Raw genomic sequence first — 57,671 nt, 5'->3', positions numbered from 1 at the left:
AAGACTTGAAGCACGTAACATTCCCACAAAAGGAATAGAACACAGTCACTGACTGCCCGGCCCTTTGGTCTGACTGAGGGTCGGGCTACGGGGGTAAATCATCAGGCTTATTATATTAGATGGTCTCTCACATTTTTCAGTCAAAACCCATCAGTATCAGTCTTTGGGCCAGACCATCAGCACGACTACCAAAGCCAGCTTCAGCAGGAAGACCACGAGATAGGCTTTGTGTAGGTCCATTTGGCCCTCCCTTCTGTATTCATGAACTAGATTACTAGTACAAAATAAAGGCCAGACATCCAGTTCGGAAGTCTGACCAATAGTCGTTATTGTTAGTTGGCTTCTTTAGTGAAGCTCAGGCGTTTGACTACAGGCAGGACGGCAGTAGCGCTACCAGTCCCCATCTTAATAGTTGTAGCAGCTTCAGCGACCACGAAGACCTTACCGAGGATTTCAAGGTCATTGGACTGGCTGTCGCCATCACGTGAAAGGACCACAGTAATGTTCTCACCATCGTGACGGAAGCAACCGAAGCTCAGAGCCGTGAGCCGCTTAGCCATCATGAAGACGCCACGGTCTTCACCGTTGTAATAGGCGATGTCTGTCCCCAGCATATCGACGATAGCGTCTTCACCGCCGAAGCCCTGCTTAGCAGCCAGACGGGACAGAGCCTTGAGGTGTGACTCATGGGCAATGATGCCATAGTCAGTAACCTCAGAACCGAAAGAGGACTCGGTGTTCTCATACAGCGCGTCCATGATAGTGTCTGCCTTAGCGGTCAGGCTACCTGTCAGGACCGGAAGCTCGACGGTCTTCAGCAGCTTAGAGGACTCCAGAACGTCAACCATTTTAGAGTTAATGGTACGGACCACGTTATCGCAGATGTTCAGAGCGTCCTGCTGGAGCGTCCCCTGAGTGAAACCAGTAGAGGACTTCTGGTCCCATAACTTGGTCTGGTGGGACACGAGGATAGCTTGCTCAATCGGCTCGACGGTGATTTCAGTACCAGACGGAGCGGTCACGACTTCAGGTCGCTTGCCACCACGGACAGGGACCAGCACAGAGCGGTCAGCCAGAGTGTGAGCAATGATTGGAGTCGGTAAGCTGTTACGGGTCGGCAGGACTTCTACCGGGAACGGGATGTTATCCTGAGCGTCTTTAAGCACTGAATTGAGCATGGTCTTCACCAGCTTAGCTAACTGGAAGGCATAGACCTGCGGGTCTGCGTTGGTCGGCAGACCTTCGTTAATCTGAAGGTTGTCGGTGTCGGTGATACGAACAGGCTCAATGCCGAACTGTAAAGCGTCTTTAGTCAGAGTCATGATAATCAATCTCCTTGAGTCAGATATTTGAAGTCCCTAACGGTAAGTCAGGGACCGTGTGTTCTTAGATGGAATCCATCCAGTTAGCGCCACTATCGAGGTCAGCCATAATTGAAGCCTTGGAACGACCAGCAGAATGGGTAGCGCTGCGGAGGTTCTCACCATAGGTCCGGCGTTCAGTTTTGACCTGTTCGCGGCGCTGTAGCTCTTTCTGCCATTCGGCCTCGGTCATGAACATTTCGCGGGTACGCTCTTTCTGAGACGCCAGCTCTTTAGTGATACGCTCAGCCTCGATACGTTTATTCATCTGGCGGCGTTGGTAGGCAGTCATCAGGTCATTACTGAAGAAGTTTCCAATGGCCACGCCAGCTTCAGCCAGAGCTTCCAGTAACTCCATAGACTCACGGCTGGTAGACGGCAGGCCTGACAGGTAGCCCGGAATGAGGGTCTTGATAGCGAGCGACAGCGGATAGGACTGACCGTCCAAACTCACAGTGTTCTCGTAAAGATTGATGTCGGTGTCTAACAGTTTCCAGTCGTTGTTGTTGAATAACATGTTCATTTCTCCTCTTGAGGTTGAGACTATCGGTCGACCACAGGCATGTTTAGTCCTGCGGCGTCTCCCCGCATCGGTCATCTCAAAAGGTTTAAATTAGGTATTGAGTAGGTGAGCTACTAACGGTTAGGCGCTAGCTTGCTAGCTGACGGCAGTTTCATAGCGACCAGTTGCGCTATTAGCTCGTCTCGTGATTGGTGCTGGCGGGTCTCATCTTCCGTGTCTAGACCAAGCTCCTTCAGGATGACTTCAGTCCGGTAGCCACGGTAACGGAGAGTCATGCGGCCCTCAGGTGTGCGCGGGTCAATCATCTTAGAGTCCCTCCAGCTTGCCGGATTGGGCCTGCTTCAGGAGATGCTCTTGCTTCTGCTGGTCGGTGCCAGTGAAGGCAATAAGGATGCCTCGCAGTTTATCGACTATCGCAGGCTTACCGAAGACCTCCAATCCCTTAGCGTTGAAGCGAAAGTTATAACCACCTGCTGAGAACTTCTGGTCTGACGGCTTAATGATACGGAAGCAGTCGGAATACTTTGGATTTACAGACCACTCGTTACTGATTGGATTCTTACGAAAGAGACCACGATGCTGAAGAAGTGCGGTCATTAGCTTCTGAGCGGGTAGACCATAGGTTTTGCAGTAGTCACCCCAAGTCACGCCTCGACGGTTAGCAGACTGAATGGCTGCTCGCTTCTTCTGGTCTTCCAGTTGAAGGACTCGACGCTCTAACGTCTGAATATGGTCGTAACACTTGGCGCGGAGGTGAACGGAATAGCCAGCGACCAGAATAAAAGTATGCTTACGGTCGAGACGGTACATTACCCGGCTCTCGCCTTTAGCGTCCTTGTATACTTCCTCGCCAACCAGCTCAGTTTTGAGCGCGTTAAGCTCCTCAGCCATATTGCGAATATCGCGCAGGACATTTCGGTGCTCCTTGCCTGTCAGCTCCGCAATTTCAACTGAGGTCATGGACACAAGCTGGTCGAGGTTAATGATGCTGATTTCTTGTTGGGACATTTACGTGTACTCCTTTTGTTTGCACCCTGAAGTCGCACCCCACTGACCTACTCAAGCCCCCACGTAAAGGGAGACCAGCAGGCAACAGGACGCAAACAGAATGACTTGAGGTAATTGTGATGTGGTCTGCGATGACCAGTAGTGATAAAGGTGCAAGACAGCATGTCCGACGTCCAGATGGTGAGCGGCGATAGACCCAAGTCATAATGAAGACACGAGAACGCTAACGGGCTGGGAGTCGGACAGGCTGTCTTGCTAGCCTTGGTATGGAGAAAGACTTAATGTCGGGAGAGCTTCCGCATAACTTGACGCATCAAGACCAGAGGCGGAATGTATGGTCCCTATAGTGATAGCTAAGGGTCCATTCCCTATAGTGAGGGTATAAGATTTGCTACCTGATAAGGCCATAATCTGACCTCCAGTTAGACCCGAAGTATGGAGACCACATCATAGCGACCATAGTTTACTTCGGGCTGACAGGACTGGAGGCTGGACTTAAAGTTCTCTTTATTGGAATTGTGATAACACAATCCATAACAAGATAAACTCATGGTCTCCTCCAGCCTGCTGGTCAGGACTCAAAGTCCAACCTCAGACACCACTACTGGTCTAACCTCTTTGAGTTTCCGCCTGTCCACAATGGATGGCAGACCTCAGCAATGAGTCGTAGCTTGCTCGCTACTGTGTCTTGGTTCTTCACAATCTCGCACACCGATAGTCTCATAGACGGAAGTTCCGCTGAGGTCTGATGTTCTCCGCCTGTCAAAGGAGAGAGATAGCTACGTTAAAAGAGAATGGTCTCAGGCCAAGGTGATTTAACACTAGGCGTCTGCGGATGGTTTCCAATCGGTCCGCTACCGGAAGCCTGAGACTTAATGAATGTGTGTGTGGCTAGCGTGCTAGCGATGGTCGTGACTGCTATTAAGGTGGGGACTTAGGGTCTCTCCCTATAGTGATAGTTTAGTCCCCCCTATAGTGAGGGTTTATTCGTTAGCGGCTTTCTGTCCTTCCCTCGCCTTCCTGTCCCGGTCTTCAATGCCCTTAAGCTGTCCTTCAGGCATACTGTTAAACATGGCCTCAACTTCTTTCGGTCTAGTAATCTGCTCAGTCACAATAATATTCAGCAGCTTAAAGAGACCATGCGCTAACTGAGGGTCATCATCAAGGTTAATCTGTCCGGGATGGACCGCCTGATTGCCAACGATACGGCAGATATCAGCAGCTCGCTGGACCAGTGGAGACAGCCCTTTAGCTACAAGGGACTTAATGTCCGTGTCGATATGCTTCCCCGGTTCCCCGAGGTGGACCATCAGCTTTTGAAGACTCAAGCGCAGGAGTGCAGCAGCGCCCTTAGGAGACAGATTAATGATGCTTCTGGCTTCCATGTAGTCGGACTTGCAGTCTTCTGGCATGTCAGGATTAGGCAGTTCAACGTTACCAGCAGCAGGAACCATCATTGACCCTTTGTACCAATAGGCTATCTCTTCACAGTGCAGACAACGTGACAGGCGGAAGTCTGTTTGCATGCTCGTCGAATTACTAGCTAGCCCATACATTGACCGCCAATGCTGCTTCGCGTAAACATTACAATAAGGACAGTTAAACGCCTCTGCTTCAAACACCGCCGGATAATACTCAGCCATTTACTTCCGTCTCCTTATAAATACCCGCCATCACATTAACCAATCTGTCTACCTCGACCTCTTTAGCGTAACGGTCGTAAGTTATAGACCCTGAGCTATGACCCATAATCGCCTGAGCATACGCTAACTCGACCCCATGTTGTTTTAACTGGGTCGCAACTGTATGTCTAAACGAGTGAAACGCTAAGCCGCTACGGTCAGCGAGGACTTTAGGTAGTAACGTTCGGTTAAACCATTTGCTCACCTGCTCACCGTAGCCGTTCTTCATCAGCTTGAGGCCATCGAATACCATAGCATCATCACCCGCAGTCTTTCTACGGTCTTCCACAAGCGACATAAAGTCAGCCAGTACAAAACCATAAGCGCCATCGACCAGCGGGACACAGCGGTCGCTATGAGCGTTCTTAATACTTTTACCCGGTAGGCTGCTATCGTCTTCGTTGATATGGATATACACGGTCCCGGCCTCAGTGACCCTGACGTCTTTGACCTGAAGCTGGGCCACCTCGTTAAGTCTTGCTCCAGTGATTGCAGCCAGAGCGGTGACGTAATAATGATATGGCTTACCTGAGGTCTTCTGAGAGTACGCTTTAGCGGCGACCAGTAGTTGCCCCACCTGCTCAGGACTGAACGCATCACGAGCGTCGGAGGCTTTACGCTGCGGGACTTTCAGCTCAAGACCTTCTGTCAGATTTTTAGCTATCAGGTCGTTGCGTACCGCCCACTTAAAGACAGCAGCCATCTTGATAAGATATTTATTGTTGATGGTTACGACATCCAGACAGTCAGTCTTAGACTCTCGGTTCAGCAGGTCAGACAGCGGTATGTCCTTAAAGCGTTGCTTGCGGTTCTTCGGTAGTTGCTGGAGGACTTCACGGACCCTGAGCATATCTGAACGGGTCGCCTTGCCGACATCCTGAATATCCAGATAGTCGAATATCTCGATTAGCGTAGAGTGCGACGCTCGGTTCTCGCTTAGGGTCGCTGGCTTCCAGTTCTGGGCGTTCTCCTGCTCGTACTGCTCAATGAGAGACGCGAGGGTCAGAGCTTTATGTTTAGGGACTTCAGGTTCTGCCAATACAGATAGGGAGACGGACGGTCTTAGACTGCCAGTCTCAGGCTCAAGGTAAGACAACAGGCCAGAGCTATCACCCTTGAGTCTATCCTGACAGGCTTTAAGTACACCGATAACGTCATTGATATATCGATGCTGGTCTACAGTCAGACGCTCAGTCGCTACAGCTTCCCGAAGGTTGGACTTAATGTCGTCGTACTGGTCAACGTAAAGCTGGTAGGACTCTGGGTCGTTCAGGTCATCGCGGCTGACACTAAGTTCCCACTCGACAATGGTCTTCAGGTGCTCCCGTAGCTCCTCATAAGAGGCGTTAGGGTTATCTGCGTGGATTGCTTTAAGTGCTGACTTGATGTGCCGTGAGTGAGCCATAGCGGTACGTCTGTCCTTGGTCCGTAGTGATACTGACGCTAGTTTATAACGGTTGTGAGAAGGAAGCGAAGCGGTCAGGCGACCAGTGGTCTTCATCCTAAGACGGATGTAAAAGACACCGTTACGCTGATAAAGGTAGGTTCTTGAGTTGAGCATGTACTGAGACCTTAGGTCTGCTCACTACGTCAACAAAGTTAGTCACAGTGTTGGTTACAGTGAGTAAAACTATCGGAAGGCTTTAAGCCATGTCCCTTAGGATTCAGTAAGTTAGTAGACTTTAAGAATGGTCATGGAGCGGGCGAAGGGAATCGAACCCTCGTATAGAGCTTGGGAAGCTCTCGTTCTACCATTGAACTACGCCCGCTTTGAGGTGCGTAAGGCATTATAGACCTTACGCTTCTTCATACAAGCCTCTTCACCACTAACCGGCGATAAAATAATCACTTAGCACTTCGGTTTGCTGCCGGGCGCAGGAAGATAACGCTGCGGATCGATGGCCGTCGCCTTATAGCGGATCTGGAAATGCAGCTTCACCGTGTCCGTGCCTGTGCTGCCCATCGTGGCGATCTTCTGCCCTGCCTTCACGTTCTGTCCGTTGTTGACCAGCATCGTGTCGTTGTGCGCATAGGCCGTGATGTAGTCTTCGCCGTGCTTAATCATGATCAGGTTACCGTAGCCGCGCAGCTGGTTACCGACGTAAACCACCTTCCCGGCACCGGAGGCATAAACCGGCGTACCGCGTGCGGCAGCGATATCAATACCTTTGTTACCACCTTCAGAAAGAGAGTACGGCAGCACCACTTTACCGCTGGCCGGCCAGATCCAGCAGCGTTGACCGACCGGCGGCCAGGAAGACTGCGGCACCGCGTAAGACGGCGTCACTTTCGCGGTTTTGCCCTTCGAGGAGGATTTTTTGCCTGCGGACGAACCGCCGGAAACCTTCAGCTTCTGCCCCACCTCGATAGTGTAAGGCGGAGAGAGATTATTGAGCCGTGCCAGATCCTTCACGCTGGTCCCGGTCGCACGCGAAATGCGATACAGCGTATCCCCGCGCTTAACGGTATAGACCGAACCGGTATAGCTGCCCATATCCGATGATTTGCTTCCTGAACAGCCTGCCAGTAATAGCGTCAGCGTCAGACAAAAAATGGCGGTGATGGGTTTTCTCATCAGGCTTCCTGCAAACAAAACAGATCCTCGGTCAGCGTGAATGGCGCCCTATAATACCAGCCTGAAGAGTGAAGGGTCAGCCCTTTTCCGCTCCTGGAGACAAACCGTTCGTATAAGAATGCCGTATAATGCTGCTCTGCTGATGGTGCAGAACCATCCGCATCGTTGGCACTGGAGCAGGAATGAGTATTCAAGAACACGTTATTTTGGTAAACGACCAGGGAAAGGTGATTGGCACTCAGGAAAAGTACGCCGCGCACACGACCCACACCCCTCTGCATCTGGCGTTCTCCTCGTGGTTGTTTAACGACAACGGTGAATGTCTGGTAACCCGGCGCGCGTTAAGCAAAAAAGCCTGGCCGGGCGTCTGGACGAACTCCGTCTGCGGGCATCCGCAATCGGGTGAAGAGACGCAAGAGGCCATTATCCGACGCTGCCGCTATGAGATCGGCGCTGAAATTACCGATATTACCCCCGTGGCGTCCGAGTTTCGTTACCGCGAAACCGATCCTTCCGGGATCGTTGAAAACGAGATTTGCCCGGTATTCGCAGCACGCATCACCAGCGAGCTGCGGATTAATCACGATGAAGTGATGGCGTTCGAATGGGTTACGCTGGAGTCGTTATTCCACGCCCTCGATGCCGCGCCCTGGAGCTTTAGCCCGTGGATGGTGCTGGAAGCGACGGCCGCGCGAGACGCCCTCAGAGCGTTCGCCGCGCAATAAAAAAGCCCCTTTCGGGGCTTTTTTTTACGTCGTTTCGACTTATTTCACCGGACGCATCGCCGGGAACAGGATCACGTCACGGATGGTGTGGCTGTTGGTAAACAGCATCACCATGCGGTCGATACCAATTCCCAGACCTGCCGTTGGTGGCAGACCGTGCTCCAGCGCGGTCACGTAGTCTTCGTCGAAGAACATCGCTTCGTCGTCGCCTGCCGCTTTCGCATCAACCTGGTCCTGGAAACGCTGAGCCTGATCTTCCGCATCGTTCAGCTCGCTAAAGCCGTTGCCGATTTCACGGCCGCCGATGAAGAATTCAAAGCGGTCAGTGATCTCCGGGTTCTGGTCATTACGACGCGCCAGCGGAGAAACTTCAGCCGGGTACTCGGTGATGAAGGTCGGCTGAATCAGGTGCGCTTCGGCCACTTCTTCGAAGATCTCAGTCACGATACGGCCCAGACCCCAGCTCTTCTCAACCTTGATACCGATGCTTTCGGCGATCGCTTTCGCAGAATCGAAGTTATCCAGATCCGCCATGTTGGTTTCCGGACGGTATTTCTTGATCGCTTCGCGCATGGTCAGTTTTTCGAACGGCTTGCCGAAGTCGAAGACTTCTTCACCGTAAGGGACCTGGGTGGTGCCCAGAATATCCTGTGCCAGCGTACGGAACAGGGATTCGGTGAGCTCGATCAGGTCTTTATAATCCGCATACGCCATATAGAGTTCCATCATAGTGAACTCTGGGTTATGACGAACGGATATACCTTCGTTACGGAAGTTACGGTTGATTTCAAACACGCGATCGAAACCACCGACCACCAGACGCTTCAGGTACAGTTCCGGCGCGATACGCAGGTACATGTCCAGATCCAGGGCGTTGTGATGGGTGATGAACGGACGCGCAGACGCGCCGCCTGGGATCACCTGCATCATCGGGGTTTCCACTTCCATAAAGTCGCGGTTAACCATGAACTGGCGAATACCGGCCATGATCTGGGAGCGAATTTTGAAGGTCTTGCGGGATTCATCGTTAGAGATGAGATCCAGGTAGCGCTGACGATAGCGCGCTTCCTGATCCTGCAGGCCGTGGAATTTGTCCGGCAGCGGGCGCAGGGCTTTGGTCAGCAGACGCAGCTCGGTGCAGTGGATAGACAGTTCACCGGTCTTGGTTTTGAACAGTTTACCTTTCGCGCCCAGGATATCGCCCAGGTCCCACTTCTTGAACTGCTCGTTGTAGATGCCTTCCGGCAGATCGTCACGGGACACGTACAGCTGAATGCGGCCACCGACGTCCTGCAGAGTCACGAAGGAGGCTTTACCCATGATACGGCGGGTCATCATGCGGCCTGCAACGGCCACTTCAACGTTCAGCGCTTCCAGCTCTTCGTTCTCTTTCGCGTCGAAGTCAGCGTGCAGTTGGTCTGAGGTATGGTCACGACGAAAATCGTTCGGGAACGGCACGCCCTGCTCACGCAGCGCTGCCAGCTTCTCGCGGCGGGTTTTCAGTTCGTTGTTAAGATCGACTACCGCGTCAGCGCCCTGTGCTTGTTGTTCAGACATGTTGGTTCCTCATAACCCTGCTTTCAAACTTGCTTCGATAAATTGGTCCAGGCTGCCGTCCAGCACCGCCTGCGTGTTGCGGGTTTCAACCCCGGTACGCAGGTCTTTGATGCGGGAGTCATCAAGGACGTAAGAACGGATCTGGCTGCCCCAGCCGATGTCAGACTTGTTATCTTCCATCGCCTGTTTCTCAGCATTTTTCTTCTGCATCTCCAGCTCATAAAGCTTCGCTTTCATCTGCTTCATGGCCTGGTCTTTGTTCTTATGCTGGGAACGGTCGTTCTGGCATTGCGTGACCAGCCCGGTTGGAATGTGGGTAATACGTACCGCAGATTCCGTACGGTTAACGTGCTGTCCGCCCGCGCCGGATGCGCGGTAAACGTCGATACGCAGGTCCGCCGGGTTGATTTCGATGTCGATGTCTTCATCCACTTCCGGGTAAACAAACGCGGAACTGAAGGAGGTATGACGACGGCCACCGGAGTCGAACGGGCTCTTACGCACCAGACGGTGTACGCCGGTTTCGGTACGCAGCCAGCCGTATGCGTAGTCGCCAATGATCTTGATGGTGACGGACTTAATACCAGCCACTTCACCTTCAGACTCTTCGATAATTTCGGTTTTGAAACCGCGCGCTTCAGCCCAGCGCAGATACATACGCATCAGCATGCTGGCCCAGTCCTGCGCTTCGGTACCGCCAGAACCTGCCTGAATATCGAGATAGCAGTCAGCGCTGTCGTACTCACCGGAGAACATACGACGGAATTCAAGCTGCGCCAGCTTCTCTTCCAGCACGTCGAGTTCTGCTACGGCTTCGTTAAAGGTTTCTTCGTCGTCGGCTTCTACAGCCAGCTCCAGCAAACCGGAAACATCTTCCAGCCCCTGAGCCATTTGATCCAGCGTATCTACGATAGCTTCGAGAGAGGAACGCTCTTTACCCAGCGCCTGTGCGCGTTCAGGTTCGTTCCAGACGTCCGGCTGTTCCAGCTCGGCGTTTACTTCTTCAAGACGCTCTTTCTTGGCATCGTAGTCAAAGATACCCCCTAAGAACGTCAGAGCGCTCCGTGAGGTCCTGAATACGGTTTTTTACCGGATTAATTTCAAACATGGTCTGTTTTCTTTTATGGACTAGTCAAAATGCGGTGATAAGAGCGGGATTGTACCGAATCCACGCCCTTTTTTATAGAGATTACTGCCGCTAAATTGGCCAGATATTGTCGATGATGATCTGAAGGGAGCGGTTACCGCGAAACTCGTTGATATCCAGTTTGTACGCCAGTTCAACCTCGCGCACGCCGTTATCCGGCCATATCGACGTGTCCACGTTGAAGGCAATGCCGTCCAGCAGCGGCCCGCCGCCGACCGGCTCAACCATCACTTTCAGATGACGCTCGCCGACGATACGCTGCTGCAGCAGACGGAAACGGCCGTCGAACAACGGTTCCGGGAACATCTGCCCCCAGGGACCCGCATCGCGGAGCATTTGCGCCACCTCCATCGTCATCTCCAGCGGTGAGAGCTCGCCATCGGACACCACTTCTCCCTGCAACAGGGCCGGGTCAATCCAGTCGGTGACCAGCTCACCAAACAGACGCTGAAACTCGTCGAACTTCGCCTCTTCAAGGGACAGCCCCGCCGCCATCGCATGGCCGCCGAACTTGATCATCAGACCCGGGTAGAGCGTATCGAGCCGCTCCAGCGCGTCGCGCATGTGCAGACCCTGAATCGAGCGGCCGGAGCCTTTCAGCGTGCCGTCGCCCGCAGGGGCAAAGGCAATCACCGGCCGGTGGAAACGCTCTTTAATGCGTGACGCCAGAATGCCGACCACGCCCTGATGCCACTCGGGATGATACATCGCCAGGCCGCCCGGCAACGTATCGCCGCTGCGCTCGAGCTTTTCACACAGGGTCAGCGCTTCGGCCTGCATCCCCTGCTCAATCTCTTTACGGGTCTGGTTCAGGGCGTCCAGCTCGTTGGCCAGCACGCGCGCTTCACCGATGTTGTCGCACAACAGCAGCGCGACCCCGACGGACATATCGTCCAGCCTTCCGGCGGCGTTCAGGCGCGGCCCGAGGGCAAAGCCGAGATCGCTGGCCGCCAGCTTGAGCGGGTCGCGGTTGGCAATCTCCAGCAGCGCCTTGATCCCAGGACGGCACTTGCCTGCCCGGATGCGGCTTAAGCCCTGCCAGGTCAGGATACGGTTATTGGTATCGAGCGGAACCACGTCCGCGACGGTACCCAGCGCCACCAGGTCGAGGTATTCAGCCAGGTTCGGTACGGCAATCCCGCGGGATTCAAACCAGCCTTTATCACGCAGCAGCGTGCGCAGCGCCAGCATCAGATAAAACGCCACGCCTACGCCCGCGAGAGATTTAGAGGGAAATTCACAGTCGCGCAGGTTTGGGTTAACGATCGCTTCCGCCGCAGGCAGCGTTTCGCCCGGCAGGTGGTGATCGGTGACCAGCACCGGGATCCCCAGCTGATGGGCATGATCGACCCCCGCATGAGAGGAGATGCCGTTATCCACGGTCATGATCATCTGCGCACCGCGGGCGTGGGCCTGATCGACCACTTCCGGGCTGAGGCCGTAACCGTCTTCAAAACGGTTCGGCACCAGATAGGTGACGTTATCGCAGCCCAGCGCGCGCAGGCTGAGTACGCTCAGCGCGGTGCTGGTTGCGCCGTCGGCATCGAAATCCCCTACCACCACAATACGCGTGCCTTCGCGCAGCGCGTCGTAGAGCATCTCGGTCGCTTTTTCGATACCGTTCAGTTGCTGCCAGGGCAGCATCCCTTTCACGCTGCGTTCAAGATCCTCAGCGCGGCGCACGCCGCGGCTGGCATAGAGGCGCTTCAGCAGCGGTGAGAGATCGTCTGGCAAATCAACCGGTTCAACCGCCTCGCGGCGGCGCAATTTTATGGGGGCTTTCACGCGGATTATTTACCACCAAACTGTTTCTGGTGGGCGTCGAGGAATTCTTTCATCTCTTTCGGTCCCTGATAGCCCGGAACAACGTAACCGTTGCTCAGCACAATCGCAGGCGTACCGTTCACGCCAAACTGCACGCCCAGCGCGTAGTGGTTAGCAATGTCGATGTCGCAGGACGCTGGCTTAATCTCTTTCCCGCTCATCGCATCATCAAACGCTTTGTTGCGGTCTTTCGCACACCAGATAGCCTTCATGTCCTTCTCCGGCTGGCTCTGCACGCCTGCACGCGGGAAAGCCAGGTAACGCACGGTAATGCCCAGCGCGTTGTAGTCTTTCATCTCTTCATGCAGCTTGTGGCAGTAGCCGCAGGTGATGTCAGTGAAGACGGTAATAACGTGTTTTTCCTGCGCCGCTTTATAGACGATCATCTCTTTTTCGAGCGCGTTCAGGTTTTTCATCAGCAGCTGGTTGGTGACGTTGACCGGCTGCGCGCCGCTCACATCGTACAGCGGGCCCTGAATCATATGTTTGCCGTCTTCGGTGACGTACAGCACGCCGCTGTTGGTCAGCACCGTTTTCAGGCCGGCAACCGGGGCTGGCTGAATATCGCTACTGGTGACGCCAAGCTTCGCCAGCGACTGTTTAATGGCGGTGTCATCCGCATGGGCGAAACCGGTAAATGAGGCTGCCAGCAGGGTGAACAGCGCGAAAGACTTTTTCATAGTTGATCCTGTTACAATTCGTCGGCACTCACGCTCGAGGGTGGTGCTGTTGGTGTAGCTGCCGCAGGCGTTCCGTCGCGACATGGGTGTAAATTTGCGTCGTGGAAAGATCGCTGTGTCCCAGCAGCATCTGCACCACGCGCAGATCGGCGCCATGGTTCAGCAGATGCGTCGCAAAGGCGTGACGCAATACGTGCGGCGACAGCTTTTCACTGTCGATACCCGCCAGTGTGGCGTAATGCTTGATGCGATGCCAGAACGTTTGCCGCGTCATCTGCTGGGCGCGCTGGCTCGGGAACAGGACGTCGATAGACGCACCGTTGAGCAACCACGGACGGCCGTGCTCCAGGTACGTTTCCAGCCAGTACACCGCCTCTTCACCCAGCGGTACCAGCCGTTCCTTGTTACCTTTACCTATGACGCGCACCACGCCCTGACGCAGGCTGATATCGCTCATCGTCAGGCCAACCAGTTCCGAAACGCGCAAGCCGGTAGCATACAATAGCTCAAGCATGGCTTTATCGCGTAACTCCAGCGGCAGGTCAACTGCCGGTGACTGTAATAATCTCTCAACTTGTGCTTCGCTGAGATCTTTCGGCAGCCGCTGCGGCAGTTTCGGCGATGCCAGCAGCGCACTGGGATCGTCTTCGCGGATCTTCTCCCGGTAAAGGTGCTGGAACAGCCGACGCATGGCGCTGAGTAAACGTGCGGAACTGGTGGCTTTGTAGCCCCCCGCGATACGTTCCCCGAGCAGCGCCTGCAGGTCGTCACTTTGCGCGCTCGCAAGGGATAACCCCCGGTGCGCCAGCCACTCCACCAGCATGGTGAGATCGCGACGGTAGGCACTGAGGGTATTCTCGGCCAGATTTTTCTCCAGCCACAGTGCATCGAGAAACTGTTCGATCAGTGCGAGATCCTTTTCCACGTCAGCCCCTTTGATTCTGCAGTCAGGCCATTATGCCTGATTGTGACCGGTTTCTGGTACACTACGCGCAAAGTCAACGCAAGAATTGAGATAGTTACGCGATGAATATTGGTCTGTTCTATGGTTCCAGCACCTGCTACACCGAAATGGCGGCAGAAAAAATTCGCGACATCATTGGCCCGGAACTGGTGACGTTGCATAACCTGAAAGATGACGCGGTCGCGCTGATGGAGCAGTACGATGTGCTGATCCTCGGCATCCCAACCTGGGATTTCGGTGAAATACAGGAAGACTGGGAAGCCATCTGGGATCAGCTCGATTCAGTCAATCTCGACGGCAAAATCGTTGCCATGTACGGCATGGGGGATCAGCTGGGTTACGGGGAGTGGTTCCTGGATGCCCTGGGCATGTTGCACGATAAGCTGGCGCCGAAAGGGGTGTCGTTCATCGGCTACTGGCCAACCGAGGGTTACGAGTTCACCAGTAAAAAACCGATTATTGCCGACGGCGAGCTGTTTGTCGGGCTCGCGCTGGATGAAACCAACCAGTACGATCTCAGCGATGAACGCCTGCAAACCTGGTGCGAGCAGATTCTTGGCGAAATGGCGGAAAAGTTTAGCTAACGCGCATTACCCCTGCGTCGTCTGTTGCAACAGCATACGGCGCAGGTCTCGCCACTCGGCCGCATCCATACTGTCAGCGGCCAGCCACAGATGCTGGCAACGTCCGCCTTCTACCTTGCGTAACCGTAACATCATGCCGGTATTGAGCATCCAGGGCATACCGAGGATATCCCACTCTGTTCCCTGCCAGCGCAGGCGGGAATCCATCAGTAATTTGATCTCTCCCTGACGGGCATTGATGCGACGCTGGCTGCGTACGCTGTCAAATACAACAAACGACAGCAGCAGCAGCCGCAGCGGCGTGTAGCTCAGCGGCCATGGCATCAGCAGCACAATGGCCGCAACCAGGCCGTGGAGCAATAACGACATCCACTGCGAGCGCCATGAGACGCGAAGATCAGATTGCCACAGGACCACGTTCCCGATTCCGTGTTTGAATTAATTGCACCATCCGTTGCAACTCGGTGTCGGCGGGTTTGCCGTGGTTCATCAGCCAGTTGAATAAATCCGGATCGTCAGACTCAAGCAGGCGAACAAACAGATGCTTATCCTCATCGCTTAAGCTGTCATACTCATATTCAAAGAAAGGCATGATGGAAATATCAAGCTCACGCATGCCGCGACGACACGCCCAGTGGATACGGGCCTTGTTGTTAATATCCATGTTCAGTTTCCTGCATTACGTTTGGCACAGTCGGCGCCCCGTTCAGTGTTCTTTATTTCTCTACGGGGACACTCGTTAGTGTAACGTGTTTTTGACCGTTTCTTTACTGGAATATTGCGATCAACGAGTCAGCTTCCAGAATAAACCCTACGAAGACAGCGGATTACACTATTTTGCGTGGCGCTACGCATAAGCGGTTTAAGGCACAAATGACCTGTTGAAAGCGCTTGCATTGCCTGCAGGCTCTTTTACCATTAGGCATTATCAAAGCGTTAAGCAATTCAGGATATCGTTATGGCATTTACACCATTTTCTCCTCGCCAGCCCGCCGCCTCTGCGCGTCTGCCGCTGACGCTTATTTCTCTTGATGACTGGGCGCTGGCAACCCTCACCGGTGCCGACGCCGAAAAATACCTGCAGGGCCAGGTGACAGCCGACGTCAGTCAGATGACCGAACACCAGCACCTGCTGGCCGCGCACTGCGACCCAAAAGGCAAGATGTGGAGCAACCTGCGTCTGTTCCGCCGTCATGACGGCTTTGCCTTTATTGAGCGTCGCAGCCTGCGTGACGCACAGCTCAAAGAGCTGAAAAAGTACGCCGTCTTTTCCAAAGTCACTATCGCCCCGGACGACGAACATGTCCTGCTGGGCGTGGCCGGATTCCAGGCACGTGCGGCGCTGAAAAACCTGTTCAGTGAACTGCCGGATGCAGAAAAGCAGGTGGTCAGCGAAGGCACGACGTCCATTCTGTGGTTTGAACACCCGGCGGAGCGTTTCCTGTTAGTCACGGATGCCGCAACGGCCGAGCGCGTAACCGAGGCGCTGCGCGGCGAAGCGCAGCTCAACAACAGCCAGCAGTGGCTGGCGCTGAATATCGAAGCGGGCCTGCCGGTCATTGACGCGGCCAACAGCGCGCAGTTTATTCCTCAGGCCACCAACCTGCAGGCGCTGGGCGGCATCAGCTTTAAAAAAGGCTGTTACACCGGCCAGGAGATGGTCGCGCGGGCTAAATTCCGCGGGGCAAACAAACGTGCGCTGTGGACGCTGGCAGGTCACGCCAGCCGCGTACCGGAAGCCGGCGAAGATCTCGAGCTGAAGATGGGTGATAACTGGCGCCGTACCGGCACCGTGTTAGCCGCCGTACAGCTGGATGACGGACGTCTTCTGGTGCAGGCGGTGATGAATAACGACATGGAAACCGACAGCGTGTTCCGCGTGCGTGACGATGCGAATACGCTGAGCATTGAGCCGCTGCCGTATTCTCTGGAAGAGTGATGCTGTATCGCCCGGTGGCGCTGCGCTTACCGGGCCTACAGATCCCGTAGGTCGGGTAAGGCGAAGCCGCCATCCGACAAAAAACTACACCTGCCCCACATACAAATAAATCGCCAGAAAATGGCACACGCTGCCCCCCAGCACAAAGCCGTGCCAGATGGCATGGTTGTAGGGGATACGCTTGCAGACGTAGAAAATCACACCGAGCGAGTACACCACGCCACCTAAGGCCAGCAGGGTCACGCCTCCTACCGCCAGTTTGACGGCCAACTGATACACCACAATCAGCGACAGCCAGCCCATCGTCAGATAAGTCACCAGCGACAGCACCTTGAAGCGGTGCGCGATGGTCAGCTTAAACAGGATCCCCAGCAGCGCCAGGCTCCAGATAACAATCATCAGGCCGCGCGACAGCGGTGAGTTGAGCCCCACCAGCAGAAACGGCGTATAGGTACCTGCAATAAGAAGATAGATAGCGCAATGGTCAAATTTCTTGAGCCACATCTTGGCCCGCTGATGCGGGATCGCGTGATACAGCGTCGAGGCCAGGAACAGCAGGATCATGCTCCCGCCATACAGGCTGTAGCTGGTAATGGCCATCGCGCTGGCGTTGGTATCCACCGCCTGTACCAGTAATAACACTAAACCGACAATCCCAAACACCAGGCCAATGCCGTGGCTGATGCTGTTGGCTATCTCCTCAGCCAGCGAATATCCCTGTGCGATTAATGGTCTACTCACCATACAAAACTCCGGGAAAAACAAAAGATGATTATTCATCGCATCACTATGCTAACTGAGAATGATTCCAGTGAACACCTGTTAGCTAAAATAATTTCATTTCAGAATTTATACCTAAAAATCATAGACATAAATAAATTTTTCACCTAACATTTGTTCACAGAAAAATTTAATCATTATGAATCAAAGGCATAAAAATGGATCCTGCCGTCTGGCTGCATGTTATGATTGGGAGATAAGGTCTGAATGAGAGTTATGCCATTGTGAGTATGTTCACCCACTCCGTCATTGCCAGTCTCAATAACCTTGAGATGATGGTCTATAACTATGTCATTAAAAACCGTGACAAAGTGATGTACATGACCATCCGCGAACTGGCGGATGCGGCGGGGGTCTCCACCACCACGATCCTGCGCTTTTGCCGCAAACTCAACTGCGAAGGCTATTCGGAGTTTCGCGTGCGCTTTAAGCTCTATTTAGAGCAAAATGAGCCCCAGCAGGCGAATTTCGGTGCCAGCGAAATTATCAGCTTTTTTAAGAGCGTGAATAACGAAGAGTTCGATGCGTTACTGGATAATGCAGTCGATATTATTTTATCTTCAGAGCGAATTATATTTGTCGGTGCTGGTACATCTGGATCGCTGGCGAAATATGGCGCACGCTTCTTCTCAAATATTGGAAAATTCAGCAACCATATCGACGATCCGTATTTCCCGGTGACCAATGACATGGCGAAAAATGCACTTGCCATTGTCCTTTCCGTCTCAGGTGAAACCGAAGAGATCCTGCGCTTCGCCAGCCAGTTCAGCCTGCACCATTGTAAGGTGCTCTCTATTACCAGCCACGAGCACTCGCGTCTGGCAAAACTGGCGGATTTTAATCTCTCCTGGCATGTCCCCCAGACGCGTATTGCGGGCGTTTACGATATTACCACGCAAATTCCCGTCATCTATATTCTGGAATCTCTCGGCCGTAAACTGGCGAAGAAACTGACAGAATAAAACATCCTGTTTTTTTGATGTAACAAATCACATTGAGTGCAAATTGTTATATCGTGACATTTAATTCCGCTTTGCTAGACTCGATGCCAGTAAGCCATTTATTGAGAATAGCAGCGATGAAAAAATTAACCTTACCAAAAGATTTTTTATGGGGTGGTGCCGTTGCCGCTCACCAGGTGGAAGGCGGCTGGAATAAAGGCGGTAAAGGGCCGAGCATTTGTGATGTTCTGACCGGCGGCGCACACGGTGTGCCGCGTGAGATCACCCAGGAGGTGGTGCCGGGTAAATACTACCCCAATCATGAGGCCATCGACTTCCACGGCCACTATAAAGAAGACATCAAGCTGTTCGCCGAGATGGGCTTCAAATGTTTCCGCACCTCCATCGCCTGGACGCGCATCTTCCCGAAAGGTGATGAAACGCAGCCCAACGAAGAAGGGCTGAAGTTTTACGACGACATGTTCGATGAGCTGCTGAAATACAACATCGAACCGGTGCTCACCCTCTCCCACTTCGAAATGCCGCTGCACCTGGTGCAGGAGTACGGCAGCTGGACCAACCGTAAAGTGGTCGATTTCTTTGTGCGCTTCGCGGAAGTGGTTTTTGAACGCTACAAAAACAAGGTCAAATACTGGATGACCTTCAACGAAATCAACAACCAGCGTAACTGGCGTGCACCGCTGTTCGGCTATTGCTGCTCAGGTGTGGTTTATACCGATCACGACAACCCGGAAGAGACCATGTACCAGGTGCTGCATCACCAGTTTGTGGCCAGCGCCCTGGCGGTAAAAGCCGCGCGCCGTATCAACCCGGAGATGAAAGTCGGCTGCATGCTGGCCATGGTGGCGCTCTATCCCTTCTCCTGCAAACCGGAAGACGTGATGTTCGCCCAGGAATCGATGCGCGAGCGCTATGTCTTTACCGACGTCCAGCTTCGCGGTTACTACCCGTCTTACGTGCTGAATGAGTGGGAGCGTCGTGGCTTCTCCATCAGGATGAAGCCAGGTGACGAGCAGATCCTGCGTGAAGGTACCTGCGACTACTTAGGCTTCAGCTACTACATGACCAACGCGGTCAAAGCGGAAGGCGGCACCGGAGATGCGATTTCTGGCTTTGAAGGCAGCGTGCCAAACCCGCACGTCAAGGCCTCCGACTGGGGCTGGCAGATTGATCCGGTGGGCCTGCGCTATTCGCTGTGCGAACTGTACGAGCGTTACCAGAAGCCGCTGTTTATCGTGGAAAACGGCTTCGGCGCTTACGATAAAGTCGAAGAAGACGGCAGCATCAACGACGACTATCGCATCGACTACCTGCGCGCTCACGTGGAAGAGATGATCAAAGCCGTAACCCATGATGGCGTGGATCTGATGGGCTACACGCCGTGGGGCTGTATCGACTGCGTGTCGTTCACCACCGGCCAGTACAGCAAGCGCTACGGCTTTATCTATGTGAACAAACACGACGACGGTACGGGCGACATGTCGCGCTCCCGTAAGAAAAGCTTCGAGTGGTATAAAGGCGTGATTGCCAGCAACGGCGAGAAACTCTAACTCCGTAACGCCGGGTGGCGCTACGCTTGCACCGGCCTACGATTGATCCCCTCTCCCCATTGGGGAGAGGGTTAGGGTGAGGGGGTTATTTCCCGCCCGCCAACTCTATAAAACTCCCCGTCACGTACGACGCCTTCTCGCTCAGCAGCCAGACAATCGCCTGGGCCACCTCTTCCGGTTGCCCGCCGCGCTGCATCGGCAGTAACGATTTCACCCGGTCCACGCGGCCCGGTTCCCCGCCTGAGGCATGGATATCGGTATAAATCAGCCCCGGTCGTACACAGTTTACGCGAATACCCTGCGCAGCTACCTCCAGCGCTAAGCCGGTGGTCAGAGAGTCAACCGCTCCCTTGGACGCGGCATAATCAACATATTCGCCTGGCGCACCGAGTCGGGACGCCGCTGACGAGACATTCACTATCGCCCCGCCCTTGCCGCCATGTTTAAAAGACATGCGCTTAACCGCTTCCCGGCAGCAGAGGAAGTAACCCGTGACGTTAGTTGCCAGTACGCGGTTAATGCGCTCTGCGGACAAATTCTCGATAGTCGATTGTTCAAACAGGATCCCCGCATTATTGACCAGCGCGGTAAGCGGCTCGCCATCACGATCGAGGCTGTCAAACATCGTCAGCACCTGAGCTTCATCGCTGATGTCTGCGCGAACGGCAAAGGCTTTCCCTCCGGCATTGACAATCTGGTTGATAACGTCCGTCGCGGCCTTGATGTTGTGATGATAATTTACCGCCACGGTATAGCCTTCGCGTGCCAGCTGCAGCGCGGTGGCTTTCCCGATGCCGCGGCTCGCGCCGGTCACAAGTGCAATGCCCATTCTCTTCTCCCAATAAAAAAGCCGGGTGGCGGCTTCGCCTTACCCGGCTTACATGACTTCACCCGCGCGATTACTGGTATTCGCTCATCGGTACGCAGGAGCAGAACAGGTTACGGTCGCCGTACACATCATCCAGACGCTTCACGGTCGGCCAGTATTTGTTTGCCACACCTGCCGGGAAGACCGCCAGCTCGCGGGAATAGCCGTGGTTCCACTCGGCCACCATTTCGTGCTGGGTGTGCGGGGCGTTAACCAGCGGGTTATCTTCCAGCGTCCACTCGCCGTCCTGCACGCGATCGATCTCCATGCGGATGGCCAGCATCGCGTCGATAAAGCGGTCCAGCTCGGCTTTGCTCTCGGACTCCGTTGGCTCCACCATCAGCGTACCCGCTACCGGGAACGACATGGTTGGCGCGTGGAAGCCGTAGTCGATCAGGCGCTTAGCGATATCCAGCTCGCTGATGCCGGTCTGCTCTTTCAGCGGACGAATATCAAGAATGCACTCGTGCGCCACGCGACCGTCACGGCCGGTATAGAGCACCGGGAAGGCCGACTTCAGTCGAGTCGCAATGTAGTTGGCATTCAGGATCGCCACCTGGCTTGCTTTTTTCAGCCCTTCCGCGCCCATCATACGGATGTACATCCAGCTGATTGGCAGGATAGAAGCGCTGCCGAACGGTGCCGCAGAGACCGCCCCCTGACGGGTCAGCATGCCTTCGATCTGCACAACGCTATGGCCTGGGACAAACGGCGCCAGGTGCGCTTTCACCCCGATTGGCCCCATGCCCGGACCGCCACCGCCGTGCGGGATGCAGAAGGTCTTGTGCAGGTTCAGGTGCGACACGTCCGCGCCGATAAAGCCCGGAGAAGTAATGCCTACCTGAGCATTCATGTTCGCGCCGTCGAGGTATACCTGACCGCCGAACTGATGCACCACTTCGCACACTTCACGGATGGTCTCTTCGTACACGCCGTGGGTGGACGGATAGGTCACCATGATGCAGGAGAGCTTGTCGCCTGCCTGCTCGGCTTTCGCACGCAGGTCGGCCAAATCGATGTTGCCGTTCTTATCACACGCCACGACCACCACTTCCATGCCCGCCATCTGAGCGGAGGCCGGGTTGGTGCCATGCGCGGAGCTTGGGATCAGGCAGATATCGCGGTGCCCTTCGTTGCGGCTTTCATGGTAATGACGGATGGCCAGCAGGCCCGCGTATTCACCCTGCGCGCCGGAGTTCGGCTGCATGCAGAGCGCGTCGTAACCGGTCAGCTTCACCAGCCAGTCGGAAAGCTGATTGATCATCATATGATAGCCTTCCGCCTGCTCTGGCGGGCAGAACGGGTGCAGCTCGGCAAACTCAGGCCAGGTGATTGGGATCATCTCTGCCGCAGCGTTCAGCTTCATGGTGCAGGAGCCCAGCGGGATCATCGCCTGATTCAGCGCCAGATCTTTGCGTTCCAGAGAGTGCATGTAACGCATCATCTCGGTTTCGCTGTGGTAGCGATTAAAGACCGGGTGCGTCAGGATCGCGTCGTTACGCAGCATGCTGTCCTGAATGGAGCGGCTGTCGAGCGCGACCTCTTTGTCGAGCGCGTCAATGTCCAGACCATGCGCGTCACCCAGCAGCACGTTAAACAGGTTGAGAATATCGTCGCGGGTGGTGCTTTCATCCAGCGTAATGCCGACGGCGTTGTGGATGTCGCTGCGCAGGTTGATCTCTGCGGCATTCGCGCGAGCCAGCACTGCCGCTTTATCCGCCACGTCCACACACAGCGTGTCGAAGTAGTGGGCATGGCGCAGTTTGAGGCCTTTCTGCTGCAGGCCGCAGGCCAGAATATCGGCCAGACGGTGAATGCGGCTGGCAATGCGTTTCAGGCCAGCCGGGCCGTGGAACACGGCGTACAGGCTGGCGATGTTGGCCAGCAGCACCTGCGAAGTACAAATGTTGGAGTTCGCTTTCTCGCGGCGGATATGCTGCTCGCGAGTCTGCATCGCCATGCGCAGCGCGGTGTTACCGGCAGCGTCTTTTGAGACGCCGATGATACGGCCAGGCATGGAGCGTTTGAATTCATCTTTAGCGCCGAAGAACGCCGCATGCGGACCGCCGTAGCCCATCGGCACGCCGAAGCGCTGTGCAGAGCCGAAGACAATATCCGCGCCCTGTTTACCCGGGGCCGTCAGCAGCACCAGCGCCATAAAATCAGCAGCGACGCTGACCACCACTTTACGGGATTTCAGCTCGGCAATCAGTGCGCCGTAGTCGTGAACTTCACCGGTGGTCCCCACCTGCTGCAGCAGCACGCCGAAGACGTCCTGGGGATCCAGCACTTTATCAGCGTCGTCGACAATCACGTCAAAGCCGAAGGTTTCCGCTCGGGTACGCACCACGTCCAGCGTCTGCGGATGAACGTCCGCCGCCACGAAGAAACGGTTAGCATTTTTCAGCTTGCTGACGCGCTTCGCCATCGCCATGGCTTCGGCAGCCGCGGTAGCTTCATCCAGCAGAGACGCGGAAGCGATGTCCATTCCGGTCAGATCCAGCGTCACCTGCTGGAAGTTCAGCAGCGCTTCCAGGCGCCCCTGAGAGACTTCTGGCTGATACGGGGTATAGGCGGTGTACCAGCCCGGGTTTTCCAGCATGTTGCGCAGGATGACCGGCGGCAACTGCACGTTGGTGTAGCCCATGCCAATGTAAGACTTAAAGCGCTTGTTGAGGCCGGCGATAGCCTTCAGCTCCGCCAGTGCGGCGAACTCCGTGGTGGCTTCACCCACCTGAGGCGGTGTGGCAAGCTGGATGTCTTTTGGCACAATCTGGCCGATCAGTGCGTCTAATGAATCCGCGCCAACCGTCTTCAGCATCTCCTGCTGTTGCTGAGCATCCGGCCCAATGTGACGTTCAATGAAGGCGCCACGGTTTTCAAGCTGGCTTAAAGTCTGTGTCATGAGCGATGGTTCCTGAAACGTGCAGTGAATGTGTTTTCTCCCTCTCCCCAAAGGGGAGAGGGAGAATGGCTTACTCGTCTTCTAACAGGGCTTCGTACGCGGTCGCATCCAGCAGCGCGGCAACCTGCGATTCGTCGCTGGCTTTGATCTTGAAGATCCAGCCGCCTTCATAAGGCTCGCTGTTGACCAGCTCCGGGGAGTCGTTCAGCGCGTCGTTGACAGCGACAATTTCACCGCTTACCGGTGCGTAGATATCGGATGCCGCTTTGACGGACTCCGCCACCGCGCAGTCGTCGCCCGCGCTCACGGTCGTGCCCACGTCAGGCAGGTCAACAAACACCATGTCGCCCAGCAACTCTTGCGCATGCTCGGTGATCCCGACGGTGTAAGTGCCGTCCGCCTCTTTGCGCAGCCACTCGTGTTCTTTGCTGTATTTCAGTTCTGCTGGCACATTGCTCATTGAAGTTCTCCTGATAAAAATAGTTAGGCGACCGGCTTACCGGCGCGAACAAAAATCGGTTTGGTCACGTTGACCGGCATTTCGCGGTTGCGGATTTGCACCACCGCCGTTTCGCCAATGCCTGCCGGCACGCGTGCCAGTGCAATACTGTAGCCCAGCGTCGGGGAGAAGGTTCCGCTGGTGATCACGCCTTCGCGAGGATTGCCGTCAGCATCGGTAAAACGCACCGGCAGCTCGCCGCGCAGTACGCCTTTTTCCTTCATCACCAGGCCAACGAGCTGTTCAGTGCCCTTCTCGCGCTGCATCTCCAGCGCTTCACGGCCAATAAAGTCACGGTCAGCCGGTTCCCATGCGATGGTCCAGCCCATGTTAGCGGCCAGCGGAGAGACGCCTTCATCCATCTCCTGACCGTAGAGGTTCATGCCTGCCTCCAGGCGCAGCGTATCGCGCGCGCCAAGGCCAGCCGGCTTCACGCCCGCTTCCACCAGCGTACGCCAGAAATCAGCGGCCTTCTCGTTCGGCATCGCAATTTCGTAGCCCGCTTCGCCGGTGTAGCCGGTGGTGGCGATAAACAGATCGCCCGCCTGCACGCCGAAGAACGGCTTCATGCCTTCAGTGGCTTTACGCTGCTCATCGTTGAACAGAGACGCGGCTTTCGCCTGCGCGTTCGGCCCCTGCACGGCAATCAGTGACAGATCGTCACGGACGGTGATGTCGATGGCATACGGTTCGGCGTGTTGGGTGATCCAGGAGAGGTCTTTTTCGCGGGTGGCGGAGTTTACAACGAGGCGGAAGAAATCTTCGGTGAAGTAATAGACGATAAGGTCGTCAATCACGCCGCCAGAGGCATTCAGCATGCCGGTATAAAGCGCTTTACCCGGCGTTTTTAGTTTGGCGACGTCGTTTGCCAGCAGATAACGCAAAAACTCCCGGGTGCGGCTACCGTGCAGATCGACAATCGTCATGTGGGACACGTCGAACATACCGGCATCGGTGCGCACCGCGTGGTGCTCATCAATCTGCGAGCCGTAGTGCAGCGGCATCATCCAGCCGTGGAAGTCCACCATGCGGGCGCCGCATAACACGTGCTGTTCGTACAAAGGAGTCTGTTGAGCCATCTTGTCCTCGTTGAAAAATTCACCGTGAAACCCGGTATCGGCCCCGTTATCAGGCCCGACGCAAACGTTCTCTTTTACCTGAACTTACCACCGAAACCGGCGGTTAACCATAAGGTAAAACGGGCCATCACATTAGCTTATGACCAAAAAACGCTGAAAAGCCTACAGAGTTATTCACTGGAAAAATGCGATTAACCCCGCACAAAATTAACATCGCGCTAACAGGATTTAGCACATGGTGATATTTCATGCGGAAAAACGGGCTGAATTTCCGCAATCAGAAAAACGCGACATTAGATTATCTAATGCGAAAAATGGCGTGAAATTAGAATATTTCAAACGAGGGAATTTCCCCGGCGCAGAGGCCGGGAAAATAAAGTGTGACGGGGGTCTAAATTAGCGTAGCCAGTCCGGCAGGTCGTTCAGACCCATCGCCTGACGAAGGAGTTGGGGTTTAACACCCGGAAGGGTATCGGCAAGCTTGAGGCCAATGTCGCGCAGCAGTTTTTTCGCCGGATTGGCACCGGCAAACAGTTCGCGGAAGCCCTGCATACCCGCCAGCATCACCGCCGCGCTGTGCTTGCGGCTGCGTTCGTAGCGACGCAGATAGAGATGCTGACCGATATCTTTCCCTTCGCGATGCAAACGACGCAGCTCTTCTACCAGCTCCGCCGCGTCCATAAAGCCAAGGTTAACCCCCTGCCCGGCCAGCGGATGAATGGTATGCGCTGCATCCCCCACCAGCGCCAGACGGTGCGCCGCAAACTGGCGCGCGTAACGGCCAGTTAGCGGGAACACCTGCCGCTCGCTCTCAAGCGTGCACAGGCCAAGGCGGTTATCAAACGCCACGCACAGCGCCTGGTTAAAGGCGTCCGGCGTCGCCTCATGCATCTGCCGGGCTTTCTCCGGCACCAGCGACCAGACAATCGAGCACAGGTGCGGATCGGCAAGCGGCAGGAACGCCAGTATGCCGTCGTTGTGGAAAATCTGCCGCGCCACGCCGCCGTGCGGCTCTTCGGTGCGGATCGTCGCGACCAGCGCGTGATGACGGTAATCCCAGAAGGTCAGTGGGATATCGGCTTTATTACGCAGCCAGGAGTTCGCCCCGTCAGCCCCCACCACCAGACGCGCGGTCAGCATGTCGCCGCTTTGCAGGGTGATAAACGCCTCGTTTTCCCCCCACGCCACCTGCTGGATTTGCGCGGGTGCCATCAGGGTGACATCGCTACAGGACTGCGCTTTTTGCCACAGCGCATGATGAATAACGGCATTCTCAATAATGTGGCCAAGGTGGCTGTAGCCCATGCTTTCATCATCAAAAGCAATATGACCAAAGCTGTCTTTGTCCCACACTTCCATACCGTGATAGCAGCTGGCGCGCTGCGCCACGATATCCGGCCAGACGCCAAGGTGCGTCAGCAGCTTTTCGCTGGCCGCATTGATTGCCGAGACGCGCAGTTCCGGCGGCGCATCCTGGGCTACCGGCTGGGGCTGCTTCTGTTCCAGCACCGCCACGCGCAGGCCGCTGCCCTGTAAACCACAGGCCAGCGCCAGTCCAACCATACCGCCGCCAACGATAGCAACATCAACATTTTGCACGGTGATAACTCCTTAACGCGCGACCCAACCAAGAGTCCGCTGCGCCAGCACGTCACGTGCCGGTATGAATAGTTCCATCGCCATCAGCCCGAGGTTGCGGCCCGCAACCAGCGGCGCCCAGCGATTGGCAAACAGATGAACCAGGCCATCGGTGACACCGATTGTCGCCTCTTTATCCGCCTGGCGTCGTTTCTGGTAATGGCTGAGCACCTGATATGCGCCACAGTCTTTTTGCTCGCCCCACGCCTGCGAAAGCGTTTCTGCCAGACTCATTACGTCGCGTAACCCAAGGTTGAAGCCTTGCCCCGCAATGGGGTGCAGCGTCTGCGCGGCATTACCGACCAGCGCCAGACGATGGGAGATGGACTGCGACGCGGTGGTTAATGAAAGAGGATATACCGTCCGCTTGCCGGCATGGGTAATGCGCCCCAGCCGCCAGCCAAACGCCTTTTGCAGCTCGGTACAAAAACGTTCGTCTGACCAGGCCTTAACCTCTTCCGCCTTATCCTGCGGGTGACACCAGACCAGCGAACAGCGACCGTTCGACATCGGCAGCATCGCCAGCGGACCATGCTGCGTAAAGCGTTCAAACGCCCTGCCGTTGTGTTCTGCAGCAGTAGAGACGTTGGCGATAACCGCCACCTGCCCGTAAGGCTGCTGGCGCCACTCCACGCCACACTGGGTGCCGAGCGCCGAGCGCGAACCGTCTGCGGCGACCAGCAGTTGGCCATCCAGCACGGTGCCGTTTTCCAGCGTCACGCTGACCGACGCTTCACTGCGGCTTACGCTTGCCACGCGTGCCGGACAATGCAGCGTCACGCCCGGCGCATCCTGAAGCAGGCGGAACAGACGTAAACCCACATCGTGTAGCTCAACGACCTGACCCAGGGCATCAATACGGTAATCCTGCGCCTCCAGCGTGACAAAGCCAGCATGGCCGCGATCGCTAACGTGAACGGTACCGATCGCCGTGGCACGGTCGGCTATCGCCTGCCAGATACCAATACGCGCAAGCTGCTGACAGGTTCCCTGCGCCAGCGCAATGGCGCGGGCATCAAAACCGGGGTGATTCGACGCCTCTGGCGCAACGGCTTCCACCAGGTGCACCGGAAGCTGGCCCTGCGTCAAATGCGAAATGGCCAGCGCCAGCGTGGCCCCGGTCATGCCGCCGCCCACGATGATCACGCTCATGCGCGCGCCGCTGCCATCAGCGCCTCGATATCGTCAGCGTTTTTCACGACGCTTGCGGTCAGGTTTTCATTACCGGTTTCGGTAATGACAATGTCGTCTTCAATACGAATGCCAATCCCGCGGTATTCTTCAGGCACGTCGGCATCCGGCGCGATATATAACCCCGGCTCCACGGTTAATACCATGCCCGGCTCCAGCACGCGCGAACGGTCGGCGCCATACGCACCAACGTCATGGACATCCAGCCCCAGCCAGTGGCTCAGGCCGTGCATGAAGTACGGTCGATGTGCATTTTCAGCAATCAGGGTCTCCACATCCCCTTTCAGGATCCCGAGCCTGACCAGACCGGTAATCATGATGCGTACCACTTCGCCGGTCACTTCCTGCATGGAGGTCCCCGGGCGATACAGGTTGAGCGCCGTCTCAAGGGATTCCAGCACGATGTCGTAAATAGCGCGCTGTGCCGGTGAAAATTTACCGTTCACCGGGAAGGTGCGGGTGATATCCCCCGCGTAGCCCTGATATTCGCAACCAGCATCGATAAGCACCAGATCCCCATCGCGCAGCGCGCTTTCGTTTTCGGTGTAGTGCAGAATGCAGCCGTTTTCCCCGCCGCCAACAATGGTGTTGTAAGAGGGATAACGCGCGCCGTGACGGTTAAATTCGTGGTGAATTTCGCCTTCCAGCTGATATTCGAACATCCCGGGACGGCACTTCTCCATGGCGCGGGTGTGCGCCAGGGCGCTGATTTCGCCCGCACGGCGCATCACGTTCAGCTCTTCTTCAGATTTGAACAGACGCATCTCATGCACCACCGGACGCCAGTCCGTGAGAGTAGCGGGCGCGGAGAGGTTCTGCCGCGAGCCTTTGCGCAGCTTATCCAGCGCGGTGAAAACAATCTCATCGGCGTACGCATATTCGCCCTGCGCGTGATAGAGCACGTCGAGGCCGTTAAGCAGCTGGTAAAGCTGCTGGTTGATTTCGCTAAACGCCAGCGCACGATCAACGCCCAGTTTTTCCGGTGCGGCCTCCTGCCCCAGGCGGCGGCCAAACCAGATTTCGGCCGTCAGATCGCGCACGCGGTTAAAAATCACGCTGTGGTTGTGAGTGTCATTGCTCTTAATCAGCACCAGTACCGCTTCCGGCTCGTTAAAGCCGGTGAAGTACCAGAAATCGCTGCTCTGGCGATAGGGATATTCGCTGTCGGCGCTGCGCGTCACTTCGGGCGCAGCGAAAATCAGCGCGGCGCTGCCCGGCTGCATTTTTGCCAGCAGCGCCTGACGGCGGCGCGAATACTCTTGACTCGAGATAACCATGACACCCTCCTGTGCGTTATTTTTCTTAATGTAAGGTTGGCTTGCGGACTTCCGGCGCGGTCGGCTGTGAGCGCGTAAAGTTGTCATGGCACAGCAGTGCCGCCACGCGCACGTACTCAATGATCTCTTCGAGAGACATTTCCAGCTCTTCCTGGTCTTCGTCCTCATCGTAGCCAAGCTGGGCAATGTTGCGCAGATCGTCGATCGCTTCACCCGCTTCGCCGGTTACTTTATCCAGTTTAGGCTGCGTGACGCCCAGCCCCAGCAGATAATGATTTACCCAACCCGCCAGCGCATCGGCGCGATCGAACACGCTGACGTCGTCGCCTTCAGGCAGATAAAGCTGAAAAAGGAAGCCATCGTCTTCCAGCGAATCGCTGATGGCGGCATGCATTTTACGCAGCGCTTCCGCCAGCTCGTGACCAAACGCCAGCCCTTCATTCGTGAGGTCGTGGATCAGCGGCTGCCATGAGCTGTCGCTGTTTCCGCCGCACAGCATGCCACTGATCAGACCGTGCATTTCGGCAGGGGTTAAACCGACTCCCTGCTGGTTCAGTAACTGGTTTAAATCCTTGTAACCAGGCATTTCGTTCTGTATAGACATGCGCATTCGTCATCATTGGGGGGAAGTTTCATGATATGCTACCACTTTGGACCCTGGTGATACCAGAAAAGGGCTTGTATCTTCACATCAGGGTAGCTATAGTGTCGCCCCTTCGCAGCCCCCGGGGCATCAGGCGAAGGCAGCGCAGTCAATCAGCAGGAAGGTGGCATGTCTGCACAACCCGTCGATCTCCAGATTTTTGGCCGTTCACTGCGAGTGAATTGTCCGCCTGAACAAAGGGATGCTTTGAATCAGGCCGCGGACGATTTGAATCAGCGGTTGCAAGATCTAAAAGAACGCACTAGAGTCACAAATACTGAGCAGCTGGTTTTCATCGCCGCGTTGAACATCAGCTATGAACTGACTCAGGAAAAAGCGAAAACCCGCGACTACGCGGCAAGCATGGAGCAGCGCATTAAAATGCTCCAGCAGACCATTGAACAGGCATTGCTTGATCAGGGTCGCAATCCCGAAAGACCGGGACCAAAGTTTGAATAACACTTCTCAGTTGACTATGGTAGAGTAACTGTGAAGACAAAATTTCTCTGAGATGTTCGCAAGCGGGCCAGTCCCCTGAGCCGATATTTCATACCACAAGAATGTGGCGCTCCATGGTTGGTGAGCATGCTCGGTCCGTCCGAGAAGCCTTAAAACTATGACGACACATTCACCTTGAACCAAGGGTTCAAGGGTTACAGCCTGCGGCGGCATCTCGGAGATTCCCTCTCTTTTCTTCTACCGACTACCATGACTCAATTCCCTGAAGTTTCTGCCTCACGCCAGGATATTCGTCAGCTCATTCGTCAACGCCGTCGTGCGTTAACTCCAGAACAGCAAGCGCATTTTGCGCAGCAGGCCGCCGCTCGCATGATGGCGTATCCCCCTGTTGTGATGGCGCATACGGTCGCACTGTTTCTGTCGTTTGATGGTGAACTGGATACCCAACCGCTCATCGAGCAACTCTGGCGAGCCGGGAAGAAGGTCTATCTGCCGGTGCTGCATCCGTTTAGCAAAGGAAACCTGCTGTTTCTGCACTACCACCCGCACAGCGAGCTGGTGGTGAATCGTCTGAAAATCACTGAACCCAAACTCGACGTGCGCGACGTGCTGCCGCTTGCCGAACTGGATGTGCTGGTCACGCCGCTGGTGGCGTTTGATGAACAGGGTCAGCGTTTGGGCATGGGCGGCGGTTTTTACGACCGGACGCTGCAAAACTGGCAGCAATACGGTTTACAGCCGGTGGGTTACGCGCATGATTGTCAGGCGGTGGAATCGTTGCCGGTCGAGAAGTGGGATGTGCCGTTGCCGGCGGTAGTAACGCCCAGTAAAACCTGGACCTGGTAGAATAAAGCCGGGTGGCGCTTACGCTTACCCGGCCTACATAAATTCTCGAACTTTGTAGGTCGGGTAAGCGTAAGCGCCACCCGACACACAGCCCGCACTATCAGTAAAGAAGACGTGCGCGAATCGTCCCTGGAATCGCCTTCATGCTCTGCAGCGCTTTCTCGGCAACGTCTTCATCCGCTTCGATATCAATAACCACGTAGCCCATCTGCGAATTGGTTTGCAGATACTGCGCAGCGATGTTGACGCTCTGCTCAGCAAAGATCTGGTTGATGGCAGTCAGCACGCCTGGACGGTTTTCGTGAATGTGCAGCAGACGACGGCCGCCGTGCAGCGGCAGAGACACTTCCGGGAAGTTAACGGCGGAGAGCGTCGAGCCGTTGTCGGAGTATTTGCTCAGTTTACCCGCCACTTCCAGACCGATGTTCTCCTGCGCTTCCTGAGTCGAACCGCCGATGTGCGGCGTCAGGATCACGTTGTCGAACTCGCACAGTGGAGAGTTAAACGGATCGCTGTTGGTCGCAGGCTCAGTCGGGAAGACGTCAATCGCGGCACCTGCCAGATGTTTGCGTTTTAGCGCATCACACAGGGCAGGAATGTCGACAACCGTACCGCGCGCGGCGTTGATCAGCAGTGAACCCGGCTTCATCAGCGCCAGTTCTTCCGCACCCATCATGTTTTTGGTGGAGGCGTTTTCCGGCACATGCAGGCTGACCACATCGCTCATGTTCAGCAGGTCGGAGAGATGTTGAACCTGAGTGGCGTTACCCAGCGGCAGTTTGCTTTCAATGTCATAAAAGTAAACGTGCATCCCCAGAGATTCCGCCAGAATCCCGAGTTGAGTACCGATGTGGCCATAACCAATGATACCCAGTTTCTTACCACGGGCTTCGTATGAACCTGTAGCCAGTTTGTTCCAGACGCCACGGTGCGCTTTGGCGTTAGCCTCCGGGATACCGCGCAGCAACAGCAGCAATTCGCCAATCACTAACTCTGCCACGGAACGGGTGTTGGAGAAAGGTGCGTTGAATACAGGAATACCGCGCTTAGCGGCGGCGTTCAGGTCAACCTGGTTGGTACCGATGCAGAAACAACCGATGGCAACCAGCTTTTCCGCCGCGGCAATCACATCTTCAGTCAGGTGGGTACGGGATCGCAGGCCAATAAAGTGAGCATCCCGGATGGCTACTTTCAGCTCTTCAGTATCCAGCGCGCCTTTATGGAACTCGATGTTGGTGTAACCTGCCGCACGAAGGCTATCGAGTGCTTTCTGATGCACACCCTCGACCAGCAGGAATTTAATCTTGTCTTTCTCCAGTGATACCTTTGCCATTTACCCGACCCTGTATTTTATCTGAACTGATGTTGTGCTGGATTGAAATCCGCTCTAGCCAACATATCAAAAAAAACTATTGCAGCAATATGAACGTTTGCGTCGGCACTCTGAAGAAAAGTCATACAGGGCGAAATGACAGAGGAAAATGCTGCGGAATTTTACGTACGTGGCAGGATCGGCAAACGAGGCGTAAAAACGTGACACAAGTCACCGAATTTAGCTTTTCAAAAATTTTTTAGCGGGGGGTGAGCGCCCCCCGTCAGATCATTTTACGATGGTTTTCACACCGTCAGCCGTACCAATCAGCGCCACATCCGCGCCACGGTTGGCAAATAAGCCTACAGTGACAACGCCCGGAATGCCATTGATGGCATTTTCCAGCGCAATCGCGTCGAGAATTTCCAGACCGTGAACGTCGAGGATCACGTTGCCGTTATCGGTCACTACGCCCTGGCGATATTCCGGACGTCCACCCAGTTTGACCAGTTCACGCGCTACGGCGCTGCGTGCCATCGGGATCACTTCAACCGGCAGCGGGAATTTACCCAGAATATCGACCTGCTTGGACGCATCAGCGATGCAGATGAACTTATCCGCAACGGAGGCGATGATTTTTTCACGGGTCAGCGCCGCGCCGCCGCCTTTGATCATCTGCATATGGCCGTTGATCTCATCCGCGCCATCAACGTAAATGCCCAGACGATCAACGTCGTTCAGATCGAAAACGGTAATGCCGAGGCTTTTCAGCTTTTCCGTGGAAGCATCAGAGCTGGACACAGCCCCCTCAATCTGCCCTTTCATCGTGCCCAGCGCATCGATAAAGTGCGCCGCCGTCGACCCGGTACCAACACCGACAATGGTGCCCGGTTGTACGTACTGGAGAGCGGCCCATCCTACTGCTTTTTTCAGTTCATCCTGCGTCATGATCGTTTTGCCTGTGGTGTGAAAACTCAGGGCGCATTATAGAACACGTCGAATGGAATTCGTCTGCCACGAAGGGAAAATTGTGTCATAGTGCAGAATAAGCAAAATTAAGGAGCCAGCCAGAGCAATGAAACGTCCGGACTACAGAACACTACAGGCACTTGATGCAGTTATTCGTGAACGAGGTTTTGAGCGCGCGGCGCAAAAGCTTTGCATCACGCAGTCCGCCGTATCGCAGCGTATCAAACAGCTCGAAAATATGTTCGGCCAGCCACTGCTGGTGCGTACCGTGCCGCCTCGCCCAACGGAGCAAGGACAAAAGCTCCTCGCCCTGCTGCGTCAGGTTGAGCTGCTGGAAGATGAGTGGCTGGGTGACGAACAAACGGGCTCTACGCCGCTGCTGCTCTCTCTGGCGGTTAACGCCGACAGTCTGGCAACCTGGCTGCTGCCGGCCCTTGCGCCAGTATTAGCGGACTCCCCTATCCGCCTGAATTTGCAGGTTGAAGATGAGACCCGTACCCAGGAGCGCCTGCGTCGTGGTGAAGTGGTTGGGGCGGTCAGTATTCAGCCTCAGGCGCTTCCTAGCTGTCTTGTCGATCAGCTGGGTGCGCTGGATTACCTGTTTGTGGGTTCAAAAGCCTTTGCCGAGCGCTATTTCCCCAACGGCGTGACCCGCGCCGCGCTGCTGAAAGCGCCTGCCGTGGCGTTTGACCATCTGGACGATATGCATCAGGCGTTCCTGCAGCAAAACTTTGACCTGCCGCCGGGCAGCGTGCCGTGTCATATCGTTAACTCATCGGAAGCCTTCGTGCAGCTTGCGCGTCAGGGCACGACCTGCTGCATGATCCCGCATCTGCAGATTGAGAAAGAGTTGAAAAGCGGAGAGCTGATTGATTTGACGCCGGGGCTGTATCAGCGCCGGATGCTCTACTGGCACCGTTTTGCGCCAGAAAGCCGCATGATGCGCAACGTCACCGACGCGCTGCTGGCCTACGGGCATAGGGTGTTGCGACAGGATTAAAAGAAAAGCCGGGTGGCGGCTACGCCTTACCCGGCCTGTTGATTATTGTGCAGGTTTCGGCTGTGCAGCAACGGGTTCCAGCTGGAACACCACATCAACCTGATCGTCGAACTGGATCGTCGGCTGCTCGTAAGTTTCCTGAGCGGATACCGGCGCCGCATCGGCTTTCATCATTCGCACCATCGGGCTTGGCTGGTAGTTAGAGACGTGGTAACGCACGCTGTATACCGGGCCGAGCTTGCTGTTAAAACCGGCAGCCAGCTGCTGTGCCTGGTGCATTGCGTCATCAATTGCCGCTTTACGTGCCTGGTCTTTGTATTTCTCCGGTTGCGCAACACCCAGTGACACGGAACGAATTTCATTCAGGCCCGCCTTCAGCGCGCCATCCAGCAAAGCGTTCAGCTTATCCAGCTGACGGACGGTCACTTCAACGGTACGTACGGCACGGTAGCCCTTCAGGATACTTTTGCCGTTCTGGTAGTCGTAATCGGGTTGAGTACGCAGGTTAGCGGAGTTGATATCTTTTTTACCGACACCGTTCTGCTCAAGGAAAGAGAGGTATTGCGCAACGCGATCGTCAGCCTGCTTCTTGGCAGACGCCGCATCTTTCGCGGCCACATTCACTTCAATTGCCAGCGTTGCAACATCGGGTACCGCATCCACGCTTGCGGTGCCTGACGTGACGATGTGCGGGCCATCCGGCAGTTCACTTGCCTGCACCGACACCGCACCTAAACTTACTAATGCCGCCAGGGCCATCACCTTAAACTTCACTGTCATTCCTCCATGTTGCAAAGAGTGCCCCAATAACAGGGCGCATGCCAGCAAGCTTAGCGCGTCTTGTTCAGTTGTCCATAAGACAAGGCTTAGTTGAACAATTGCCGGACATGGTGAATCCCCTCTTTTGCCAGCTGAAAGGCGATAAACCACATCACCACGCCCACCAGCGTGTTGATGATCCGCTGCGCTTTGGCCGTACGCAGACGAGGGGCCAGCCAGGCCGCCAGAATCGCGAGCCCGAAGAACCAGAGGAAAGAGGCGCTTACCGTACCGAGCGCAAACCAGCGTTTAGGTTCAACGTCCAGCTGTCCGCCCAGGCTGCCCAGCACCACGAAGGTATCAAGATAAACATGCGGGTTAAGCCAGGTCACCGCCAGCATGGTGACGATAATCTTCCATCGCCCCTGCTTCATCACTTCAGCGCTTGCCAGTTCGAGGTTGCTGCTCATGGCCGTTTTCAGCGCGCCAAAACCATACCAGAGCAGAAACGCCACGCCGCCCCAGGTAACCAGCGCCAGCAGCCAGGGAGACTGCATCAGCAGTGCGCTACCGCCAAATATGCCGGCACAGATCAGCAGTAAATCGCTTACCGCGCACAGCAGGGCAATCATCAGATGGTACTGGCGGCGGATGCCCTGGTTCATCACAAACGCATTTTGTGGACCGAGGGGAAGGATCATGGCCGCACCCAATGCAAGCCCTTGAAAGTAATACGATAACATGACGAGATTCTCACTGTATTGTCCTGGAAGCAGACTATACTGCGCGAATCACATTAGAGGAAATTGATAATATTAATTGGGTATTAGCGGGGCTTATAAAAATAAAGCCCGGTGGCGCGAGCGCGTACCGGGCCTGAGGATGAAGTTATTCTGCTTCTTTGACTTTTTTGACGTTGACGTCCATCTGCGGGTACGGGAAGCTGATGCCGTTGGCGTCGAAGTCGCGCTTAATGCGCTCCAGCACGTCCCAGTAAACGTTTTGCAGATCGCTGCTCTTGCTCCAGATACGGACCACAAAGTTAATAGATGATGCCCCCAGTTCGTTCAGACGAACGGTCTGCTCTTTGTCTTTGAGAATGCGATCGTCTGAGGCAATGATGTTGCTAATCAGCGTCTTCACCTGATCGATATCGGAGTCATACGCCACGCTGATAATCAGCTCGTTACGACGCACCGGTTCACGGGAGAAGTTAATGATATTGCCTGCAATGATTTTCCCGTTCGGCACGACCACGATGCGGCCATCAACGGTACGCAGTGTCGTTGAGAAAATCTGCACCTGCAGCACGGTTCCGGCAATACCGCCAAGGTCAACGTATTCACCTGAGCGGAACGGGCGGAAGGTTACCAGCAAGACACCTGCCGCCAGGTTCGCCAGCGAGCCCTGCAGTGCCAGACCAATAGCCAGGCCGGCGGCACCGAGCACTGCGATGACGGATGCCGTCTGTACGCCCACGCGCCCCAGGGCTGCAATCAGCGTAAAGGCGATAATGCCGTAGCGCACCAGTGCGGAGAGGAAATCAGCGACCGTAGCGTCAATATGACGAGCCAGCATCACTCGGTTAACCGCATTCGAGACAATACGCGCCACGATCATCCCGACGATAATGATGGCGATCGCCGCGACAATGTTCACGGCATAGCTCAGCAGCAGTGCCTGGTTGCGCACCAGCCAGTTACCGGCGGTATTGATGCTGTCTACAACATCGAGTTGTTCCATTTATTCTTCCTTTTGTTAAACCCAAACATAAAATCCATCCCCCGTGGAGACAGGCAGGTCAGTAAAGGGTAAACAAAAAGCACCGGATTTGCCAAACAGATCACAAAAACCAGCCCGACAGGCTATTGAAAAAGCATAAAAAAAGGCCCGCATTTGCGGGCCTTCTGATGCTGTTAGCAGCTCTGATTACAGAACGTCGATCGCGTTCAGTTCTTTGAAAGCCTGCTCCAGACGGGTCACCATGGACGTCTGCGCTGCGCGCAGCCATACGCGTGGATCGTAGTATTTCTTGTTCGGCTGGTCTTCGCCTTTCGGGTTGCCCAGCTGGCCCTGCAGGTAAGCTTCGTTCGCTTTGTAGTACTGCAGAATACCGTCCCAGGTTGCCCACTGGGTGTCGGTATCGATGTTCATTTTCACTACGCCGTAGCTTACGGAGTCTTTGATTTCCTGAGCAGAAGAACCGGAACCGCCGTGGAAGACGAAGTTCAGGCTGTTGTGCGGCAGGTTGTGTTTCTTGGACACGTATTCCTGAGAGTCACGCAGGATGGTCGGAGTCAGAACCACATTACCTGGTTTGTAAACGCCGTGTACGTTACCGAAGGACGCTGCGATGGTGAAGCGTGGGCTGATTTTGCTCAGCTCGGTGTAAGCGTAATCAACGTCTTCTGGCTGAGTGTACAGGGCAGAAGCGTCCATGTGGCTGTTGTCCACGCCGTCTTCTTCACCACCGGTGCAACCCAGTTCGATTTCCAGAGTCATGTCCATTTTGGCCATGCGCGCCAGGTATTTAGAGCAGATTTCGATGTTTTCGTGCAGTGACTCTTCAGACAGGTCGATCATGTGAGAAGAGAACAGTGGCTTACCGGTTGCCGCGAAGTGTTTTTCACCCGCGTCCAGCAGACCGTCGATCCACGGCAGCAGTTTCTTCGCGCAGTGGTCAGTGTGCAGGATAACAGGAACACCGTAGTGTTCAGCCATCTGGTGTACGTGGTGCGCACCAGAGATCGCGCCCAGGATAGCAGCACCCTGAGGAATGTCAGTTTTCACGCCTTTACCCGCGATAAACGCAGCACCGCCGTTAGAGAACTGAACGATAACCGGCGCTTTAACTTTTGCAGCGGTTTCCAGTACGGCGTTGATGGAGTCGGTACCCACGCAGTTAACTGCTGGCAGAGCGAAGTTGTTTTCTTTAGCTACCTGGAACACTTTCTGTACGTCATCACCAGTGATCACGCCAGGTTTTACGAAATCAAAAATTTTAGACATGTTGCTTAGTCCTGTATCTTCGGCCGTTAGAAAAGGTGCGAGCTCTTAAAAGCGCGCTGAAAATTGGGCAGGTTTCCCTGCCCCTGAATGGCTTACTTCTTAGCGCGCTCTTCGAGCATTGCTACTGCTGGCAGTACTTTACCTTCCACGAATTCGAGGAATGCACCGCCACCAGTGGAGATGTAGGAGATCTTGTCAGCGATACCGAACAGGTCGATTGCTGCCAGGGTGTCACCGCCGCCTGCGATAGAGAACGCTTCGCTGTCTGCGATAGCGTTAGCAACGATTTCAGTACCTTTACGGAAGTTCGGGAATTCGAACACGCCAACAGGACCGTTCCACAGGATAGTTTTTGCGTTCTTCAGGATTTCAGCCAGTTTCTGTGCGGAAACGTCGCCCAGGTCCAGAATCTGCTCTTCATCTTTGATGTCGTTTACAGATTTCAGGGTCGCAGTCGCGGTTTCAGAGAACTCGGTTGCGACGCGAACATCCGTTGGAACCGGGATATCGCAGGTACCCAGCAGGCGTTTAGCTTCGTCAACCAGGTCTGCTTCATACAGGGATTTACCGACGTTGTGGCCCTGAGCGGCAACGAAGGTGTTCGCGATACCACCGCCAACGATCAGCTGGTCAGCGATTTTAGACAGGGAATCCAGAACGGTCAGTTTGGTAGACACTTTAGAACCACCCACGATAGCCACCATTGGGCGAGCGGGTTCTTTCAGTGCTTTACCCAGTGCTTCCAGTTCGTCAGCCAGCAGAGGACCGGCACACGCAACGTCTGCAAATTTACCGATACCGTGGGTAGACGCCTGCGCACGGTGAGCCGTACCGAAAGCATCCATCACGAATACGTCGCACAGTGCAGCGTATTTTTTGGACAGGGTTTCGTCGTCTTTCTTCTCGCCTTTGTTGAAGCGAACGTTTTCCAGAACCACCAGTTCACCGGCAGCAACTTCAACGCCGTCCAGGTAATCTTTTACCAGGCGAACCGGGTTGGACAGTTTGTCTTTCAGGTAATTAACAACTGGCAGCAGAGAGAACTCTTCGTTGTACTCGCCTTCGGTTGGACGACCCAGGTGGGAGGTAACCATCACTTTCGCGCCCTGCTTCAGAGCCAGTTCGATGGTTGGCAGTGATGCACGGATACGCGCGTCACTGGTCACTTTGCCATCTTTAACCGGTACGTTCAGATCAGCACGGATGAAAACGCGTTTACCAGCCAGATCCAGATCGGTCATCTTAATTACAGACATGGTGAATCCTCTCGTTGATTCTTAAAGTTTTGCAGACGCACGATGCGTCTTACCTGAAACCTTGAGCGGCCATTGCTAACGTGGTGTCGAGCATTCGGTTAGCAAAGCCCCATTCGTTATCACACCAGACCAGCGTCTTGATAAGGTGTGCGCCACTGACGCGCGTTTGAGTACCATCGACGATGGCGCTGTGCGGGTCGTGGTTAAAATCCACTGAGACCAACGGTAATTCCGTATAGTCAACTATACCATGAAATGCCCCCTGTGCCGCCTTTTGCAGCAACTGGTTGACTTCACAGGCTTTTACCGGTTTTTTCACCGTCACGCTCAGGTCGATGGCGGTGACGTTGATCGTCGGAACACGCACGGCAATCGCTTCAAAGCGGTCATTAAACTGCGGAAAAATTCGGGTGATCCCTGCCGCCAGTTTGGTATCCACCGGAATGATTGACTGGCTCGCTGCACGCGTGCGCCGTAAATCCGGGTGGTAAGCGTCAATCACCTGTTGATCGTGCATGGCGGAGTGAATCGTGGTCACGGTACCGGATTCAATGCCATACGCATCGTCTAACAGTTTGATGACCGGAATAATGCAGTTAGTGGTACAGGAGGCGTTGGAGACAATGCGGTGTTCAGCTTGCAGCTCATACTGGTTGACGCCAAACACGACGGTCGCGTCGAGGTCGTTACTGCCGGGATGGGAGAACAGGACTTTTTTCGCACCTGCCGCGAGATGCGCTTCGCCATGTTCGCGGTTGCCATACACACCGGTACAGTCAAGCACCACATCCACACCCAGTTCGCGCCAGGGTAGCCCGGAAATGCTGCTCTCATGCAGCACACGAATAGCGTCGTCACCCACATAGAGCTGATCTCTGTCCTGGCGCACATCCCAGGCAAAGCGTCCGTGGCTGGTGTCATATTTCAATAAATGCGCCATGCCCGTAGCATCCGCCAGTTCATTGATTGCCACCACGGTTATTTCCGCCCGACGTCCGGATTCATACAGAGCACGAACCACATTACGCCCGATGCGACCGAAGCCATTAATCGCTACGCGTACGGTCATAGATCTCCTGCAAAGCACTCCCTGGGTTTGAGGTGGCTGAAAGAGTAATCCAGCTACGCCCGAAGGGGAATCCTTGCTGTCACAAACTGCGATTGATTGGTCAATTGTCGAACATTTAATCGACTGAAACGCTTCAGCAAGAATAAGCGAAACGAGGAATAAAAGGAATGTCTGTCCAGATGAATAAGCGAGCTATATGACTTGCGTCACATTTTCGGTGGAATAATGACGCAAAAAAAGCCGGGTGGCGCGTTAGCGCTTACCCGGCCTACTTTCGAGCCAATTGTAGACCCGGTAAGCGTAGCGCCACCGGGCAAAACGGCGATTACAGCAGTTCTTTCGCTTTCGCGACAACGTTCTCAACGGTGAAGCCGAACTCTTCGAACAGCTGTTCTGCCGGAGCAGATTCACCGAAAGTGGTCATACCGACGATGGCGCCGTTCAGGCCCACATATTTGAACCAATAGTCAGCGATACCCGCTTCCACTGCCACACGCGCGGTTACCGCTTTAGGCAGAACGGATTCACGGTAAGCGGCATCCTGCTTGTCGAACGCATCGGTAGACGGCATGGACACCACGCGCGCTTTCACGCCTTCGGCAGTCAGTTTGTCCCAGGCGGCGACAGCCAGTTCCACTTCAGAACCGGTTGCGATGAAGATCAGCTCAGGCTGGCCTGCGCAATCTTTCAGCACATAACCACCGCGCGCGATGTTCGCCAGCTGCTCTGGCGTACGATCCTGCTGAGCCAGGTTCTGACGGGAGAGGATCAGCGCGGTTGGGCCGTCCTGACGCTCAACACCGTATTTCCACGCCACAGCGGACTCAACCTGGTCACATGGACGCCATGTGCTCATGTTCGGGGTCACACGCAGGGAAGCCACCTGCTCTACCGGCTGGTGAGTTGGACCATCTTCGCCCAGACCGATGGAGTCGTGGGTATAGACCATCACCTGACGCTGTTTCATCAGCGCAGCCATACGCACGGCGTTACGTGCATATTCCACGAACATCAGGAAGGTAGAGGTGTACGGCAGGAAACCACCGTGCAGCGCGATACCGTTCGCGATCGCCGTCATACCGAATTCACGTACACCGTAATGGATGTAGTTACCGGCAGTATCTTCGTTGATTGGCTTAGAGCCAGACCACAGGGTCAGGTTAGACGGAGCCAGGTCAGCGGAGCCGCCAAGGAATTCCGGAAGCAGAGGACCGAACGCTTCGATCGCGTTCTGAGACGCTTTACGGCTGGCGATTTTTGATGGGTTCGCCTGCAGTTTAGCAATGAACTCGTTCGCTTTCGCGTCGAAGTCAGACGGCATGTCACCTTTCATACGACGGGTGAATTCAGCCGCTTCCTGCGGGAAGGCTTTCGCGTACGCAGCAAACTTCTCGTTCCATGCCGCTTCTTTGGCCTGACCGGCTTCTTTTGCATCCCACTGCGCATAAATGTCAGAAGGGATTTCGAATGCAGGGTGTTTCCAGCCCAGCGCTTCACGGGTCAGCGCGATTTCCGCGTCGCCCAGTGGCGCACCGTGGGAGTCGTGAGTACCCGCTTTGTTCGGTGAACCAAAGCCGATGATGGTTTTGCACATCAGCAGGGATGGTTTGTCAGTGACAGCGCGCGCTTCTTCTACCGCACGTTTAATCGAGTCAGCATCGTGGCCATCAACGCCACGCACCACGTGCCAGCCGTAGGCTTCGAAACGTTTAGCGGTGTCATCAGTGAACCAGCCTTCAACGTGACCGTCGATGGAGATGCCGTTGTCGTCATAGAACGCAACCAGTTTGCCCAGCTTCAGGGTACCTGCCAGAGAGCACACTTCGTGAGAAATGCCTTCCATCATGCAGCCGTCACCCATGAACGCATAGGTGAAGTGGTCAACGATGTCATGACCAGGACGGTTGAACTGCGCCGCCAGGGTTTTCTCAGCAATCGCCATACCCACTGCGTTAGCAATACCCTGCCCCAGTGGGCCGGTGGTGGTTTCTACGCCAGCGGTGTAACCCACTTCCGGGTGACCTGGTGTTTTGGAGTGCAGCTGACGGAAGTTTTTCAGCTCTTCGATAGGCAGATCGTAGCCTGTGAGATGCAGCAGGCTATAAATCAGCATAGAGCCGTGGCCGTTAGACAGTACGAAACGGTCGCGGTCAGCCCATGACGGGTTCTGCGGGTTGTGGTTCAGGAAATCACGCCACAGGACTTCGGCGATATCAGCCATACCCATAGGGGCCCCTGGGTGGCCGGATTTGGCTTTCTGTACTGCGTCCATGCTCAGCGCACGAATAGCATTAGCAAGCTCTTTACGTGAGGACATTTTAACTCCAGATCGGACTGTTAAAGGCCATGCCCTTGACGACAGCGCGTTTTGGGCTACGCCGGAAAAAAGTGCCAACAATGTAACCCAAGCGGCATGCCATGTACATGGACCATTCTTTTGCAGCTTAAGAAATCTCTGGATCATGCTCGCATGTTGCGCAATCTGCTCGCCCGGCCTCGTCGATATTCCTTATACTTAGCCCGAGTCCGGCTTCGCTGCCGGTGCACTTTTCAGATTTTATTCAGATTAACGAGTACGGAAGCAACCTCATGAAAATGCGTGCAATAGTGCTGGCCCTGGGTACAACGCTCCTGCTGAGCGGCTGTCAGAATATGGATTCTAACGGTCTGATGACGTCAGGCGCAGAAGCCTTTCAGGCCTATTCCCTGAGCGATGCGCAGGTTAAAGCGCTGAGCGACCAGGCCTGTAAAGATATGGACGGAAAAGCCACCCTCGCGCCGGCTAACAGTACCTACACGCAGCGTCTGAATAAGATTGCTTCCGCGCTGGGCGATAACATCAACGGCCAGCCGGTGAATTATAAGGTTTACATGGCGAAAGACGTGAACGCGTTCGCCATGGCGAACGGCTGTATCCGCGTCTATAGCGGGCTTATGGACATGATGAATGACAATGAAGTCGAAGCGGTTATCGGCCATGAGATGGGCCACGTTGCGCTCGGCCACGTTAAGAAAGGGATGCAGGTTGCCCTGGGCACCAATGCCATTCGCGCAGCGGCGGCCTCAGCGGGCGGTATCGTTGGCAGCCTGTCACAGTCACAACTGGGCGATGTCGGTGAAAAACTGGTTAACTCCCAGTTCTCACAGCGCCAGGAGTCCGAAGCGGATGACTACTCCTACGATCTGTTGCGCAAACGCGGGATTAATCCTTCCGGTTTAGCCACCAGCTTTGAAAAACTGGCCAAACTGGAAGCGGGACGCCAAAGCTCCATGTTTGACGATCATCCGGCCTCAGAAGAACGCGCACAGCATATTCGCGACCGTATGGCAGCAGACGGAATTAAATAATTTTGGAAGGAGGCAAATTTGCCTCCTTTTTATTTCGCATGAATTGTCAACTTAACCGCACGTATCGGTAACGCCCTCCAGAAGCCCCGCCAAATCAGCTTTACCCATTGAAATCTTTGGTCACATTATTATTGCAAACGTTAATCTTTCCGGTAATTATCACGTCCGCAGTCATTCAAATTAATATATCCATACAGAGACGTTCCCTCCGTGAAAAAAGAATTATCATTAGTTGCTTTAAGCTTATTTGCCGCATTACCCGCCGCTGCAAGCCAGCAATCCGACAGCCAGGGTTTTATTAACGACAGCCATTTGAACCTGTTTTCACGTAATGCGTATATCAGCCGTGATTACCATCAGGGCCAGCAGGATAAAGCCGAATGGGGCCAGGGCATCATCGCGACCTTTGAATCCGGCTATACCGAAGGCGTGGTGGGCTTTGGGGTCGATGGCATCGCGCAATACGGCGTGCGTCTGGACGGTGGTCGCGGCAAGAGCGGCGCGGGCGGCATCGACTTCTTTAAACAGGAAGACGACGGCCGGGCGAAATCCGATCTGGCAAAGTTTGGAGCAACCGCAAAAATGCGCTTTTCAAACACCGTACTGAGCTACGGTAATCAGCGCCCTGAGCTGCCCATCGTTAATGCCGACAGCTCCCGCCTGCTGTTTGAAAGCTACACCGGCGCTATGTTGACCTCAAAAGAGATCGACGGTCTGGAAATCAACGCCGGTTACTTCACCGACGAGCAGCGTAAAAGCGATGACCGCCACGACAGCGGGCTGAAGAGCCTCTCCTTCGGCGGTGCAAGCTACCAGTTCAACGACCAGTTCAGCGGCGCGCTGTACGCCTCGCATAATGAAGAGGTGATGAACAAGCAGTATCTGGGCCTGAACTTCAAACAGCCGTTCAGCACCGGGCAGCAGCTGGTGCTCGACTTCAACGGCTATAACTCCCGTCTGGATCAGCGTTACGCTGACAGCCTCAACACGGGCCGCAGCAACACCATCTGGAGCCTGGCGGCAAGCTATATCTGGGATATTCACACGTTTAAACTGGCGTACCAGCAGAGCAGCGGCAGCACTGGCTACAACTACGGTGGCTACCGCGACCAGGGCGGCGTGGGTGACGGTGGCAACACCATCTGGCTGGCGAACTCCTACTGGTCTGATTTCAACGGAGAAGACGAGCGTTCATGGCAGGCTTCTTACGGTCTGGATTTCGCGGGGCTCGGCCTGCCGGGTCTGAGCTGGACCACCGCCTACGTGCGTGGCGACAACATCAAAACGTCTGAAACCAGCAACGGCAAAGAGCACGAGTGGTTTAACCAGATCCAGTACCAGGTGCAGGATGGCCCGGCGAAGGATCTTAAACTCAAACTGCGTTACTCCGTCCTGCGCGTCTCCAGCAACGCCAGCGATTACAACGTCGGTGGGGACGAGATCCGCGCTTACGTGGAGTACCCGTTTAACGTGTTCTGATGAAAAAAACCTCTCCGTGGAGAGGTTTTTTTACGCCACGAGGGGCTGGCTTATTCGCCTTTTTTCTCTGCCTGGATGTAGAGCATTTCCAGCGCCAGAGTCGCTGCAGCCAGCGCAGTGATCTCGGACTGGTCATAGGCAGGGGCCACTTCCACCACGTCCATCCCGACAATGTTCAGATCCTTCAGGCCGCGCACCAGTTTAATCGCACGGTCTGAGGTCAGGCCGCCGATCACCGGCGTACCGGTACCCGGCGCAAATGCCGGATCCAGGCAGTCAATGTCGAAGGTCAGATAGACAGGCATATCACCCACGATCTGTTTCACCTGCGCGATGATGTCATCCACGCCGCGATCGTTAACCTGGCAAGCATCCAGCACGGTGAAGCCGTTGTCTTTGTCGAACTCGGTACGGATACCGATCTGCACGGAGTGGTTCGGGTCGATCAGACCTTCGTTTGGCGCGGTGAAGAACATGGTGCCGTGGTCAAACTCGCAGCCGTTCGCGTAGGTGTCGGTATGCGCATCGAAGTGCACCAGCGCCATTTTACCGAAGTGCTTCGCGTGAGCGCGCAGCAGCGGCAGGGTCACGAAGTGGTCGCCACCGAAGGAGAGCATGCGCTTACCGGCAGCCAGCAGCTTCTCGGCATGGGCCTGCAGCTTCTCGCTCATCTCACGCGCGTCACCGAAGGCGTACACCAGGTCACCGCAGTCCACCACGTTCAGGCGCTCACGCATGTCGAAGTTCCACGGGAAGCGGTTATGCTCCCAGGCCAGGTTAGTGGAAACCTGACGGATTGCTGCCGGGCCGTGACGACCACCCGCGCGACCAGAAGTGGCCATATCGAACGGCACACCGGTGATGACCCAGTCAGCGTCGCTGTCGTACGGCTGGAAGTTCATCGGAAGGCGTAAAAAACCAAACGCGTTAGATACCAGAGAGTTATCGTACTGATGACCTAAAGTGCTCATGTCCTGACCTCATTCAAAGTCTATGTAAAAAAAATCCCCTCCGCGTCGTTAAACCCGACGAGGAAGGGATTGATTCGTAAATCGCTAATTGGGGCGAATTATCGCCGGTAATGCATACGGGTTCAAGTGAGTATAGCATTCTGCCGGATGACGGCTTCGCCTTATCCGGCCTGCAGTCGTAGGCCCGGTAAGCGCAGCGCCACCGGGCATCAGCGACTACTCATCTTCCAGGTAGGTATACCCGTACAGACCCGCTTCAAACTCTTCCAGGAACTGCTGCTGCAGCGCATCGTCCAGACCGGTGTTTTTCACCTGATCGCGGAACTGGGTCAGCAGCGTTTTCGGATCCAACTGCACATATTCCAGCATGTCCGCCACGGTGTCCCCTTCGTCGGACAGCTCAACTTCCACGCTGCCGTCAGGGAAGACAAACACGTCAACCGCTTCGGTATCACCGAACAGGTTGTGCATGTTGCCGAGGATCTCCTGATACGCCCCGACCATAAAGAAGCCCAGCATTGGCGGGTTCTCAGGGTCATATTCCGGCATTGGCATCGTCGTGGCGATACCGTCGCCATCTACGTAGTGGTCGATAGCGCCGTCAGAGTCGCAGGTAATATCCAGCAGCACCGCACGACGTTCCGGAGCATGATTCAGCCCTTCCAGCGGCAGAACCGGGAACAGCTGATCGATACCCCAGGCATCCGGCATCGACTGGAACAGCGAGAAGTTGACGTAAATCTTGTCCGCCATACGTTCCTGCAGCTCGTCGATAATCGGACGGTGCGCACGGTTGCTCGGATCGAGCTGCTTCTGCACTTCGTGGCACATGTTCAGATAGAGCTGCTCTGCCCACGCACGCTCCTGCAGGCTAAAGGTGCCTGAAGAGTAGCCGACGTGGATATCGTGCAGATCCATCTGGCTGTCGTGCAGCCATTCGCGCAGGGAACGACGCGTGCCCGGCTCGTGCATCTCCTGCCAGGTTTCCCACATGCTTTGCAGGGAACGCGGAGCATCCTCTGCCGGCGGCGTCGCTTCGGTGGTTTCGCTGCGCTCAACGCCAATGATATTCGAGACCAGCACGGTATGGTGCGCCGTAACGGCACGTCCGGATTCGGTGATCACCGTCGGGTGCGGCAGGCCATGCTCTTCACAGGCATCGCCAATCGCCCAGATAATGTTGTTGGCGTATTCGTTCAGGCCGTAGTTCACGGAGCAGTCGGACTGCGAGCGGGTACCTTCATAGTCCACGCCCAGGCCGCCGCCCACGTCAAAGCACTGAATATTGACGCCAAGCTTATGCAGCTCAACGTAGAAACGCGCTGATTCACGCACGCCGGTGGCGATATCGCGAATGTTGGCCATCTGCGAGCCGAGGTGGAAGTGCAGCAGCTGAATGCTGTCCAGACGACCGCGCTCGCGGAGAATTTCTACCAGCTGCAGCACCTGGTTGGCCGCCAGGCCGAACTTGGATTTTTCGCCACCGGAGGACTGCCATTTACCGGACCCCTGGGAGGCCAGACGCGCACGCACGCCAAGACGTGGCACCACGTTCAGACGCTCGGCCTCTTCCAGCACGATCGCGATTTCGGTCATCTTCTCGATAACCAGATAGACCTTGTGGCCCATCTTCTCGCCAATCAGCGCCAGACGAATATATTCACGGTCCTTATAACCGTTACAGACGATCACCGAACGGGTCATGCCCGCATGCGCCAGCACGGCCATCAGCTCTGCCTTGGAGCCCGCTTCCAGACCCAGCGGTTCACCGGAGTGGATCAGGGATTCAATCACGCGGCGGTGCTGGTTCACCTTGATCGGGTAAACCAGGAAGTAGTCGCCTTTATAGCCGTAAGATTCACGCGCACGCTTGAACGCGGCGTTAATCGAACGCAGGCGGTGTTGCAGGATCTGCGGGAAGCAGAACAGTGCAGGCAAACGCTGGCCCTGTGCTTCGCGGGCTTTTACCAGTTTGGCAAGATCCACGCGCGCTTCAGGGACGTCGGGATCCGGGCAGACGCTAATGTGGCCCAGTTCGTTGACGTCGTAGTAGTTATTGCCCCACCAGGCAATATTGTAAGTGCGCAGCATCTTGCTGGCTTCCTGGGAGCTCATCGCAACCTCCTGCATAGAACGTAGTACACCCTGTTCGCCCGCTGACGAAGGCGAAAAAGAAGACATGTCGTCAGACATAGCGAACCTCAACTCTTTGTATTAAGTGTAAAACAGTTGACTACTATCGCAGCGTTATACGGCGATAACAACCCATAAACGGCTCCGTTTCCCAGCAGAGTATGCTGAAATCCAGACCGTGCGACCGGTTTCTTATTCATATCATTGTAAAACACGTATCCGAACTCTGTATGACAAGGTTCGGCGAAACCACGAGAAAACTCTTGTATTAACAAGAGCGCCCTTGTTCAGTTTTCACAAAGCGTGACCGGCCCTGGAATCCTGAGAAGCGCCGAGATGGGTATAACATCGGCAGGTTTGCAGACTAGAAATGCGGGTTGCGGGAATCAAATGCGCGCCAGAACGGCTGCGCTGAATTAGCGAAAAACGATGGTTCATTATCTCGTATCACCTCCACGGCCGCCTCTGCTGAAACGGACCACAAGCCAAAGCTAAAAGTTCACTGCTTAACCCGGCTGGAAGTGGCGACACGATGAATCCATCGAGCGCTTTTTTTGTATGAGCCGCGCGCCGCGTTTTATACCGAGAAGGGGGCTAAAAAGCAAAACAAAAATGCGCGTGTTGCCAGTACCGTCAGGAAAAATTTCCAGCGCTGTTTTCAACTCAGTGAGAGGTGAGTCAAAAAAAACTGGAAATCGGGCGAAGAAGTGACCTAAAATAGCCATCCAGATGTTAATCCATCTATACTGATTAACACTCATACTGCCAGTGTCAAAAACCTGCAGGCCTTGGTAGAATTATCTCCTTTGGCTATTCCACACAGCAGCTTGAGCTAACCAAATTCCTCTTAGGTGAAATAAAACATGGCAAAACACCTGTTTACGTCCGAGTCCGTATCAGAAGGACATCCTGATAAAATTGCTGACCAAATCTCCGATGCGGTGCTGGATGCGATCCTGGCCCAGGATCCAAAAGCGCGCGTAGCGTGTGAAACCTATGTCAAAACCGGCATGGTTCTGGTTGGCGGTGAGATCACCACCAGCGCATGGGTTGATATCGAAGAGATCACCCGTAACACGGTGCGTGAGATCGGCTATGTGCATTCTGATATGGGCTTTGATGCCAACTCCTGCGCAGTACTGAGCGCGATTGGCAAACAGTCTCCAGACATCAACCAGGGCGTTGACCGTGCCGATCCGCTGGAACAGGGTGCGGGCGACCAGGGCCTGATGTTCGGCTATGCAACCAACGAAACCGACGTGCTGATGCCAGCACCTGTCACCTACGCACACCGTCTGGTGCAGCGTCAGGCTGAAGTACGTAAAAACGGTACCCTGCCGTGGCTGCGTCCGGATGCGAAAAGCCAGGTGACCTTCCAGTACGACGACGGCAAAATCGTCGGTATTGACGCGGTGGTTCTCTCTACCCAGCATTCCGAAGAGATCGATCAGAAATCCCTGCAGGAAGCAGTGATGGAAGAGATCATCAAACCTGTTCTGCCAACTGAATGGCTGAGCAGCGCAACCAAATTCTTCATCAACCCAACCGGACGCTTTGTGATCGGCGGCCCAATGGGTGACTGCGGTCTGACCGGCCGTAAAATCATCGTTGATACCTACGGCGGCATGGCACGTCACGGTGGCGGTGCGTTCTCCGGTAAAGACCCGTCTAAAGTGGACCGTTCTGCGGCGTATGCGGCGCGTTATGTGGCGAAAAACATCGTTGCTGCCGGCCTGGCTGACCGCTGTGAGATTCAGGTTTCCTACGCTATCGGCGTGGCGGAACCCACCTCCATCATGGTTGAAACCTTTGGTACTGAGAAAGTGCCTTCAGAACAGCTGACCCTGTTGGTGCGCGAGTTCTTCGACCTGCGTCCATACGGCCTGATTCAGATGCTGGATCTGCTGCACCCTATCTACAAAGAAACCGCTGCATACGGTCACTTTGGTCGTGAACATTTCCCATGGGAAAAAACCGACAAAGCCGCCCTGCTGCGTGAAGCTGCCGGTCTGAAATAATCGACTGACATCTCTTTTAAAAGGCCAGCCTTCGGGCTGGCCTTTTTTTGTCGGGTGGCGGCTACGCCTTACCCGACCTACGGGTATGAAGCTTTTGTAGGCCAGGTAAGGCGCAGCCGCCACCCGGCTGAAAGGCTCACTATATGGAACCGATTACACCGCAGCGGATGTTTTCCGCTTTCAGAATATTCTCTTTGCATGATCGCCTTTCTTCTGCTGTTACATTCCCTTTCAGTTAAGTCTGAAATGTGCTCTTTCGCGATGCGCATCACCTCATTTACCTCTATATTTTCAAAGCCTTAATTTTATTTACGGTTGCACATTAGTGTAACCGATTACACCAATGTGATTAATCTCACATATTTTTACGGGTCGCTCACCTACCCTTAATATCAATAAAACTGATAACCCAACTGGAGGGCATAATGCCTGACAATAAAAAACAGGGGCGTACGTCCAACAAGGCGATGACTTTCTTCGTCTGTTTCCTCGCCGCCCTGGCAGGATTACTTTTTGGCCTGGATATCGGCGTAATTGCCGGTGCATTACCCTTTATCACTGAAGAGTTCCAGATCAGCGCTCACACCCAGGAGTGGGTGGTCAGCTCCATGATGTTTGGTGCTGCCGTCGGGGCCGTCGGTAGCGGCTGGCTCTCCTTCAAACTTGGACGTAAAAAGAGTCTGATGATCGGCGCGATCCTGTTCGTTGCCGGTTCACTCTTCTCTGCTGCTGCGCCTAACGTTGAAGTGCTGCTGGTTTCCCGCGTGCTGCTCGGTCTGGCCGTGGGCGTGGCGTCCTACACCGCACCGCTTTACCTGTCTGAAATCGCACCGGAAAAGATCCGCGGCAGTATGATCTCGATGTACCAGCTGATGATTACCATCGGTATTTTGGGCGCATACCTTTCCGATACTGCGTTTAGCTACAGCGGCGCATGGCGCTGGATGCTCGGCGTAATCATCATCCCTGCGGTTCTGCTGTTGATTGGCGTCTTCTTCCTGCCGGACAGCCCGCGCTGGTTTGCCGCTAAGCGCCGTTTCGTCGATGCCGAGCGCGTGCTGCTTCGCCTGCGTGATACCAGCGCAGAGGCGAAGAACGAACTGGAAGAGATCCGCGAAAGCCTGAAGGTCAAACAGTCCGGCTGGGCGCTGTTCAAAGAGAACAGTAACTTCCGCCGTGCGGTCTTTCTCGGCGTGCTGTTGCAGGTCATGCAGCAGTTCACCGGGATGAACGTCATCATGTACTACGCGCCAAAAATCTTTGAGCTGGCGGGTTACACCAACACCACCGAGCAGATGTGGGGAACCGTCATCGTGGGTCTGACCAACGTGCTGGCGACCTTTATCGCCATCGGCCTGGTGGACCGCTGGGGACGTAAGCCAACCCTGACGCTGGGCTTCCTGGTGATGGCGGCCGGTATGGGTGTCCTCGGGACCATGATGCATGTGGGCATTCACTCACCAACCGCTCAGTACTTTGCGGTAGGCATGCTGCTGATGTTTATCGTCGGGTTTGCGATGAGCGCCGGTCCGCTGATTTGGGTACTCTGCTCCGAAATTCAGCCGCTGAAAGGGCGTGATTTTGGTATCACCTGCTCTACCGCAACGAACTGGATTGCCAACATGATCGTCGGCGCAACGTTCCTGACCATGCTCAATACTCTGGGTAACGCCAACACCTTCTGGGTTTACGCCGGTCTGAACATCTTCTTTATCGTGCTGACCATCTGGCTGGTTCCAGAAACCAAACATGTGTCGCTGGAACATATTGAACGTAACCTGATGAAAGGTCGTCCTCTGCGCGAAATCGGCGCCCACGACTAATCCTCACGCGGGAGGTGCCCCTTGCACCTCCCCGCTTCGCGCTTTATGCTCTGCCCCTATGAAAGCTCCCCGTCTCCCCATTGCCATCCAGCAAGCCGTCATGCGCAGCCTGCGGGAAAAACTCGCCCAGGCAAACCTCAAGCTCGGGCGCAACTATCCTGAACCTAAGATCGTGTATCAGCAGCGTGGTACCGCGGCCGGTACCGCCTGGCTCGAGTCTTATGAGATCCGCCTTAACCCGGTTCTGATGATGGAAAATCAGCAGGCGTTTATCGATGAAGTGGTACCGCATGAGCTGGCGCACCTGCTGGTGTGGAAGCACTTTGGGCGCGTCGCCCCCCACGGGAAAGAGTGGAAGTGGATGATGGAGGCGGTGCTCGGCGTTCCGGCGCGCCGGACCCATCAGTTTGGGCTGGAATCAGTACGCCGCAATACCTTTCCCTACCGCTGCCAGTGTCAGCAGCACCAGCTTACCGTCCGTCGCCATAATCGCGTGGTGCGCGGCGAAGCGACCTACCGCTGCGTGAAATGCGGTGAACCGCTGGTTGCGGAATAATCACCTGAACTTTCAGGAACTTTCCTGATCTGACTGATTGCATACAGGAACAACATTCGTTACGTTGCGGGCTCGTTTTGACACGGAGTGTAAGATGTCCCGTAATGTTTCTCTCGCGGTCGCCTTTTTGACGACGGCGCTCTCAGGCCACGCGCTGGCTGACGGTATCACCAGTTTCTCTCAGGCCAAAGCGGCCGGTGTAAAGGTTAACGCTGACGTGCCGGGCGATTTCTACTGCGGCTGTAAAATTAACTGGCAGGGTAAAAAAGGGGTCGTTGACCTTGAGTCCTGCGGCTATAAGGTGCGTAAAAACGAAAACCGCGCCAGCCGTATTGAATGGGAACATGTCGTTCCGGCATGGCAGTTTGGCCACCAGCGCCAGTGCTGGCAGGATGGCGGACGTAAAAACTGCGCCAAAGATCCGGTTTATCGCCAGATGGAAAGCGATATGCATAACCTGCAGCCCGCTGTGGGTGAAGTGAATGGCGACCGCGGCAATTTCATGTACAGCCAGTGGAACGGTGGCGAAGGCCAGTACGGCCAGTGTGGAATGAAGGTTGATTTCAAAGAGAAAGTCGCCGAGCCTCCTGCCCGCGCGCGCGGCAGTATTGCCCGCACCTACTTCTATATGCGTGACCGTTACGACCTCAACCTTTCCCGCCAGCAGACGCAGCTGTTCAACGCCTGGGACAAGCAATACCCGGTGACGGAGTGGGAGTGCCAGCGCGACGAACGCATCGCCAGGGTTCAGGGGAATCATAACCCTTACGTCCAGCGGGCTTGCCAGGCGCAAAAGAGCTAACCTACACTAGCGGCAATTTGCTTACATCGTATGACACACGGAATTTCTGACTATGCGCATTCCCCGCATTTACCATCCTGAACTGATTACCGCAGGCCGAGAAATCGCCCTGTCTGATGACGCCGCCAACCACGTTGGTCGCGTGCTGCGCATGGGCGCAGGTCAGGCCATTCAGCTGTTCGATGGCTCAAACCAGGTTTTCGACGCGGAAATTACGCGGTCCGATAAAAAAAGCGTGCACGTTAACGTGCTGCATGGCGAGGTGGATGATCGCGAATCACCGCTGCACATTCATCTGGGCCAGGTGATGTCGCGCGGGGAAAAGATGGAGTTCACCATTCAGAAATCCATTGAACTCGGTGTAAGCCTCATTACGCCACTTTTTTCTGAGCGCTGTGGCGTTAAACTGGATGCGGAACGTCTGAACAAGAAGATCCAGCAGTGGCAGAAAATTGCCATTGCGGCTTGTGAACAGTGTGGCCGTAACCGTATTCCGGAGATCCGCCCGGCGATGGATCTGGAGGCGTGGTGTGCAGAAGAGGACAGTGGGCTGAAGCTCAATCTTCATCCGCGCGCCAGCGCCAGCATCAATACGCTGCCCTTGCCCGTCGAGCGCGTACGCCTGCTGATTGGTCCCGAAGGTGGGCTTTCGGCGGATGAAATCGCGATGACGGCACGTTACCAGTTTACTGATATTCTGTTGGGACCTCGCGTTCTGCGCACTGAGACAACGGCACTCACGGCCATTACCGCGCTACAGGTACGGTTTGGCGATCTGGGTTGACGCATATTGGAGAGAAAGATGATCAAGCTCGGCATCGTGATGGACCCCATCGCAAACATTAACATCAAGAAAGATTCCAGCTTCGCTATGCTGCTGGAAGCGCAGCGTCGCGGCTATGAACTCCATTATATGGAGATGAACGATCTTTACCTGATCAACGGTGAAGCCCGGGCGCGCACCCGCATCGTTAACGTCGAGCAGAACTACGACAAATGGTACGAATTCGGCACAGAGCAGGACATCGCGCTTGCCGATCTCAACGTCATTCTGATGCGTAAAGATCCGCCATTCGACACCGAATATATCTACTGCACCTATATCCTTGAACGTGCAGAGGAGAAAGGGACGCTGATCGTCAACAAACCGCAGAGCCTGCGCGACTGTAATGAAAAACTCTACACCGCCTGGTTCTCTGACCTGACGCCTGAAACGCTGGTGACCCGCAGCAAAACCCAGTTGAAGGAATTCTGGCAGAAGCACGGTGATATCATCATGAAGCCGCTGGACGGCATGGGCGGCGCGTCGATTTTCCGCGTGAAAGAAGGCGATCCGAACATTGGCGTGATTGCCGAAACCCTGACCGAGCTGGGTACCCGTTACTGCATGGCGCAGAACTATATTCCGGCGATCAAAGACGGCGACAAACGCGTGCTGGTGGTGGATGGCGAACCGGTGCCGTACTGCCTGGCACGTATCCCGCAGGGTGGCGAAACCCGCGGTAACCTGGCCGCGGGTGGCCGCGGCGAGCCGCGCCCGCTGACCGAAAGTGACTGGGAAATTGCCCGCCGCGTCGGTCCAACCCTTAAGGCGAAGGGGCTTATCTTCGTTGGCCTGGATATCATCGGCGATCGTCTGACTGAAGTGAACGTCACCAGCCCCACCTGCATTCGTGAAATTGAAGCGGAATTCCCGGTCTCGATCACCGGAATGCTGATGGACGCCATCGAAAAACGCCTGCAGAAATAACCCACCAATGAGTGACAGCGCCCGGGTTTCTCCGCATACTGGTCGCTGTCGCTTTTTAAACCAGGAAACAGTACCTCTGACAATGAATTTACAGCATCACTTTCTTATTGCCATGCCTGCTCTCCAGGACCCGATTTTTCGCCGCGCTGTGGTGTATATCTGTGAATACAATGAAGACGGCGCGATGGGCATTATCATCAACAAACCGCTGGAAAATCTTCAGGTTGAAGGGATTCTGGACAAGCTGAAAATCCCGGCTGAAGCGCGCTTGCCGGAAATCCGGCTGGATAAACCCGTGATGCTGGGTGGACCTCTTGCAGAAGATCGCGGTTTTATTCTTCATACGCCGCCGGTATTCGCTTCCAGTATTCGCATTTCGGATAACACCGTCATCACCACCTCGCGCGACGTGCTTGAAACGCTGGGCACCGCTGAGCAGCCTTCAGAAGTGCTGGTGGCGCTGGGCTATTCCTCGTGGGAAAAAGGCCAGCTTGAGCAAGAGATCCTCGATAACGCCTGGCTCACCGCCCCTGCGGACATGAATATTCTGTTTAAAACCCCTATCGCCGATCGCTGGCGTGACGCGGCGAAACTGATTGGCATTGATATTTTGACCATGCCTGGCGTAGCGGGGCACGCCTGATGAGCGGAACACTTCTGGCCTTTGATTTTGGCACCAAAAGCATTGGCGTCGCCGTGGGTCAGCGCATTACCGGCACCGCACGTCCGCTGACGGCCCTGAAGGCCAACGACGGCACGCCAGACTGGAATCTCATTGAACGTCTGCTTAAAGAGTGGCAACCGGATGACGTGATTGTTGGGCTGCCGCTCAACATGGATGGAACAGAACAGCCGCTTACCGCCAGGGCGCGTAAATTTGCCAATAAAATCCACGGTCGCTTTGGCGTTTCCGTGAAGCTTCACGACGAGCGTCTCAGCACTGTCGAAGCACGTGCGGGTCTGTTTGAACACGGCGGCTTCAGGGCGCTCAACAAAGGCAGCGTGGACTCCGCTTCTGCCGTCATCATCCTCGAAAGCTATTTCGAACAGGGCTTCTGAGCAAGGGGCCTACAGCCGCCCCTGCGCCCGTCTCTCCGCCAGGCTCTGGTCAAAGTTCTGCATGCCCGCCTGCTGACCGGTTTGAATGATGCCGGGCAGTTGCCACGTTTTTCCTTCGCGAATCAGATTCGCCGCCGCAGCGGTATTCACCAGCAGTTCATACAGCGCGACGCGTCCATCCTGGAGATCGGGAACCAGCCTCTGCGCCAGCACCGCCCGCAGGCTGCCGGCCAGCTGGTTGCGCACCGGATCTTTCTCCTGCGCCGGAAACGTATCGACCAGCCGTTCAATCGCCTGCGATGCCCCGCGCGTATGCAGCGTCGCCAGCACCAGATGCCCGGTTTCCGCCGCCGTCAGCGCCAGGCGGATCGTCTCGCTGTCGCGCAGTTCCCCCAGCAGGATCACGTCCGGATCCTCGCGTAACGCACCGCGCAGTGCTTCCGCAAATGACGGCGTGTGCTGGCCTATCTCCCGCTGCTGTATCAGGCAGCGTTCACTCTGGTAGATAAACTCCACCGGGTCTTCAAGCGTGAGGATATGGCCGTCGGTATGATGGTTGAGAAAATCGACCATCGCAGCGAGCGTAGTGGATTTGCCGCTACCGGTTGCCCCCGTCACCAGAATCAACCCGGCATCATTGGATAACAGTTCCGAAGTGGCCCGCGGCACGCCCAACGAAGCGAGTTGCGGACAGGTTCGCGGCAACAGCCGAAGCGTCACGGAGACACCTCTCATCTGCCTGAAGGCACTGCCGCGCAGACGCTGGCCCCCCGCTACCGTCACCGCAAAATCCACCTGCCCGTTTGCCCACCATATTCCTTGCTGCTCGTCGTTGAGCCACGCTTTTAGCAACGCTTCAACGTCCGGAGGCGGAAACGGTGCCAGCTCAAGACGGCCTGTTCTGCGCCAGCGGGGTGGCGAATCACTGCACAGGTGTAGATCGGAGACGTTATGCTTTACACTAAGGGCCACAATTTCTTCCACATCCATAGACTACTCCTCGGAAAATGAACGACATTGCGCATAACCTGGCACAGGTCCGGGACAAAATCTCAGCCGCCGCAACGCGTTGCGGCCGTGCTTCAGAAGAAA

The 57,671-nt window shown here is 55.2% G+C and carries 54 protein-coding genes, 1 tRNA gene, 1 other RNA gene and 1 pseudogene; 20 read left to right on the top strand and 37 right to left on the bottom strand.

Annotated elements, in window-relative coordinates; genetic code table 11:
* Positions 1-332: 332 nt before the first annotated feature.
* The 7 genes from LDK53_RS11555 to actS form a co-directional block, all read right to left on the bottom strand.
* A complete protein-coding gene (locus tag LDK53_RS11555) occupies positions 333-1,322 on the bottom strand; it encodes a hypothetical protein (RefSeq protein WP_225287248.1) in 990 nt (329 codons plus the stop codon).
* A gap of 64 nt (positions 1,323-1,386) precedes the next feature.
* Complete coding sequence (locus LDK53_RS11550) at positions 1,387-1,878, bottom strand: hypothetical protein (protein WP_225287247.1); 492 nt, start codon at positions 1,876-1,878, stop codon at positions 1,387-1,389.
* Positions 1,879-2,190: 312 nt separating this feature from the next.
* Positions 2,191-2,892 (bottom strand): Rha family transcriptional regulator, encoded by a 702-nt coding sequence (locus tag LDK53_RS11540; protein WP_060682233.1) that lies wholly within the window; start codon positions 2,890-2,892, stop codon positions 2,191-2,193.
* Between the two features lie 983 nt (positions 2,893-3,875).
* Positions 3,876-4,535 carry a DUF4145 domain-containing protein gene (locus tag LDK53_RS11535; protein ID WP_225287246.1) on the bottom strand — a complete coding sequence of 220 codons (660 nt, stop codon included), beginning with the start codon at positions 4,533-4,535 and terminating at the stop codon, positions 3,876-3,878.
* Positions 4,528-6,135: a site-specific integrase gene (locus LDK53_RS11530; RefSeq protein WP_225287245.1), complete on the bottom strand. Its 1,608-nt coding sequence runs from the start codon at positions 6,133-6,135 to the stop codon at positions 4,528-4,530. The genes LDK53_RS11535 and LDK53_RS11530 overlap by 8 nt, the downstream gene beginning before the upstream one ends.
* Before the next feature lie 134 nt (positions 6,136-6,269).
* Positions 6,270-6,343: transfer RNA gene (locus tag LDK53_RS11525), tRNA-Gly, on the bottom strand.
* Between the two features lie 80 nt (positions 6,344-6,423).
* Positions 6,424-7,167: an amidase activator ActS gene (gene actS / locus LDK53_RS11520; protein WP_375166458.1), complete on the bottom strand. Its 744-nt coding sequence runs from the start codon at positions 7,165-7,167 to the stop codon at positions 6,424-6,426.
* A gap of 164 nt (positions 7,168-7,331) precedes the next feature.
* Between actS and idi the strand changes: the two genes are divergently transcribed.
* A complete protein-coding gene (idi, locus tag LDK53_RS11515; RefSeq protein WP_045285847.1) occupies positions 7,332-7,874 on the top strand; it encodes an isopentenyl-diphosphate Delta-isomerase in 543 nt (180 codons plus the stop codon).
* 39 nt (positions 7,875-7,913) lie between these two features.
* Here the strand turns inward: idi and lysS are convergent, their stop codons facing one another.
* From lysS to xerD, 5 genes are all read right to left on the bottom strand, one after another.
* Positions 7,914-9,431, bottom strand: coding sequence for a lysine--tRNA ligase (gene lysS / locus LDK53_RS11510; protein ID WP_021242046.1), 1,518 nt, complete (start codon positions 9,429-9,431; stop codon positions 7,914-7,916).
* 9 nt (positions 9,432-9,440) lie between these two features.
* A protein-coding gene (gene prfB, locus LDK53_RS11505) for a peptide chain release factor 2 (protein WP_095908218.1) occupies positions 9,441-10,539 on the bottom strand; the annotation gives its coding sequence in 2 pieces (ribosomal slippage) (positions 9,441-10,463 and positions 10,465-10,539; 1,098 coding nt in all).
* A 90-nt stretch (positions 10,540-10,629) separates the two neighbouring features.
* Complete coding sequence (recJ, locus tag LDK53_RS11500; RefSeq protein WP_045285848.1) at positions 10,630-12,363, bottom strand: single-stranded-DNA-specific exonuclease RecJ; 1,734 nt, start codon at positions 12,361-12,363, stop codon at positions 10,630-10,632.
* A 5-nt stretch (positions 12,364-12,368) separates the two neighbouring features.
* On the bottom strand, positions 12,369-13,082 hold the full coding sequence (gene dsbC / locus LDK53_RS11495; RefSeq protein WP_225287244.1) for a bifunctional protein-disulfide isomerase/oxidoreductase DsbC: 714 nt from the start codon (positions 13,080-13,082) through the stop codon (positions 12,369-12,371).
* A gap of 28 nt (positions 13,083-13,110) precedes the next feature.
* Positions 13,111-14,007, bottom strand: coding sequence for a site-specific tyrosine recombinase XerD (gene xerD, locus LDK53_RS11490; protein WP_028016949.1), 897 nt, complete (start codon positions 14,005-14,007; stop codon positions 13,111-13,113).
* A gap of 101 nt (positions 14,008-14,108) precedes the next feature.
* Here xerD and fldB point away from each other — a divergent pair, with 101 nt between their 5' ends.
* Positions 14,109-14,630, top strand: a complete 522-nt coding sequence (gene fldB, locus LDK53_RS11485) for a flavodoxin FldB (protein ID WP_025757760.1) — start codon at positions 14,109-14,111, stop codon at positions 14,628-14,630.
* A gap of 6 nt (positions 14,631-14,636) precedes the next feature.
* Here the strand turns inward: fldB and LDK53_RS11480 are convergent, their stop codons facing one another.
* Together LDK53_RS11480 and sdhE are read right to left on the bottom strand one after the other, a co-directional pair.
* On the bottom strand, positions 14,637-15,047 hold the full coding sequence (locus LDK53_RS11480) for a protein YgfX (protein WP_225287243.1): 411 nt from the start codon (positions 15,045-15,047) through the stop codon (positions 14,637-14,639).
* Positions 15,028-15,294 carry an FAD assembly factor SdhE gene (gene sdhE, locus LDK53_RS11475; RefSeq protein WP_025757757.1) on the bottom strand — a complete coding sequence of 89 codons (267 nt, stop codon included), beginning with the start codon at positions 15,292-15,294 and terminating at the stop codon, positions 15,028-15,030. The genes LDK53_RS11480 and sdhE overlap by 20 nt, the downstream gene beginning before the upstream one ends.
* Positions 15,295-15,588: 294 nt before the next feature.
* Between sdhE and ygfZ the strand changes: the two genes are divergently transcribed.
* On the top strand, positions 15,589-16,569 hold the full coding sequence (gene ygfZ, locus LDK53_RS11470; protein ID WP_225287242.1) for a tRNA-modifying protein YgfZ: 981 nt from the start codon (positions 15,589-15,591) through the stop codon (positions 16,567-16,569).
* Between the two features lie 84 nt (positions 16,570-16,653).
* On the opposite strand, the gene trhA is transcribed toward ygfZ, so the two are convergent.
* Positions 16,654-17,313, bottom strand: coding sequence for a PAQR family membrane homeostasis protein TrhA (gene trhA, locus LDK53_RS11465; RefSeq protein WP_025757753.1), 660 nt, complete (start codon positions 17,311-17,313; stop codon positions 16,654-16,656).
* Positions 17,314-17,579: 266 nt separating this feature from the next.
* Here trhA and LDK53_RS11460 point away from each other — a divergent pair, with 266 nt between their 5' ends.
* Entirely contained in the window at positions 17,580-18,311 is a 732-nt protein-coding gene (locus LDK53_RS11460) for a MurR/RpiR family transcriptional regulator (RefSeq protein WP_045285850.1), read from the top strand.
* A gap of 116 nt (positions 18,312-18,427) precedes the next feature.
* Entirely contained in the window at positions 18,428-19,861 is a 1,434-nt protein-coding gene (locus LDK53_RS11455; RefSeq protein WP_225287241.1) for a 6-phospho-beta-glucosidase, read from the top strand.
* A gap of 85 nt (positions 19,862-19,946) precedes the next feature.
* Here LDK53_RS11455 and LDK53_RS11450 read toward each other — a convergent pair whose 3' ends face one another.
* The 8 genes from LDK53_RS11450 to LDK53_RS11415 all read right to left on the bottom strand — a co-directional run bounded on the left by LDK53_RS11450 (position 19,947) and on the right by LDK53_RS11415 (position 29,922).
* Positions 19,947-20,690, bottom strand: coding sequence for an SDR family oxidoreductase (locus LDK53_RS11450; protein ID WP_059384950.1), 744 nt, complete (start codon positions 20,688-20,690; stop codon positions 19,947-19,949).
* Positions 20,691-20,760: 70 nt separating this feature from the next.
* Positions 20,761-23,634: an aminomethyl-transferring glycine dehydrogenase gene (gene gcvP / locus LDK53_RS11445; protein WP_225287240.1), complete on the bottom strand. Its 2,874-nt coding sequence runs from the start codon at positions 23,632-23,634 to the stop codon at positions 20,761-20,763.
* A gap of 70 nt (positions 23,635-23,704) precedes the next feature.
* The gene (gene gcvH / locus LDK53_RS11440; protein ID WP_094919342.1) at positions 23,705-24,094 is read right to left on the bottom strand and encodes a glycine cleavage system protein GcvH; all 390 of its coding nucleotides are present in this window, start codon (positions 24,092-24,094) and stop codon (positions 23,705-23,707) included.
* Positions 24,095-24,117: 23 nt separating this feature from the next.
* Positions 24,118-25,212, bottom strand: coding sequence for a glycine cleavage system aminomethyltransferase GcvT (gene gcvT, locus LDK53_RS11435; protein ID WP_225287239.1), 1,095 nt, complete (start codon positions 25,210-25,212; stop codon positions 24,118-24,120).
* 396 nt (positions 25,213-25,608) lie between these two features.
* Positions 25,609-26,811 (bottom strand): FAD-dependent 2-octaprenylphenol hydroxylase, encoded by a 1,203-nt coding sequence (gene ubiI, locus LDK53_RS11430; protein ID WP_095441219.1) that lies wholly within the window; start codon positions 26,809-26,811, stop codon positions 25,609-25,611.
* 12 nt (positions 26,812-26,823) lie between these two features.
* Entirely contained in the window at positions 26,824-28,002 is a 1,179-nt protein-coding gene (ubiH, locus tag LDK53_RS11425) for a 2-octaprenyl-6-methoxyphenyl hydroxylase (protein ID WP_047959426.1), read from the bottom strand.
* A complete protein-coding gene (gene pepP, locus LDK53_RS11420; protein WP_095452450.1) occupies positions 27,999-29,312 on the bottom strand; it encodes a Xaa-Pro aminopeptidase in 1,314 nt (437 codons plus the stop codon). Before pepP ends, ubiH begins: the two co-directional genes overlap by 4 nt.
* A gap of 31 nt (positions 29,313-29,343) precedes the next feature.
* Positions 29,344-29,922 (bottom strand): YecA family protein, encoded by a 579-nt coding sequence (locus LDK53_RS11415; RefSeq protein WP_024906571.1) that lies wholly within the window; start codon positions 29,920-29,922, stop codon positions 29,344-29,346.
* A gap of 168 nt (positions 29,923-30,090) precedes the next feature.
* Here LDK53_RS11415 and zapA point away from each other — a divergent pair, with 168 nt between their 5' ends.
* The 3 genes from zapA to LDK53_RS11400 all read left to right on the top strand — a co-directional run bounded on the left by zapA (position 30,091) and on the right by LDK53_RS11400 (position 31,266).
* On the top strand, positions 30,091-30,420 hold the full coding sequence (gene zapA / locus LDK53_RS11410) for a cell division protein ZapA (RefSeq protein ID WP_006811891.1): 330 nt from the start codon (positions 30,091-30,093) through the stop codon (positions 30,418-30,420).
* A 41-nt stretch (positions 30,421-30,461) separates the two neighbouring features.
* A non-coding RNA gene (ssrS, locus tag LDK53_RS11405) (6S RNA) lies at positions 30,462-30,645 on the top strand.
* 24 nt (positions 30,646-30,669) lie between these two features.
* Positions 30,670-31,266 (top strand): 5-formyltetrahydrofolate cyclo-ligase, encoded by a 597-nt coding sequence (locus LDK53_RS11400; RefSeq protein ID WP_225287238.1) that lies wholly within the window; start codon positions 30,670-30,672, stop codon positions 31,264-31,266.
* 100 nt (positions 31,267-31,366) lie between these two features.
* Here LDK53_RS11400 and serA read toward each other — a convergent pair whose 3' ends face one another.
* Positions 31,367-32,599, bottom strand: a complete 1,233-nt coding sequence (gene serA, locus LDK53_RS11395; protein WP_045286590.1) for a phosphoglycerate dehydrogenase — start codon at positions 32,597-32,599, stop codon at positions 31,367-31,369.
* Positions 32,600-32,866: 267 nt separating this feature from the next.
* The gene (gene rpiA, locus LDK53_RS11390) at positions 32,867-33,526 is read right to left on the bottom strand and encodes a ribose-5-phosphate isomerase RpiA (RefSeq protein ID WP_032672491.1); all 660 of its coding nucleotides are present in this window, start codon (positions 33,524-33,526) and stop codon (positions 32,867-32,869) included.
* 127 nt (positions 33,527-33,653) lie between these two features.
* On the opposite strand from rpiA, the gene argP reads away from it, so the two are divergent.
* Positions 33,654-34,547: a DNA-binding transcriptional regulator ArgP gene (gene argP / locus LDK53_RS11385; RefSeq protein WP_104556525.1), complete on the top strand. Its 894-nt coding sequence runs from the start codon at positions 33,654-33,656 to the stop codon at positions 34,545-34,547.
* 42 nt (positions 34,548-34,589) lie between these two features.
* Here the strand turns inward: argP and LDK53_RS11380 are convergent, their stop codons facing one another.
* The 7 genes from LDK53_RS11380 to tkt form a co-directional block, all read right to left on the bottom strand.
* Positions 34,590-35,321, bottom strand: a complete 732-nt coding sequence (locus tag LDK53_RS11380; RefSeq protein ID WP_025757736.1) for an oxidative stress defense protein — start codon at positions 35,319-35,321, stop codon at positions 34,590-34,592.
* A gap of 92 nt (positions 35,322-35,413) precedes the next feature.
* Positions 35,414-36,049, bottom strand: coding sequence for an arginine exporter ArgO (argO, locus tag LDK53_RS11375; protein WP_225287237.1), 636 nt, complete (start codon positions 36,047-36,049; stop codon positions 35,414-35,416).
* A gap of 145 nt (positions 36,050-36,194) precedes the next feature.
* On the bottom strand, positions 36,195-37,049 hold the full coding sequence (gene mscS / locus LDK53_RS11370) for a small-conductance mechanosensitive channel MscS (protein WP_045286591.1): 855 nt from the start codon (positions 37,047-37,049) through the stop codon (positions 36,195-36,197).
* Between the two features lie 186 nt (positions 37,050-37,235).
* A complete protein-coding gene (gene fbaA / locus LDK53_RS11365; RefSeq protein ID WP_008499731.1) occupies positions 37,236-38,315 on the bottom strand; it encodes a class II fructose-bisphosphate aldolase in 1,080 nt (359 codons plus the stop codon).
* A 92-nt stretch (positions 38,316-38,407) separates the two neighbouring features.
* Positions 38,408-39,571 (bottom strand): phosphoglycerate kinase, encoded by a 1,164-nt coding sequence (gene pgk / locus LDK53_RS11360; RefSeq protein WP_023309116.1) that lies wholly within the window; start codon positions 39,569-39,571, stop codon positions 38,408-38,410.
* Between the two features lie 49 nt (positions 39,572-39,620).
* The gene (gene epd / locus LDK53_RS11355) at positions 39,621-40,640 is read right to left on the bottom strand and encodes an erythrose-4-phosphate dehydrogenase (RefSeq protein ID WP_225287236.1); all 1,020 of its coding nucleotides are present in this window, start codon (positions 40,638-40,640) and stop codon (positions 39,621-39,623) included.
* Between the two features lie 325 nt (positions 40,641-40,965).
* Complete coding sequence (gene tkt / locus LDK53_RS11350; protein ID WP_025757729.1) at positions 40,966-42,957, bottom strand: transketolase; 1,992 nt, start codon at positions 42,955-42,957, stop codon at positions 40,966-40,968.
* Between the two features lie 272 nt (positions 42,958-43,229).
* Here tkt and LDK53_RS11345 point away from each other — a divergent pair, with 272 nt between their 5' ends.
* Positions 43,230-43,988 carry a M48 family metallopeptidase gene (locus tag LDK53_RS11345; RefSeq protein ID WP_025757728.1) on the top strand — a complete coding sequence of 253 codons (759 nt, stop codon included), beginning with the start codon at positions 43,230-43,232 and terminating at the stop codon, positions 43,986-43,988.
* 210 nt (positions 43,989-44,198) lie between these two features.
* Positions 44,199-45,467: an OprD family outer membrane porin gene (locus tag LDK53_RS11340; protein ID WP_225287235.1), complete on the top strand. Its 1,269-nt coding sequence runs from the start codon at positions 44,199-44,201 to the stop codon at positions 45,465-45,467.
* Between the two features lie 50 nt (positions 45,468-45,517).
* Here the strand turns inward: LDK53_RS11340 and speB are convergent, their stop codons facing one another.
* The 4 genes from speB to LDK53_RS11315 all read right to left on the bottom strand — a co-directional run bounded on the left by speB (position 45,518) and on the right by LDK53_RS11315 (position 49,296).
* Positions 45,518-46,438, bottom strand: coding sequence for an agmatinase (gene speB, locus LDK53_RS11335; RefSeq protein WP_225287234.1), 921 nt, complete (start codon positions 46,436-46,438; stop codon positions 45,518-45,520).
* Between the two features lie 216 nt (positions 46,439-46,654).
* Positions 46,655-48,631, bottom strand: coding sequence for a biosynthetic arginine decarboxylase (gene speA, locus LDK53_RS11330; RefSeq protein ID WP_025757724.1), 1,977 nt, complete (start codon positions 48,629-48,631; stop codon positions 46,655-46,657).
* 8 nt (positions 48,632-48,639) lie between these two features.
* Positions 48,640-48,771, bottom strand: coding sequence for an acid stress response protein YqgB (yqgB, locus tag LDK53_RS11325; RefSeq protein WP_127312443.1), 132 nt, complete (start codon positions 48,769-48,771; stop codon positions 48,640-48,642).
* Positions 48,772-49,077: 306 nt separating this feature from the next.
* Positions 49,078-49,296: a hypothetical protein gene (locus tag LDK53_RS11315; protein ID WP_142977848.1), complete on the bottom strand. Its 219-nt coding sequence runs from the start codon at positions 49,294-49,296 to the stop codon at positions 49,078-49,080.
* A 138-nt stretch (positions 49,297-49,434) separates the two neighbouring features.
* Between LDK53_RS11315 and metK the strand changes: the two genes are divergently transcribed.
* From metK to ruvX, 8 genes are all read left to right on the top strand, one after another.
* Positions 49,435-50,589, top strand: a complete 1,155-nt coding sequence (gene metK / locus LDK53_RS11310) for a methionine adenosyltransferase (protein ID WP_014885184.1) — start codon at positions 49,435-49,437, stop codon at positions 50,587-50,589.
* Between the two features lie 425 nt (positions 50,590-51,014).
* Entirely contained in the window at positions 51,015-52,412 is a 1,398-nt protein-coding gene (galP, locus tag LDK53_RS11305) for a galactose/proton symporter (protein WP_047959430.1), read from the top strand.
* 58 nt (positions 52,413-52,470) lie between these two features.
* On the top strand, positions 52,471-52,968 hold the full coding sequence (locus LDK53_RS11300; RefSeq protein WP_225287233.1) for a SprT family zinc-dependent metalloprotease: 498 nt from the start codon (positions 52,471-52,473) through the stop codon (positions 52,966-52,968).
* Between the two features lie 94 nt (positions 52,969-53,062).
* Positions 53,063-53,770, top strand: coding sequence for a deoxyribonuclease I (endA, locus tag LDK53_RS11295; RefSeq protein WP_059384945.1), 708 nt, complete (start codon positions 53,063-53,065; stop codon positions 53,768-53,770).
* 52 nt (positions 53,771-53,822) lie between these two features.
* Positions 53,823-54,554, top strand: a complete 732-nt coding sequence (gene rsmE / locus LDK53_RS11290) for a 16S rRNA (uracil(1498)-N(3))-methyltransferase (protein ID WP_025757719.1) — start codon at positions 53,823-53,825, stop codon at positions 54,552-54,554.
* An 18-nt stretch (positions 54,555-54,572) separates the two neighbouring features.
* Entirely contained in the window at positions 54,573-55,520 is a 948-nt protein-coding gene (gene gshB / locus LDK53_RS11285; protein ID WP_025757718.1) for a glutathione synthase, read from the top strand.
* Positions 55,521-55,602: 82 nt separating this feature from the next.
* Positions 55,603-56,163: a YqgE/AlgH family protein gene (locus LDK53_RS11280; protein WP_025757717.1), complete on the top strand. Its 561-nt coding sequence runs from the start codon at positions 55,603-55,605 to the stop codon at positions 56,161-56,163.
* On the top strand, positions 56,163-56,579 hold the full coding sequence (ruvX, locus tag LDK53_RS11275) for a Holliday junction resolvase RuvX (protein WP_021242076.1): 417 nt from the start codon (positions 56,163-56,165) through the stop codon (positions 56,577-56,579). The genes LDK53_RS11280 and ruvX overlap by 1 nt, the downstream gene beginning before the upstream one ends.
* Before the next feature lie 9 nt (positions 56,580-56,588).
* Here the strand turns inward: ruvX and LDK53_RS11270 are convergent, their stop codons facing one another.
* Positions 56,589-57,569 (bottom strand): type IV pilus twitching motility protein PilT, encoded by a 981-nt coding sequence (locus tag LDK53_RS11270; protein WP_088244359.1) that lies wholly within the window; start codon positions 57,567-57,569, stop codon positions 56,589-56,591.
* Positions 57,570-57,586: 17 nt separating this feature from the next.
* Here LDK53_RS11270 and LDK53_RS11265 point away from each other — a divergent pair.
* Positions 57,587-57,671, top strand: a pseudogene (locus LDK53_RS11265) (YggS family pyridoxal phosphate enzyme); the annotation flags it as partial.

Source organism: Enterobacter sp. K16B (genome assembly GCF_020216105.1).
Lineage (GTDB): Bacteria > Pseudomonadota > Gammaproteobacteria > Enterobacterales > Enterobacteriaceae > Enterobacter > Enterobacter sichuanensis.
The sequence above is the reverse complement of the archived record's forward strand: the minus strand, read 5'-3'. Positions and strand labels throughout refer to the sequence as shown.

Coding starts and splice junctions, on each gene's coding strand:
- ygfZ (WP_225287242.1), top strand. CDS start 15,589: ATGGCATTTACACCATTTTCTCCTCGCCAGCCCGCCGCCTCTGCGCGT.
- LDK53_RS11530 (WP_225287245.1), bottom strand. CDS start 6,135: ATGCTCAACTCAAGAACCTACCTTTATCAGCGTAACGGTGTCTTTTAC.
- lysS (WP_021242046.1), bottom strand. CDS start 9,431: ATGTCTGAACAACAAGCACAGGGCGCTGACGCGGTAGTCGATCTTAAC.
- yqgB (WP_127312443.1), bottom strand. CDS start 48,771: ATGAATAAGAAACCGGTCGCACGGTCTGGATTTCAGCATACTCTGCTG.
- mscS (WP_045286591.1), bottom strand. CDS start 37,049: ATGGAACAACTCGATGTTGTAGACAGCATCAATACCGCCGGTAACTGG.
- LDK53_RS11415 (WP_024906571.1), bottom strand. CDS start 29,922: ATGTCTATACAGAACGAAATGCCTGGTTACAAGGATTTAAACCAGTTA.
- LDK53_RS11345 (WP_025757728.1), top strand. CDS start 43,230: ATGAAAATGCGTGCAATAGTGCTGGCCCTGGGTACAACGCTCCTGCTG.
- gshB (WP_025757718.1), top strand. CDS start 54,573: ATGATCAAGCTCGGCATCGTGATGGACCCCATCGCAAACATTAACATC.
- LDK53_RS11550 (WP_225287247.1), bottom strand. CDS start 1,878: ATGTTATTCAACAACAACGACTGGAAACTGTTAGACACCGACATCAAT.
- LDK53_RS11280 (WP_025757717.1), top strand. CDS start 55,603: ATGAATTTACAGCATCACTTTCTTATTGCCATGCCTGCTCTCCAGGAC.
- LDK53_RS11460 (WP_045285850.1), top strand. CDS start 17,580: ATGTTCACCCACTCCGTCATTGCCAGTCTCAATAACCTTGAGATGATG.
- ruvX (WP_021242076.1), top strand. CDS start 56,163: ATGAGCGGAACACTTCTGGCCTTTGATTTTGGCACCAAAAGCATTGGC.
- LDK53_RS11450 (WP_059384950.1), bottom strand. CDS start 20,690: ATGGGCATTGCACTTGTGACCGGCGCGAGCCGCGGCATCGGGAAAGCC.
- LDK53_RS11400 (WP_225287238.1), top strand. CDS start 30,670: ATGACTCAATTCCCTGAAGTTTCTGCCTCACGCCAGGATATTCGTCAG.
- epd (WP_225287236.1), bottom strand. CDS start 40,640: ATGACCGTACGCGTAGCGATTAATGGCTTCGGTCGCATCGGGCGTAAT.
- argP (WP_104556525.1), top strand. CDS start 33,654: ATGAAACGTCCGGACTACAGAACACTACAGGCACTTGATGCAGTTATT.
- LDK53_RS11455 (WP_225287241.1), top strand. CDS start 18,428: ATGAAAAAATTAACCTTACCAAAAGATTTTTTATGGGGTGGTGCCGTT.
- serA (WP_045286590.1), bottom strand. CDS start 32,599: ATGGCAAAGGTATCACTGGAGAAAGACAAGATTAAATTCCTGCTGGTC.
- endA (WP_059384945.1), top strand. CDS start 53,063: ATGTCCCGTAATGTTTCTCTCGCGGTCGCCTTTTTGACGACGGCGCTC.
- LDK53_RS11535 (WP_225287246.1), bottom strand. CDS start 4,535: ATGGCTGAGTATTATCCGGCGGTGTTTGAAGCAGAGGCGTTTAACTGT.
- dsbC (WP_225287244.1), bottom strand. CDS start 13,082: ATGAAAAAGTCTTTCGCGCTGTTCACCCTGCTGGCAGCCTCATTTACC.
- LDK53_RS11300 (WP_225287233.1), top strand. CDS start 52,471: ATGAAAGCTCCCCGTCTCCCCATTGCCATCCAGCAAGCCGTCATGCGC.
- speB (WP_225287234.1), bottom strand. CDS start 46,438: ATGAGCACTTTAGGTCATCAGTACGATAACTCTCTGGTATCTAACGCG.
- rsmE (WP_025757719.1), top strand. CDS start 53,823: ATGCGCATTCCCCGCATTTACCATCCTGAACTGATTACCGCAGGCCGA.
- zapA (WP_006811891.1), top strand. CDS start 30,091: ATGTCTGCACAACCCGTCGATCTCCAGATTTTTGGCCGTTCACTGCGA.
- metK (WP_014885184.1), top strand. CDS start 49,435: ATGGCAAAACACCTGTTTACGTCCGAGTCCGTATCAGAAGGACATCCT.
- galP (WP_047959430.1), top strand. CDS start 51,015: ATGCCTGACAATAAAAAACAGGGGCGTACGTCCAACAAGGCGATGACT.
- LDK53_RS11540 (WP_060682233.1), bottom strand. CDS start 2,892: ATGTCCCAACAAGAAATCAGCATCATTAACCTCGACCAGCTTGTGTCC.
- argO (WP_225287237.1), bottom strand. CDS start 36,049: ATGTTATCGTATTACTTTCAAGGGCTTGCATTGGGTGCGGCCATGATC.
- gcvT (WP_225287239.1), bottom strand. CDS start 25,212: ATGGCTCAACAGACTCCTTTGTACGAACAGCACGTGTTATGCGGCGCC.
- gcvP (WP_225287240.1), bottom strand. CDS start 23,634: ATGACACAGACTTTAAGCCAGCTTGAAAACCGTGGCGCCTTCATTGAA.
- trhA (WP_025757753.1), bottom strand. CDS start 17,313: ATGGTGAGTAGACCATTAATCGCACAGGGATATTCGCTGGCTGAGGAG.
- tkt (WP_025757729.1), bottom strand. CDS start 42,957: ATGTCCTCACGTAAAGAGCTTGCTAATGCTATTCGTGCGCTGAGCATG.
- LDK53_RS11315 (WP_142977848.1), bottom strand. CDS start 49,296: ATGGCTATTTTAGGTCACTTCTTCGCCCGATTTCCAGTTTTTTTTGAC.
- rpiA (WP_032672491.1), bottom strand. CDS start 33,526: ATGACGCAGGATGAACTGAAAAAAGCAGTAGGATGGGCCGCTCTCCAG.
- LDK53_RS11270 (WP_088244359.1), bottom strand. CDS start 57,569: ATGGATGTGGAAGAAATTGTGGCCCTTAGTGTAAAGCATAACGTCTCC.
- pgk (WP_023309116.1), bottom strand. CDS start 39,571: ATGTCTGTAATTAAGATGACCGATCTGGATCTGGCTGGTAAACGCGTT.
- gcvH (WP_094919342.1), bottom strand. CDS start 24,094: ATGAGCAATGTGCCAGCAGAACTGAAATACAGCAAAGAACACGAGTGG.
- sdhE (WP_025757757.1), bottom strand. CDS start 15,294: ATGGATATTAACAACAAGGCCCGTATCCACTGGGCGTGTCGTCGCGGC.
- fbaA (WP_008499731.1), bottom strand. CDS start 38,315: ATGTCTAAAATTTTTGATTTCGTAAAACCTGGCGTGATCACTGGTGAT.
- LDK53_RS11555 (WP_225287248.1), bottom strand. CDS start 1,322: ATGACTCTGACTAAAGACGCTTTACAGTTCGGCATTGAGCCTGTTCGT.
- ubiH (WP_047959426.1), bottom strand. CDS start 28,002: ATGAGCGTGATCATCGTGGGCGGCGGCATGACCGGGGCCACGCTGGCG.
- speA (WP_025757724.1), bottom strand. CDS start 48,631: ATGTCTGACGACATGTCTTCTTTTTCGCCTTCGTCAGCGGGCGAACAG.
- idi (WP_045285847.1), top strand. CDS start 7,332: ATGAGTATTCAAGAACACGTTATTTTGGTAAACGACCAGGGAAAGGTG.
- fldB (WP_025757760.1), top strand. CDS start 14,109: ATGAATATTGGTCTGTTCTATGGTTCCAGCACCTGCTACACCGAAATG.